The organism is Bradyrhizobium sp. SZCCHNS3016 (assembly GCF_032484535.1).
Lineage (GTDB): Bacteria > Pseudomonadota > Alphaproteobacteria > Rhizobiales > Xanthobacteraceae > Bradyrhizobium.
The window spans coordinates 1-56,765 of the sequence record NZ_JAUETE010000010.1; the positions used below are offsets into that span (position 1 = coordinate 1).

The following is a 56,765-nucleotide window of genomic DNA, read 5'->3' on the forward strand; positions in this document are numbered from 1 at the left end:
AGCCGCCGAAGGCGGGGGCGCGTCTCGCGCCAGCCTTGAGGCCGGCCGTTCGCCGGCCTACACAGCACAGTTGCTCTCGTTGAGGCGGGATGCGTGCATTAATCCACGATTTCTGATAAAAAGAAAGAGAAAAAATTCGAGGCTTGGGCCTCACTTGCCCTTGCGCGTTGAAACGGCTGGCGAAATGAGATTTTCCACGCACATGATTTTTCGTCCCCTACGACACTCCCGTGCGATCGGACCGGCACAAATCTTCGCGCGTTTTGCCCGACTCAGCCGCCCCCGGTCGCGACCGTTGGGGCGGACATCCTGGCTTGCCAGCATTCCCGTCAGCTTTAGCTTCGGTATTTTCGTCGTAGACGGACCGACCGACTTTGATCGAAATCAATACGTAGTATTCTGAGATAATTTCTACTTCTAGATGTAGGAATTACTGAATTCAAGTTCACACCAAGCTAACGGGTGCTGGTCGGTTTTATATTGAGTTGACCGCTTGACATCGAACCGGGACGCAAGTGGCAGCGCGCAATTTAGGAGAAAGAACCATGACCGATGAAGATCTGTTTCTCAGTAAAGACAAAACAACAGTAACGGACAAAAAAGGCAAAACCGTTTTGGTGCGAACCGAGATCGATGGAAAGGCAATATATGTCGAGCCATCCTTGGCAAAGGCATCGGGAAAATACTGTGTAAGTTTTGGAAAAAAGAAGATCTGTGTCAATTGGGATGAACATAAGGCGTGTATCGGATGGGACGACATTGAGTTCTGTTTGAAATGGGAAACTAAACCCTAGTTCTCTTCTCAACTCATTGCTTTCCAGTGATGATGCCCAAACGATACGGCCTCTCGCGCTGACTGGACGCCCGGGGGTGACATTACGTCGTCTGCTCATCGCTCAATCGCCCGACTCCCCACCCTTGTCCACCGTCAGGCCACCACCGCAAGAGGGATCGAGCCGCACTTCTGCGCCGTCCTGCGAAGGCTCACCATCCCGATTGGCCGACCGCGAGTAACCAGTGTTTTTCGAGGCTGGGGGATTTGCGGCGGCGTCGTAAGAGCGAGGTAGATTCTATCGGAGCCTACTATTTTGGATGTCAACTTCGGACCAAGGGCGGCTGTGGCCGGCAGGCGGGTGGCACAGCCGATCTGACCCCCAGCTCCGGAAATGTCGGGCGCGCTCCAGCACTTACGCTTCGGGCCATGAGCCGACATGCCGTGCTGTTCGATCACCACGGCGGCCGTAGACGAAATCTCCATCAGGTGCCCAGGCAGCTCTCAATTGATGATCGACTCATATTTGTTGGCTCTTGAACCGCTTACCCAGGGTGATCCGACAAGCCGGCTTTTCCGTAGCCTTCCAGCGTGCACTTGCAAAGTGTAAGGGCTTGGCGAAACGAGTTGGCAGAATAGCGAGACCGTGGAATTCTGACACGAACTCCGTCGAGGATCGTTAAGCCCATCTTTTGGGAGAACCTCTCATGGCCTGGGTGATCTTATTCATTGGCAGCCTTTGCGAGGTGGGTTGGCTGATCGCTCTCAAATATTCCGAAGGTCTCTCGCGCCTGCCGTCGATACTGGTCACCGTGGGTTTTATGGGCGCCAGCGTCGGTTGTCTTGGCCTCGCCATGAAGACGATCCCGATGGGCACGGCCTACGCCGCGTGGACCGGCGCGAGCATCGCCGTCGCCACTCTCTTCGGAATCTATCTGTTCGACGAGCCGACGACCGCGACCCGGCTCGCCTCGATTGGTCTCATTGTACTTGGCATCGTCGGACTGCGCCTCGAGTCCGGATAGGCGTGCCAATCCTCAAAAATAGCTCTCGAGCGCCCCGCGCCGCCTGATGTCGAGTGTCGCGCAATGGAATGCGCCGCCAAATGCGGCGTAATGCAGGAATTCGCAGGGGATCGGCTCGAAACCCCATTGCTCGATCGCACGCATCGTTCGCACATGATGCGGATCAACGATGATGCGCTTTTCGTCCACCATCAGTACATTCATGTTGAGCCATTTTCCGCATAGCGACGTGATATTGAGCATGCGATCGGTGATCGGATCAGGCTCGGGAGCGACGAGAATGTCCCATTTCTTCAGTATGTCCGGGAGGCGGCTGACGTCGATGTATTCGGGATTGATCAGAAGCCTGCCCGGCCCCAGCGGCAAAATGGTCGTGTCGATGTGCATCGGGCTACGACAGCGGCTCTCGATCTCGTGGATGCGATAGCCGTCGCCGAGATGGCGGCGCAGCCATTCGATGCCGGATGCATTGGTGACATTGCTGAGGGTTACAAACAGATCGCGCCCGCAGCGAACGAAATCGGCAGCGTCGAACACCGGTTCGAATTCAGTCAGAATATATGACATCGGCTCACCTTCTTCGGGCCGTCTGAAATCGGCGTTATACAGTTCGTCCGTGAGTTGCGGCCGTGGCGCGGCAGTCCAGCGGGCGCCGCGACGGAAATAGTCCTTCAGGACCGGACGAAAGGAATGGGTCTCGAAATAGCGGCTGGGCCACGCCATGGGCGTTTCAATAATTTCGTCTCCGATCACGAGCATGCTATCGCGCGGGCAGGAGTTGCAGAAGCCGCGCGAAGACCATTCGGGCGTGCTGAAGCGCTTCTTGAAATCAACCGGTTCCGGTCGGGTGACCACCACGCCAAGCGACTGCAACAGCGCAATAAAGCCATCGAGCTCGCGCTGAGCCGGTTCAATCAACATCCTTGGATAGCGGAAGCCCCCGAGCAGCGCTTGCGCCCGTGCAGCCATTCCCGGAATGTTACAGGCGACGACCGGATGGGCGGATGGGATCGTCGCGCCTTCGAGCCTTCCGACAATCACTTCCTCGAGTGGATCCCACTCATTGTGCGAGTTGACCGGAGAGATCCTTACCTTGCGGTCGGCATCCGGGCCGATTTCGTGCGTGATCATGGCATGACCAAAGCAGGAGGTTGCTGATGTGGCAGGAATACTCTGGTGCGACAGCATCGCCGGCGCATAGCCTCAGTGCTGCAATGCACCACAATCCGTCCTTAACAAACGGCGCGGCGCCGCTGGCCCGGTGTGGTGACAGGGGCTTCACGGCGAGCGCCCGGCAATCATGTCGCGCGGCGTGCGAGCGCCACAACGCAGAAATAAAGATGAGGTTGTATCGGTCCTCAGGGGTCCGCCCCGTCAGGAGCCGCCTTTCTTGAATTCCAGCGGCGCGGCCGGCTTGAACTGGCTGCTCACCTCGCCGACCAGATCGCTGTCCGCCCCGGACAGGTCGAGCTTGCGGATCGGAGCGCCGACGGAAAGGTCGATGAGCGGCAAGTTGACCCAGACGATGTTCGGGCTGAGGGTCGATTCGAAGAAATAGAGCCGGTCGGTTGAGTCGGCGACGGCCCGCCAGATCGTATGCGACGCCTCCGGCCGCTTCGGGTCTGGCCGCACGAAAGGCTGCGCCACGTTGCGCATGACCGACAACATGCGGGCCACGGTCTGGCGGGTGTCCGACGGCTTGGTCTGGTTCTGGATGTAATAGGCGGCGCGGACGAAGCGGTCGGCCGCTTCGCTCGTCCCCGGCAGCGCTTCGGTGCCGCCAAAGACGTGGTATTTTTTCAGATTGGCGAGCTGCTCGGGGAAGGGCGGCGAGTTCGTCATGACCAGATAGCGGCGGTCGTGATGAACGCGCACCTTGCCGCTATCGACGATTTCGATGATCGCCGAATCGCCCGTCGCGTCCGAAAGCGACAGATGCACGGTCGCCGTCGCGTATCCGGGCATGCCGGCGGTGATGAGTTGATAGCGACCGGTTTCGATGTCGGCCACGGCCTCGGCAACGGTGGCAAAGTTGTCGAGGTTGTATTGCGCCCATAGCGACAGCGCGAGGCCGGGGCGCTTGAGATCGCGCTTTCCGTAATCGCTCTCGGAGAGCCACAGCAGGTTGGCGACAAGACCTTTTTCATTCATGCCGTCGGCGATCGCCAGATTATAAACCGCCCCGCCGACGCTGCCGTATTTCGACGTCCAGCTCAGTTCGTTGTCGTCGCCGCTCTCGCCTTTGCGCGCAAGGCCGCGCGGGAAGGCCCAGAGATCGGTGCGCATGTCTTCGGGCCAGTCCATGTTGCGCCCGGTGACAACGGCCTGACCATTATCGGCCCAGAGGACGCGCGAACACGCGTCCGCCAGAGATGATCCAAACGCGACCATTGCCAAAGCCATCGCCACGCTCATCACGCCCGCACACCGCCGCATGGTCGCGCTCCTCGTTGTGTTGGATACAATCTAGAGGCGAGTGCGAGTCGGCGACCTTGATCTGGGTCAATCATCGTCGCTCTCGGTCGCGGCGCCGCGACGATTCGCATGAGATCGTTATCTTGCCGGGCTCGGCGGGGCGATCCGACAGCATCGTCCCCTCAGGTGCGCAATTGCACCGAAAATCTCGAGATTCCGGATTCAGCCCTGACGGGCTGCCCCGGAATGGCGGGCTATGACGCAGCGAGATCAGTCGCCGCTGCGCATGCAGGGGCGCGACCAGATGCGGGCGTAACCCTCGCCGCCCTCGTCACCGAACAGCTCGGCGCAGATCGGCGCGTTGAGCGACGCAACAGGAGCACGTCCGGCGCGGGAGCGTCCCGCGCGCTCGCTCAGGCCAACGCTTTGGCCTTTGCCGCCTTCGCCTCGGAGATCGCCTGCCACAGCTTTTCCGGCGTCAGCGGCGTCTGCAGGTTGGTGATCCCCAACTCGAACAGCGCATCCATCACGCCGTTGGTGACGCAGGGCGGGCCGCCGATGGCGCCGGATTCGCCGCAGCCCTTGGCGCCCAGCGGGTTGGTGCGGCACGGCGCGGAATCGTCGAGGGTGACCACGATCGGCGGCACGTCGTCGGCGCGCGGGATGCAGTAGTCCTGATAGGTCGCGGTCAGGAGCTGGCCGTCGGCATCATAGGCGACGTTCTCGTACAGCGCCTGGCCGATGCCCTGCGCGACGCCGCCATGGATCTGGCCCGCCACCAGCATCGGATTGACGGCGACGCCGACGTCGTCGACCGTGGTGTAACGCACCACGCGGCTGATGCCGGTCTCCGGATCAATCTCGACCTCGCAGACATGCGTGCCGTTCGGCCAGCTCGGACCATCGACCTCGCCCTCGCTGTCGACCGAGAGCTTGGCCTGCTTCTCCTTGCCGGCGATCTCGAACAGGCTGATGCGGCGGTCGGTGCCAACGACCGTCAGGAAGCCATCGCGATATTCGATGTCCTCGACCGCGGTCTCCAAGAGGTTCGACGCCTTCTCGCGCGCCTTGGTAATGAGATCGTTTGACGACACCGCCACCGCGGTGCCGCCGACGAACAGCGAGCGCGAGCCGACGCTGCCGAAGCCGGTGGCGAGATCCGTGTCGCCCTGCACGACGTCGATCTTGTCGAGCGGGATACCCAGCGTGTCGGAGATCATCTGCGTGTAGGTGGTCTGCAGGCCCTGCCCCATCGCCATGGTGCCGGAATGCAGGATCACGCGACCCTCGGACGTCGCGTGCAGCGACACCTTCTCGGTGTGGGCGCGGCCGCCGGTCCATTCGATGTAGCTGGTCAGGCCGCGGCCATAGAGCATGCCGCGCTTCTTGGCTTCGCGCTTGCGCGCATTGAAACCGTCCCAGTCGGCGAGCTTCGAGGCGCGCTCGAGCATGTGGGCGAAGGCGCCGGAATCATACACCTGGCCGACGGCGTTGGTGTAGGGCAGTTGCGCCGGCTTGATATAGTTCGCCTTGCGGATCGCACGCGGATCCATGCCGATCTGGCGCGCGGCCGTGTCGAACAGGCGCTCGACGATGAACACCGCCTCGGGACGTCCGGCGCCGCGATAGGCGCCGACCGGCGCGGTGTGCGTCATGACCGTTTTGACCTCGAAATGCACCAGCGGCAGGTCATAGACGCCGGTCTGGACGAACGGCCCCAGCACCAGCGGAATGATGTTGGCCGCGCCCGACGAATAGGCGCCGGTGGCGCCGATCGAACGCACGCGATAGGCCAGCACCCTGCCCTTGGCATCGAGCGCGAACGCGGCCGTCGAGGTGAGATCGCGGCCATGCGTGCCGCCGACGAACTCGTCGGTCCGCTCGGCGCGCCAGCGGATCTTCTTGGCCAGCTTGGTCGCGGCATAGGCGACGATGCCGTCCTCCGGATAGAGGTTGGTCTTCTGGCCGAAGCCGCCGCCGATGTCGCCGACCAGCACGCGCACACTTTCCTTCGGCCGCTTCAGCACGGCTTCCGCAAGGACGTCACGGGTCGAGGCCGGCGTCTGCGACTGCACATGGAGCAACAGCCGACCGGTCTTCTTCTCGATCTCGGCAATGGTCGAGCGCGGCTCCATCGCCGAGGGCACCAGGCGCTGGCTCGTGATGTCGAGCGACACTTTGTGCGCAGCGCTGGAGAAGGCCTCCTCCACCTTGGCGGCATCGCCATAGCTCATCGCGGCGACGATGTTGTCGGGCGCCTCCGCCCAGACGACGGGCGCACCCGGCGCGAGCGCCTTCACCGGATCGGTCACCGCCGGCAGCACCTCGTAGTCCACGACGATCGCTTCCGCCGCTTCCTGCGCGATCGTGCGCGAGGTCGCGACCACGGCGGCGACCGCCTCGCCGGTGAAGCGGACGATCTCGTGCGCCAGCAGGCGGCGCGGCGGCACCGTCATCGGCTTGCCGTCGGGACGCTTGAAGATCGCCAATGTCGGAATGGTGCCGACATCGTCGGCGACGAGGTCCGCGCCGGTGTAGATCGCCTGCACGCCGGCGATCTCCCGCGCGGCGGCGGTGTCGATCGACACGATCTTCGCATGGGCATGCGGCGAGCGCAGCACGTAGAGCCAGAGCGCGCCGTCCTCCGCCTTGTCGTCGATGAACTGTCCCTTCCCGGTCAGCAGCCGCTGATCCTCCAGACGCTTGACGGGCTGCCCCGCACCAAACCGCATATTGTTGGGAAGAATGTTCATTCGTCAGTCCTTGGTCAGTTCAAATGCAATTGCATGCGTTTTAGCGGATCGCAGTTCCGCTGGCCAAGCCGTGATTGTGCTGGTGCGGCATACCACACTGTCATGCCCGGGCTGGGCCCGGGCATCCACGACTTCGTTTCCGCTTGGCATGGATGGCCGGGTCGGCACGGCCATGACAGCAGTAAGGATCCTGGCATTACCCCAGGCTGCTGAGGACCTCTTCGACGACCTTGCGCTGCTCGAGCGTGAGCGGGGCCTGGGGCGGCACGGGATCGCCGACGTCGTAACCCTGGATCGACAGGCCGGCCTTGATGCAGGCCGCGAGGTTGAAACGGGCGAAGGCCTCGTTGACGCGCCACAGCTTCTTCTGCAACAGCATCGCATCGTCCCAGCGGGACGCCTTGCAGAGATTGTAGAGTTCGACGCTCTGGCGCGGGATGATGCAGGCCGGCCCGGCCATCCAGCCCTTGCCGCCGATCAGCATCACCGCCGCCGGAATGTGCGAGGACGCCGCGAACACCTTGATGGCGTCGCCGCAGCGAGTGATGATCGACAACAGCCGGCCGGTGTTGGTGGACGCGTCCTTGATGTAGTTGATGCGCGGATGCTCGGCGAGGCGCGCGATGACATCGAGCGACAGGTCCGAGCGCTGGAACTGGGGATTGGTGTAGATGACGATGGGAACGTCGACGGCATCGGCAATCGCCCGGAAATACGCCTCGATGCCGGCGTCGTTGACCGGGAAGTAGGCTTCGAGCACCGCCAGGATGCCGGTTGCGCCGCGCTTCTGGTAAGCCTTGGCCTGCGCCACCGCGTCAGCGATCGCGGTCGAGGCCACGCCTGCGATCACGGGAACGCGGCCCTGCGCCGCATCGATGGTCGTCTCCACGACGGCCATGCGCTGGGCACGATCGAGATAGGCGAACTCACCGGTGGAGCCGAGCGGCGTCAGGCCGTGCACACCGGCATGGATCAGGTCGTCGCACAGACGCCCCAGCACCTCTGTAAGGATCGCGCCATCCGCGCCGATCGGCGAGGCCAGGTAGGGAAAGACACCATGAAGTTCAGCCATGCGGCCGGTATAGCGGCCGGGCCGCTGGTTCCGCAAGCAGGCGCCTGATCGCGGACGGCTTCCGCTGCACGGAGCGTTTCCAAAAACGGCGTCCGCCCTGGCGGAACCTGGCTCGCGCGGGCGGGTGAGCGGCGGCGCCACACTGCTGCGGCAATCGCATGTTGTCGCAAATAACTGACCTGCCAATCAGCTCCCGTTAAATCCGGCTTCAAACTTTCTCTTCACCATAGAGGAAGGTCCGGCGGCGGAGGCGGCTAGAGAGCAGCGTTTCAATCTGAGATTGCGCGCACCATGACGAGGAAGGACGAGCGCGATGGCTCAAACACGGCAAAAATGGCTACGAACTTCGCCATTTTCAGTCATTTTTCCGCCGGATTGACCAACCATCATGCCAAGCGGAAACAGTTAGTACGAGTGCTCCAGCGTAAATTCGCCGTAGGAATTTCGATCGGAGACGAGGGAAGCCTGCAGCGAGAACGACGATGAAGACGCTTTACGATTTACTCGGAGCTCTTCCGGACGATGACGCTGACGATATCCGGGTGGCCTTCCGCAAAGCGGTCAAAGAGAGCCACCCCGACGTCAATCCCGGCGATCCGGACGCCGCGCTGCGGTTTCGACAGATCATCCGCGCCAACGACATTCTTGGCGACAAGGAGCAGCGCACGGCCTATGACCGGCTGCTCGGCGCCGCGCAGGACGAGCATCGGCAGGATTCCAAGCTCGCCGTCGTCGCCAAGGTGCACAAGGTCGCGTCCGGCGTGATGGCGCTGGCCGGCGCGTCCGCCTTGGCGCTGACGGGCTACCTCCTATTCACCCACATGTCCTCGGCATCCGTCGCGCCGCTCGAGCCGATCGTGGTTGCGACCAACAAGGTAAAGCCGAACCAGGTTCCCGCCAGGCCGATCGACAGCCTCACTGACGCGGCGACGGCCAGCGACGCGGCCGCGAATCCCGGCAGCGACCCGACTGCCGGCACGACGGTCGGCAACGGCAATGCGTCGAGCAGCAATGCCTCAGCTCCCGCCGAGCCGCTGCCGTTGCGGGTCAGCAAGGTGGACGTGGTCTATTCGGCCGAGCAGGAGCGTGCGCCCTGCGCGGCGGGCGCGACCGCGCCATGCACGGCAGATGCAATGCTCGCCGGCGGCACGGCGTCGAGCGAGGCCCAGGCCCGTCACGATCGCGGCATGGCCGCGTTCCAGAAGGGCGATTTCGCGGCGGCGCTGGCCGATCTCGACGCCGCGATCCAGCTCGATCCCCGTTACCACGAGGCCTATATCGACCGCGGCATCGTGTTCTATCGCATGCGCAAGTTCGACCGCGCCTTTGCCGACGTCGCGGCCGCAAAGCGCATCGAGAAGACCAACCGCGCCGTGCTCGACGCGATGGCGAAGCGTCAGCCGCTGCGGCCGCTGAAGCTCGAGCCGCCCAAATCCGACATCAAGGCGGAAACGCCGAAGGCCGAGGCGCCGAAAGTGGCGGCGGCGGCGCCGATGCCCTCGCGAATGTCGACGGCGACGCCGATCTATCCGACCACCGATCCCAGCCGCGCGCCTTGAGCGATTGACGGATTGACGAAGATTTAAGGTAACTTCGAACCTTCGTCGCGCGAATCGTTCAAGCCCATCAACTGTTAGGAAAGGTGTCGCATGGTGTCCCCATGGGACACGGGCTGCTTTCCAGATTCATCCATCCGAACCCGGCGATCCGGCGCGAGCTCGTCGATCTCCTGTACACCTCTCTGCCGCAGGTCATGTCGATCAATGCGGCCGCCATCACCGGCTCGGTCACGCTTGCGGTCCTGCACGACGATCCCGGCTACATCGCGATCTCGTTCGCGATCATCGTCAACGCCATCGGTCGCGTCGTCAGCCTGCTGCGCTACAAGCAATATGCGGGGCGCCTGTCCGATCGCGACGTGATCCTCTGGGAGAAGGTCTACGCCGCGGGCGCCGCCGCCTTCGGCCTTGCGCTTGGCGCTCTCACCTTCCGCGCGTTCCAGCTCAACGACGCTCCGGGCGCATGGATCGCCTTCGGCCTGTCGATGTCCTATTGCGTCGGCATGGTGTCCCGCGCGGCGATCCGCCCGTGGGTCGTGCTGACGACCACCGCCGTGCTGCTCGCCCCGACGCTGATCGCCGGATTGATGCGCCCCGAGCTGCCCTATCAGCTCGGCGCCGTTCTGCTGGTGCTGTTCTGGTTTTCGATCCGCGAGGCATCGCGTCATCTCAGCACCGCGTTCATCGAACGGCTCGAGGCCAAGCACGCACTGGCCCGCCAGGCCAACCATGATTTCCTGACCGGCCTGCCGAACCGCGCCGCCTTCCTGGCCGCGCTTGAACGCGCGGTCGGGACCATCGCGATCATTGCCATCGACCTCGACGGTTTCAAACCTGTCAACGACCGCCACGGGCACCACGCGGGCGACGACCTGTTGCGGCAAGTCGCGACCCGGCTGTCGAGCTGTGTCGGCCCGGGCGGCCTCGCCGCGCGCTTCGGCGGTGACGAGTTCATGCTGCTGAGGCCGGTCGCGCGCGGCGCGAACGGACGCGACGAGGCGCTGGGGCTCGCGCGCGAGGCGGTCCGCTCGCTATCGATGCCGTTCCTGCTGTCCGACATACCCGTGGTGATCGGCGCCAGCGCCGGCCTGCTGGTGAACGACCGGCCGCTCACGGACGAGGCCATGGACGAGGTGCTGCGCGAAGTCGACAGCGCGCTCTACACCGCCAAGCGCGCCGGGGGCGGCTGCTGCACCTGGGCCGAAGCCGCCGACGGCGCATTGCGGCAGGCGAGCTGACCCGCGCCCTTCGATCTCAAACGACGACCATCTCGCGCAGCAGTGCGTCGATCTCGGCGGCGTCGAGCTCACCTTCGCGTCCGATCAGCACGAGCTGGGCCGTGAGGCCGTCCGCGGGCGGCACCGGCGATGGCGCCAACGTGCCGCGCGTCGCCACCGACTGAAACAGGATCGGCTGTCCCGGATGGTCGGTGAACAGCAGGATGCCCTTGATGCGCAGCGTGCGCAGCGCGAGCTTTCCGATCACCTGCTGAAAGCGGGCCAGCGACAGCGGGGCCTGGGAGGTCCAGGTCAGGGTTGCGAAAGGTTGCGACATCGTCGGCACCTGCTTGGGCAGCTCTCGCGGCGCGCGAGCGTCGCGGCTGAACAGCAGGTCCGGCGCGACGATTCCATGCGCGATCTCGAAGATCGCCGATTGCGGCTTGATGCGGCCGACGACGGCGCGGACCTCGTCGATGGCGGCGCGGTCGAGCAGATCGGCCTTGGTCAGCAGCACGAAATCGGCGGCGCGCAGCTGCGAGCGCCACAGCGCGTCGTACTCGATCTCAGGATCGTCGCGCAGCCGCTGCGGATCGACCAGCGTGACCACGGTCTCGAGCGGCGCGACCTTGAAGATCACGGGATCCATCAGGTTGCGAATGATCTCGGCCGGATCGGAAATGCCCGAGGTCTCGATCGCAATCGCATCCGGGGCCGGATCGCGCTTGATGACTGAGGACAGCGTGCGCAGCAGGTCGCCCTGCAGCGAGCAGCAGATGCAGCCGTTCTTCAGGCTGATCACCTCCTCCGTCACCGTGCCGAGCAGTTGCGCGTCGATGTCGACCGTACCGAAGTCGTTGACGATGGCGGCGATGCGCCGCCCGTCCGGATTGGCGAGCAGATGATTGAGCAGGGTCGTCTTGCCGGCGCCGAGCGATCCGGCAACCAGCAGGACCGGGACGATCATGACAGGATCGGACGGCGCACCGCCTGTCCCGGCCTGACATCGCGAACTAGATCACCATTTGCGATGACGGCGCGGCCATGGACGAGCAGATGCCGCACGCCCTCGGACGGCCGGTTCATGTTGAGGAAGTCGGCGCGGTCGCGCAGGCTGGCGAGATCGAGCACCGCGATGTCGGCGTCGCAGCCGGCCTGCAGCCGTCCCTTCTTTCGCATCGCGGGCGTCGATGGTTCCAGAATCCGGGCCGGGATCAGCGTGCACTTGGCGAGGCCCTCCATCAGCGGCACCGCCTTGCGGTCCAGCACCCATTCGCGCAGGAATTTTGTAAACGTCGCCGACGAGCGCGGATGCGACACTGCGTCGTCCGGCAACGGCCAGGCGTCGCCGGTGTAGTCCGTGCCGTTGGACAGGATCCACGGCATCGCGTCCGACGCGATGGCGCCCCCTGGAAACAGCACGGAGACGTCGAGCAGGTCGCGGTGGCGCTGGTTGACGGCGACATCGAGGAAATGGATCAGCACCAATGCGCCGGGATCTTCCTGCTGCCGCGCGAGCAATTCGTCGCGGCTGCCGAGACGATGGCGCTCGGCGACCATCTCGATCGCGTCATAGCCGGTGCCCATGCGCTGGCAGAAGGCAGGGTCGGCGAAGAAGCCGGCACCGACGACGGTCGAGCCGGTGCCGTAGGGATAGGCTTCCGTCGTGACCTTCAGCCCCTGCGCTTGCGCGGTCTGCACCAGCTCGGCGCAGCGCTCGACATCCTGCAGGCTGGTGCTGTTGAAATGGCAGATGTGCATGTGGGCACCGGTCGAGCCGGCAAGCCCGATCAGCCGCGTATAGGCGTCGACCGAGCTGCGCGGATCGACATTCGACATGTAGGCAATGTGCGTATAGGTCGGCACGTTCTGCTTGGCAGCCAGGCTGCACAGCTCCGACAGCTCCTTCATGCCGGTGCCGGGCGCATACGCATTCGGGAAGGCGATGCCAAGGCCGCCCTGCTCCAGCCCCTGCCGGGTGCGCTCGACGATCTCCGCGGTCTCGGCCGCAGTCGCGACCTCCTCGACCCAGCGCTTGTCGCGCATCGCCTCGCCCATGCCGGCGATGCTGGATGCGGTCTGCTGCGTCGTCATCGTCGCAATGCGCGCGAACACCCAGCCGGAAGCGGCGCCATAGTTGAGAAGGCGGCCGATCGCCGCCTGCTCGTCATACCATCGTGCCACCGGCATGACGCCGATCTCGAGCTCGAGCGTCGTGGTGACGCCGTCGAACGCCTGCATGCGGTCCGCCGGCAGCGACTGGCCGTGCGCGTGCAGATCGATGAAGCCGGGCACGACGGCAAGGCCGGCCGCATCGATGACCTGATCCGCCGCTCCGGTGACGTCGCCCACGGCGGCGATCGCGCCATCCTTGATCGCGACGTCGGCGGTGACGTCGAGTTGCGTTTCGGGGTCGAGCACGCGGCCGCCGCGAATGATCAGATCGTAGTGAGGCATGAATCAGCTGGGCTCGCAAAGTGGAACTGCGCGCAGGCCTAACACAGATGCGCGGCGATGAGAACGCGGCGGGAGAGATCGATGCTCTCCGAGCCATGCGTGACGCACTTATCAGTTCGTCGAACTGGGGCGCCGCTCTTCCCCTTGCGCAAGGGATCGGTCAGGATTGCGAAAAACGACCTCTCGGCATCCGCCGTTCGACAGAGGAGACCCGAATGGCTTCGCCCACACGGCGCATCGCCGACTTCACCTGCGAGAAGCAGCCGGCGACGGGCTCGCGCGGGATGGTCGTCACCAACCATCCGCTCGCCTCCAGCGCCGGCGCCGAGATGCTGATACGCGACGGCAATGCGATCGATGCCGCGGTCGCTTCCCTGTTTGCGCTCACCGTGGTCGAGCCGATGATGGTCGGAATTCTCGGTGGCGGCCTGTCGCACATCCGCCTCGCCGACGGCCGCCACGTCGTGCTCGACGGCCTGAGCACCGCGCCGTCGCGCGCTGACCCCGGCATGTATGATCCGGTCTCCGACGAGATCGCGCTGGCGCGCGAGACCCGCGGCCGCCACAATGTCATCGGCGCGCTGGCGGTCGCCGTGCCCGGCGCGCTGAAGGGATGGTGCGAGGCGCTGTCGCGCTTCGGCCGGCTGCCGCTGGCCGAGGTGATGGCTCCGGCAATCCGGCTCGCCGAGCATGGTTTCATCGCCAGCCCCTATCTCAACGACTGCGTGCGGCTGGTCGCGGACGACCTCGCGCGCGATCCGCATCTCGCAGCGCTGTTCCTGCCCGGCGGCGCGCCGGTGAAGGCCGGCACGCGCGTGATCCAGAGCGACTACGCCGCCTCGCTGCGGCTGATCGCCGAGGAAGGACCTGCCGCGCTCTACGGCGGAGCGCTCGGTGCCGCGCTGGCCAGCTACATGGCGGAGAACGGCGGCTTGATCGATGCCGCGGATCTCGCCGCGTACCGCGTGATCGAGCGCGCGCCGATCCGCGGCCTCTATCGTGGCCATGAGATCATCGGCCCGCCGCCGCCGTCTTCCAGCGGCGTGCACATCGTGCAGATGCTGAACATCCTCGAAGGCTTCGACGTCGCCGGGCTCGGCTTCGGCTCGGCGGACGCTGCGCACCTGCTCGCCGAGGCGCTGAAGATCGCGTTTGCCGATCGCGCCGTCGCCACCGCCGATCCGGCCTTCGTCGACGTGCCGGTCGAGCGCCTGACCTCGAAGGCGTATGCCGCCGAGCGGCGGGCGCAGATCGACATGCGCCGGGCGCAGAGTTTCCGCCCGGGACTTGCGCCGACGGAGTCCGCCAACACCACCCATGTCACCGTCGCCGATGCTGAGGGCAACGTCGTCGCCGCGACCCAGACCATCAACGGCCTGTTCGGCGCCTGCGTGCAGATCCCGGGCACCGGCATGACCGCCAACAACTACATGTACAATTTCGATCCGCACCCGGGTCGCGCGCTGTCGATCGCGCCGGGCAAGCGTGTCTTCACCTCGATGGCGCCGATGATGGCGCTGCGCGACGGCCGCTTGCGCTATGCGCTCGGCCTGCCCGGCGGCTTGCGCATCTTCCCATCCGCCTTCCAGGCGCTGGTCAACCTGATCGACCACGGCATGTCGCTGCAGGAGGCGGTCGAGGCGCCGCGGCTGTGGACCCAGGGCGGCGTGCTCGAGCTGGAGCCGGCGTTTTCCGAAGCCGTCGCGGCGGAGCTTGCCGCACGCGGCCACGAGATCAGGCGCGAGCCGGTTGTGGCCGGCGGCATGAATGCGATTGCGTTCGGCGACGACGGCACGCTGACGGGAGCCGCGTGCTGGCGCGCCGACGGCACCCCGATCGCGATCTCCGGCGGGCGCGCCCGCGCCCGGCTTCGCTTCGCCATCGCGTGAGCTCTACAGGCGCTCTCGCATCATCCGCGCGATCGCCTCGCCGATCACGACGGTGGTGAAATGCGTGTTGGCGCGGCAATCGGACGGCATGATCGAGGCGTCGGCGACCCGCAGCCCGGCAATGCCCTTCACGGTACCATCCGGATTGACCACGCCATCGTCATCGTTGACGCCGCTCATGCGGCAGCTCCCCGCCGCATGCTGGATGTCGCCGGTGACCTGCCGCAGCAGCGCATCGAGCTCGACATCAGGCAGCGCAGCTGCCTGCGGCAGCGTGAACTCCGTATCGCCGAGGCGAATCCAGTCGGCGATGTCGCGCAGCGCCGGCTGCACCGTGATCGGCGCCAGCCGCTTCACCGCGTCGCGCATCCGCGCGATGTCGCGCGGATCGGCCAGCATGTTCTCCTCGACGATCGGATCCACGCTCGGATCGGTCGAGGCGAGCTTGAGCGTACCGCGCGAGAAGGCGTTGAACAGTCCGGCGCCGATCGCGCCGGGCACGCCGATGCCACGATGGTTGAACGCGATCAGGATCATGTCGCGCTTGCCGCCGTCGGCGAGGCCCGATGAGTAGGTGACGCAGCAATTGGTGTGGCGCGTGTCGCGGTCGGTCGGACGCAGCGCCTCGCGCAACTGAATCGTGGTGCGGAACAGCGGGTGATCGAAGAAGTGCCGGCCGACGGGAAGATCGCGCACGACGGTAAGCCCCATGGCCTGCAGATCCGCCGCGGGGCCGATCCCAGAGCGCAGCAGGATCGCGGGGCTATGGATGGCGCCGGCGCACAGCACGACCTCGCGCGCCGCGATCTCCTTGACGCCTTCGCCCTCGACATGGACGCGCACGCCGGTGACCCTGTCGTCGCTGATCAGCAGCCGCTCGACCAGCGCCCGCCCCCGGATCTCCAGGTTCGAACGGCCGCGGGCCGGCTCGAGATAGCCCTCATTGGTGGAGATACGGCGGCCGTTGCGACTGTTGATCGGATAGCAGGCGACGCCCTCGCCATCGGGCCCGTTGAGATCGTCGCACCAGCGATAGCCGCTCGCCAGCGCGGCATCGCGCAAGCCACGATCGATCGGGCCCCATTTGTCAGGCGGTGCGCGAGTGACTGGAAGCGGGCCGCCGCGACCGTGCCCCTCGCGATCACCGAATGCGAGATCGTCCTCGATCACCGCGAACAGCGGCATGATGTCCTTGGCCGACCATCCCGTGCAGCCATTGGCCGCCCATTCATCGAACGCATCGGCCACGCCGCGGATCGCGATCTGGCCGTTCATCATCGAGCTGCCGCCCAGCCCCTTTCCGCGCCAGTAGAAGCGCATGTCCTGCCCGGCGACGCGGCGGGACATCAACTGCGGCCACTGCCATTTCTCCTGGTAGGCGCGATCATGGATGATCGGAATCGGGTTGGGCGTCACGATCTCCCACGGCGCGTCGTCCGCGCGCCAGTCTGCGCCGGCTTCGAGCAGCAGGACCCGTGTCCGGGGGTCTTCCGACAGGCGCGCAGCGACGACCGCTCCCGCGGAGCCGCCTCCGACCACAATGACGTCATACATGGACTGAATTCTCGCTGTTCTCAGGCACCGCAACCATGACGGCCAGCTTGCGCTGCCGAGAGCGATCCGTGAAGCCCTCGAAAACTCAGGCCGTCAGCATGCCGACGCAGAGCTGCGGCGCATCCTCGGCAACGAGACAGGAGGCGACGGCGATCACCTCGCGCGCCGATTTCCAGGCGCCGCCGCCACCTGCCGGGCCATTGGTGTAGAGCGTCTCGACCTCGTTGCCGATGCGGACCGCCTCCGCCATCGTCTCGGTCCGCCCGGCGACACGAACGCGCACCTCGTAGGGCTCGGCGCCCTGTGCGCGATCGTCGCCATGCAGCGCATTCAACCCGATCAGGTCGCAGCGCAGCTCGCTCGTCGCCACGCCGATGAGCGCGAGGCGCTCCCGGACGACATCGAGCGCGAGGCGGCCACGCGCGACTGCGCCAGGGCCGGCATAGGAGATCTGCCCCTCGCCGACATAGCTATCGAGATAGCCCACCGAGGTCTTCAACAGTCCCGTCTTCGGCCGGCCGCGGCCGCCGACCACCCTGACCCGGTCCGGACCAAGCTCCTCGACGGTCACCTGCGAGAAATCCGCCACGACGTCGGGTTGGAAATATTGCTCGGGATCGTGGATCTCATAGAGCAGTTGCTCCTTCACGGTCGCCGGCGTGACGCAGCCGCCGGAGCCCGCGACCTTGGTCACGATCAGTTCGCCATCCTCGCGCACCTCGCCGATCGGAAAGCCGAGCCGGGCGAGATCGGGAACATCCTTCGCTCCGGGATCAGCAAAATAGCCGCCGGTGATCTGGCCGGCACATTCGAGCAGATGACCGACGACGGTGCCCTGCCCGAGCCGGTCCCAATCATCCAAGGCCCAGCCGAACTCACGAATCAGAGGTCCGAGGAACAGCGCCGGGTCGGCGGCGCGCCCGGTGATCACGACGTCGGCCCCGGCCGCGAGCGCCTCCGCGATCACACCCGCGCCGACATAGGCGTTGGCGGAGACGATCCGATTGCCGAGCGATAGGATGGTGTCGCCGGTGTCGAGCACGACATCCGTCGTCTTCAACTGGTCCAGGACGTCGTCACCGGTCACGGCCGCGATCTTCAGCCCCGTCAGTCCGAGCTGGCGCGCCATGGCGCGGGTGGCTTCGGCCGCGGCGATTGGATTTGCCGCGCCCATATTGGTGACGATACGCACGTTGTTGGCGCGGCAGATCGGCAGCACGGCCTGCATGCGCGCCGCCAGCAGCGGATCATAGCCGGCAGCCGGATCCTTCATGCGCACCTGCTGCGCCAGCGCGATCGTGCGCTCCGCCAGGCACTCGAACACGAGATAGTCCAGGTCGCCCTTCGCCGCGAGCTCCACGGCCGGCTCGATCCGGTCACCGGAATAGCCCGCTCCGGCGCCGATCCTGATGCTCCGCATCGGCCGCTCCTCCTGACATCATGCCGTTCGTCGGCTTCTGCCGACCACACTAGCGGCCGCGGTCCGAGCTTGCCAGCGTCCGCGTGGAACGGTCAGGCATGCTGCTAGTCCGCGAGCGCCAGCGTCGGCGCCTCGCTGCTCGCCGTGCATGTGACGGCAACGGCGATGTGCTCGTCAGCCCAGCACCATCGCTGGCCGCCGGCGCGCTTGGCCGCATAGAGCGCGCGATCGGCCTGCTCGAGCAGCGCCTCGGTGTCCGCCTGCCGATCCTCGGTGACCAGGATGCCGGCGCTGGCGCCGATCTGAACGCGCGTTCCAGCCAGCGTGAAGGGTTGCGACAGCGCCGTCACCGCGGCTTGCGCCAGCACGAGCGCGGCGTCACGTCCCACCGCAGGCAGCAGCAGCATGAATTCGTCACCGCCGAACCGCGCCGCCAAGCCGGCTTCGCCGAGGCAATCCTGCAGACGTGCGCCGACCTGGCACAGCAGCTCGTCACCGGCCTGATGGCCGAACCGGTCATTGACGAGCTTGAAGCCATCGAGATCGACCGCGATGATGGCGACGGGGCGATCGCAACAGCCGAGTGCGGCGATGAACGCGGCACGATTCGGCAGGCCGGTGAGGAAATCGCGCAGCGCCTGCCGCGCCAAGGCCTGCTGCGCCGTGATCCGCTCGGTGAAGGCGGCCGTGAGTCGATAGGACGTGCCGCGCAGCGTGATCCAGAACAGCACCACCATGCCGGCGCCCATCCGGTACACCGGCTCGGGCTGCATCAGGCAGGCCACCACGGTCGGAATCAGCAGCACCGCCGAGGAGGTCATGACGATCCATGGGCTGACACGCGACACGATGCCGACGCAGAAGGCCATCGACAGGCCGAAGCACATCCAGATGCCGGGCCCGTCGCCGATCTGAAACGCGCGGGCCGACAACGCACCGACGGCCAGACCGAAGGCGGCGGCGCCGAGGCCGTAGAGGCGTTCCCAGCGAATGATCGCATCGTGATCGAGCCGATCGAAGCGCGCGGCGAACATCCGCAGCTTGATCACACGAAGGGCGCCGATCACCAGCAGCACCACCGTGATCGCGGCGTAGCCCGGATCGCGCGCAACCCAGGCCATCACGCTGCCGATCACGACGGCGGCGGCCGAGATCGTCCCGACCAGCGGCATCGAGCTGTACAGCAGATGCGCGAGATCGCGACGAATGTCCGGGTCCAATCGATGCATCGCAATTCCAGTTCGCCAGGCGCGCGCACTCTCGTACCCACGCCTTAACGAAATCTCGCTGCACCCGCGAAGGGCTGCCATGCGCGGCGGATGCTTAAGAGATCCTCACCGCGACGATGACAATGCGAATGATGGCAAGCGGACGGCGCGCAAGACCGATGCTGGCGCCGGATCAGCTCGCCCAGTTGTCGCGGAATTCGCCGAACAGCGTAATGCCGCCGCACGCATAGATCGTCTGCCCGGTGATGTAGCTCGCCTCGGCCGATGCGAGAAAGGCGAACACGCCGGCGATCTCTTCCGGGCTCGCCACCCGCCCCATCGGAATATGAGACTCGACCGCGGCGCGCTTCACCGGGTCCCCGGTCCAGGCCGCGTTGATCGGCGTGTCGACCGCACCGGGCCCGACCGAATTGACGCGGATGCCGCGCCCGGCGAATTCGAGCGCCAAGGTCCGCGTGAGGCCCGCCATCGCGCTCTTGCTGATCGAGTAAGCGAGATAGCCCGGCTTCGGAATGATCTGGTGCACGCTCGAGGTGTTGATGATGTTGCCGCCGCCGCGCGCGACGAAATGCGCCAGCGCGTGACGCGCGCAGAGCACGGCGCCGTTGAGGTTGACCTCGAGAATCTTGCGATACGTGTCGACGTCGAGCGCCTCGCTGGGCGATTCCCGCTGGAAGCCGGCATTGTTGACCAGGCAGTCGAGCCTGGGCCAGCGCTTGAGCACCGTCTCGAACATCTCGGCGATCTCGGCTTCGACGCCGATGTCGGCCTTCACGGCGACATGATCGCGCGAGCCGTGACCGCGCGCGGCGGAGGCCGCCTGCACCAGCGCCAGGGTTTCGTCGCCGGACGGCGACGGACCGCCGAAATTGATCGCGACATGCGCGCCCTCCTCGGCGAACCGCACCGCGATCGCGCGGCCGATGCCTTGCGTTGCGCCCGTCACCAGCGCGTAGTGTCCGACGAGACGCGACGCCCGTTCGGCTGGTTGGTCAGATGGCTCCATGTCTCGACTCCTTGAAAATGATCTCGCCTCGGCGCGCTGCGATGACTCGCGTTCGGATGACAAGGCTATCAGGAGTCTGGTATCGCTCCACTCCGTATCCGTCATGCGCACGCAGGCGTGAGGCGTCATGTATCTCGGCATCGATCTTGGAACATCCGCGGTCAAGACGATCATCGTCGATGCTGCGCAGCGCGTCGTTACGAGCCGCAGCCACGCCTTGACGATGGACGTGCCGCGACCGGGCTGGGCCGAGCAGGACCCCGCCACATGGATCGCCGCGGTGTTCGCCACGCTCGATGCGCTCAAGGTCGATCATCCCGGCTCGGTGGCGGCGGTGGAAGCCATCGGCCTGTCGGGCCAGATGCATGGCCCGGTGCTGCTCGATACCGCCATGAATCCGTTGCGGCCGTGCATTCTCTGGAACGATGGCCGGTCGGAGCGCGAATGCGTCGCGCTGGAGCAGCGCTGGCCCGCTTTGCGCAAGATCACCGGCAACAAGGCGATGCCCGGCTTCGCCGCGCCGAAGCTCATGTGGATCGAGGCGCACGAGCCGGAGATTTTCGCGGCCACGCGGCTGGTTCTGCAGCCGAAGGCCTATGTCCGGCTGGTGCTGTCGGGCGAGGCGATCGAGGACATGTCCGATGCGTCCGGCTCGCTCTGGCTCGATGTCACTAGGCGCGACTGGTCGGACGAGGGCCTTGCCGCCACGCGCCTCACGCGCGCGCAGATGCCGCGCCTCGTCGAAGGCTGCGCACCGGCAGGTCGGTTGCGCAGCGACCTCGCGGAACGCTGGGGCATGACGAAGCGCCCAACCATCGCGGGCGGCGCCGGCGACAACCCGGCCGGCGCCGTCGGCATCGGTGCTGTCCGGCCGGGCGCCACGTTCATCACGCTCGGCACGTCCGGCGCCGTGATCACGCCGGTCGACACCGTCACGGCCAATCCCGAGCGGGTCGTTCACACCTTCTGTCATGCGATCCCAGCGATGTGGCTGCAGGCCGGCGCGATGCTATCGGCGGCCTCATGCCTCGCCTGGGTCGCGCGGCTGCTCGGCGCGAGCGAGACCGAGCTGCTTGCGCCGCTGGGCAAGCGGCCCACCATGCCATCGCCGGTCAGCTTCCTGCCCTATCTTGCGGGCGAGCGGACGCCGCATGACGATCCCCATGTCCGCGGCCTGCTCGACGGCCTGAGCCATGCCACCGACCGCAACGCCATCGTTCAGGCGGTGCTCGAGGGCGTTGCCTTCGCCCTGGCCGACTGCCGCGACGCGTTGACGGAAACCGGCCTTGTGATTGCCGAGGCGGGTGCGATCGGCGGCGGATCGCGCTCCGACCTTTGGCTCGCGATCCTGGCGAATGTCCTCGACATCCCCATTCATCGGCTGGCCGAGGGCGAGACGGGCGCCGCCTTCGGTGCGGCACGGCTGGCACGTCTTGCCGTCACCGGCGAGGACATCGGTGCCGTCTGCACGCCGCCGGCGCGCGTGTGGACCTTCGCTCCGGACATCCCGCTGTCGGCAGCCTATGCCGAGCGGCGGCCGCGCTGGCGACAGCTCTATCGTCGGCCGAGCTGAACGCATCTCCGAAAGGCCACCGTCGCGACGACGTGTTGCAGCGGCGTCTCTTTCATATTGTATTCGGCAACAGCCTCTAGTTTAATGGCTTCCCGCGCCAGCGATCAACGAGCCGCGGACGACAAGACGACGTGCATTGGGAGGCACGATGAGCGGTCCGATCCTCGAGATGCGCGGGGTGTCGAAGTCATTCTTCACCATCAAGGCCCTGCACAAGGTCGACCTCACCGTCTACGCCGGCGAAGTCCATGCGCTGATGGGCGAAAACGGTGCCGGCAAATCCACGCTGATGAAGATTCTCTCCGGCGCCTATCGCCCGGATCCCGGCGGTGAGATCCGCATCGAGGGCCGGCCGGTGCGCATCGAAGGGCCGATGGGCGGCCGCAACGCCGGCATTTCGATCATCTACCAGGAGTTGTCGCTGGCGCCGAACCTGACGGTCGCCGAAAACATCTATCTCGGGCGCGAGCTGTCGCAGAGCGGCCTGCTCGCGCGCAGCACCATGCGCGAGGGCGCCGGGCCCATCCTGGACCGGCTCGGCGCCGATTTCACAGCCTCCTCCCTGGTGGCCGAGTTGTCGATGGGCCAGCGCCAGCTGGTCGAGATCGCCCGCGCGCTGCATGCACGATCCAAGATCCTGATCATGGACGAGCCGACCACCTCGCTGTCAGCCGGCGAAAGCGAGAAGCTGTTCGCGCTGATCCGCCAGCTCCGCGCCGAAGGGCTCGCCATCATCTACATCTCGCATCGCATGGACGAGGTCTATGCGCTCGGCGACCGCGTCACCGTGCTGCGCGATGGCCGGCTGGTCGGGTCGCTGGACAAGCCGGAGATCCGCGCCGACAGCATCGTCCGCATGATGGTCGGCCGCGACGTGTCATCATTCTACAAGAAAGACCACGACCCGCACGCCAAGCGTGATCGCGCGGTGCTCAGCGCCGTCGATCTCGGCGACGGCCATCGCGTCAAGAACTGCTCGCTGACCGTTCACGCCGGCGAGGTCGTCGGCCTCGCCGGGCTGATCGGCGCCGGGCGCACCGAGCTCGCGCATCTCATCATCGGGGCTGCGCCGAAGACGACGGGACACCTCGAGCTCGACGGCGAGGAGGTCAGCATCGACACGCCGCGCGATGCGCTCGATGCGGGCATCGCCTATCTGACCGAGGACAGGAAGGCGCTCGGGCTGTTCCTCGACATGTCCTGCGCCGACAACATCAACCTTGCCGTGATCGGGCGGGACGCGAAGCTCGGCGGCCTTCTCGACCGCGACAAGGCGCGCGCACGCGCCGACGAGGCGTTCAGCGCGCTGGGCATTCGCGCCCCCAATCCGGGCGTCACCGTCGGCGGCCTGTCGGGCGGCAACCAGCAGAAGGTGCTGCTGTCACGCCTGCTCGCGACCGCGCCGAAGGTCCTGATCCTCGACGAGCCGACCCGCGGCGTCGATGTCGGCGCCAAGTCCGAGATCTACTCGATCATCGACAATCTCGCCAAGTCCGGCACCGCAATCCTGGTGATCTCGTCCGACCTGCCGGAGATTCTCGGCATCTGCGACCGCGTGCTGGTGATGCGCGAGGGACATCTGGTCGGCGACCTGCAGCAGAGCACGACATCACCCATCACCCAGGAAGACATCATGGCGCTGGCCACCGGGACGGAGCACGTCGATGCCTGACAACAGCCAAGCTCAAGCCAAGCCCGCGCCAGCGCAGATGAAGGCCGCGCCGGCACCGAGCCTCGCGGCATCGAACAACAAGCAGCAGCGGCTGCGGGTGATGATCCGCGCCGCCGGCATGCTGCCGGTACTGCTCATCCTCTGCGTCGGCTTCCATATGCTGTCCGAAGGACGCTTCTTCACCGGACAGAATCTCGGAATCGTGCTGCAGCAGGCCGCGGTGAATACCGTGCTCGCCGCCGGCATGACCTTCGTCATCCTGACCGGCGGCATCGATTTGTCGGTCGGCTCGATCCTCGCCGCGGCTGCAATGGCCGGCCTGACACTGTCGAAGATGCCCGATCTCGGCGCGCTGTGGCTGCCGGCCGCGGTGCTGACGGGCCTCGCCTTCGGCGTCATCAATGGCGCGTTGATCGCGCTGTTGCGGCTGCCGCCCTTCATCGTGACACTCGGCTCGCTCACGGCGGTGCGCGGTCTCGCCCGCCTGATGGGTGGCGACACCACCGTGTTCAACCCATCGATTCCCTACGCCTTCATCGGCAACGCCTCGCTGACGATCATCCCCGGCGTCGTATCGATCCCCTGGCTGTCGGTGATCGCGCTGCTGGTGATCCTTGGCTCCTGGCTGATCCTGCGCCGGACCGTGCTCGGCGTGCACATCTATGCCGTCGGCGGCAATGAAAGCGCGGCGCGGCTCGCCGGCATCAAGGTCTGGGCCGTCCTGATCTTCGTCTACGGCATGTCCGGCCTGCTCGCGGGCCTCGGCGGCGGCATGCAGGCGGCGCGGCTCTATGCGGCGAACGGCCTGCAACTCGGCCAGTCCTATGAGCTCGACGCCATCACCGCGGTCATTCTCGGCGGCACGTCCTTCGTCGGCGGCATCGGTTCGATCTGGGGCACCTTGGTCGGCGCCCTCATCATCGCCGTGTTGTCGAACGGGCTCATCCTGGTCGGCGTGTCCGACATCTGGCAATACGTCATCAAGGGCCTCGTGATCATCGGCGCCGTCGCGCTCGACCGCTACCGGCTGCAGGGCTCGGCCCGCACCTGAGACAATATGGCGGGCATCACCAGAGCCCGCCGCAACGGATTCTTCCACGGCCACTGGTCCGCCGTGCGTAGACGAACAGGAAGGACCAGGGAGGAAACACATGGTCAAGTCGATGTTATCAGCCGGTGCCGCGCTGGCGCTCGTGATGAGCTCCGCGCCGTCATCGGCCAAGGAGCTGAAATCGATCGGCGTGTCGCTGGGCTCGCTCGGCAACCCGTTCTTCGTCGCGTTGTCGAAGGGCGCCGAGTTCGAGGCCAAGAAGACCAATCCCAACGTCAAGATCACCGCGGTCGGCTTCGAATATGATCTCGGCAAGCAGGTCACCCAGATCGACAATTTCATCGCCGCCGGCGTCGACATGATCCTGCTCAACCCCGGAGATCCCAAGGCGATCGGCCCCGCGATCAAGAAGGCGCAGGCGGCCGGCATCCTCGTCGTCGCGGTCGACACGGCGGCCGAGGGCGCCGACGCCACCGTGACGACCAACAACGTGCAGGCCGGCGAGATCTCGTGCCAGTACATCGTCGACAAGCTCGGCGGCAAGGGCGACGTCATCATCGAGAACGGGCCGCAGGTGTCGGCGGTGATCGACCGCGTCAACGGCTGCAAGAGCGTGTTCGCCAAGGCTCCCGGCATCAAGGTTCTCTCCAGCGACCAGGACGGCAAGGGCTCACGCGAGGGCGGCCTCACGGTGACGCAGGGCTATCTCACCCGCTTCCCGAAGATCGACGCCATCTTCGCCATCAATGATCCCCAGGCAATCGGCACTGATCTCGCCGCGCGTCAGCAGCAGCGCACCGGCATCATCATCACCGCGGTCGACGGCGCCCCGGACATCGAAGCCGCGCTGAAGGATCCGGCCTCGCAGCAGATCCAGGCCTCGGCCTCGCAGGACCCGTTCTTCATGGCGCGCCGGGCCGTGCAGATCGGCGTCAACATCCTCAACGGCCAGAAGCCGGCCTCGACCGTCGAACTGCTGCCGTCCAAGCTGATCACGCGCGACAATGTCGGCGAGTACAAGGGCTGGACCTCCGAGCGCAAGGAGTAGAAATCGGCCGCTTCGCTTCTACCAAGCACCCCCGGCAACGCCGCCCTCACGGGCGGCGTTCTTCTTGGAACGAACCGCTGGACGCGCGCTATCAGGTTCTGAACGGCGCAGGCGTCGTCAAACTCGGCGACGACATCAAGGCCGGAACGACGAACCTGCCCTTGAAAGTCCGTCTCAAGGTCGCCAATACGGTGAATGCTCGACGAGCCCGGCGCAGAGCGCCTGTTCGGCAAGGGCGACCTGGTGTGCGACCTCGGCCGCGGCCTGGTGCGCGCCCAGGGCCTGTTTATTCCCCAAGCGGAATTCCTCGCCGCGCTCGGCCGCAAATAGGCCCGCGCCGCCACCGGCGTGTCGCGTTTGCGACAACGACCCGCTGTTTGTTGCTGCTTTTCGCTGGTCCGGAATTTGCGTGAGCCTGCCTGACGGCACCAATCAGCAGGCGATCCGATGGCTTTCACCGCAGTCTGTCCGACAAGCGCCATGACCGAAGGCGGCATGGGCCTGTACCAGGTCGGCAAGAAGAGCGTGCTGCTGCTCTGGCCTCACGGCGGCGAGCTGAAGGCCTATCGCGGCCGCTGCCCGCATGCCGACGTGCCGCTGACCGAGGCGACGTTCGACGGCAAGACCATCACCTGCCCACACCATCAATGGGGCTTCGACGGCGTGAACGGCAAGTGCGTCACGCATCTCGTCCGCAACGCGCTGCACGGCTACCCGCTGCAGGTCGAAGGCGGCGAGATTCAGGTCGACGTCGGTCCGGTCAAGCAGGCCCGGTCGCCGGCTTGATCGGCCCATCGAAGATGGGAACAAACGCCGGGCACTCCCCTGTCCGCGCCGCGGAGGGAGGCCGTATCGACGAGTTCAGCAGCATGACGGGCGCCGCCGAATGGGTGATCTGGAATGGGTCGATAGGGATCGTCGACACGGTCCGGCTCGGCTCCATCACCGACGGCGCAACGGGACGGCTCGCACGGCTCGCGCCACCCTATGACGTCGTCGGGCCGTTCAGCCTCGACGAATTGGAGACCCACGGCCGCATCGTCTTCGGCTCCTGCCTCGTCATGTCGCAACGACGCTGGCGCGAGGATCAGGATGCGTTGCGGATCGAGGCGCGGGCCGCGCGTCGCGCCTTGTGGGATCAGCTCGCGCGCGACCAGAACGACGACGCCTTTCGCGCAATCCTCGAGCTACCCCTGCAGGGTATACTGACGGCTACACACATCAAAGCTGCGTTCCGCCGGCTGGCCAAGTCCGCGCATCCCGACGCCGGCGGCAGCAATGAACTTTATCGACGCATTTCCGAGGCACGCGATGCGCTGCTGGCGCGGTTGGACTGACGATCGTGAGCGATGGCATGACCGACAGCCACGAAATGACCAAGCGGAGCGAGCCAGGAGCGGGATCCGAGCCGGCGCCCGAGCCAGCCGGACGCTCTCGTGCGACCGGCTGACATGCAGTCAAAAAAAGCAAGCCGGCCGGGGCGCCCATGCCCGACCGGCCCGGCTCCCAGCCTTTAGAAGAAGCCGAGCTTCTTCGGGCTGTAGCTGACCAGCATGTTCTTGGTCTGCTGGTAGTGGTCGAGCATCACCTTGTGGGTCTCGCGACCGACGCCGGACTGCTTGTAGCCGCCGAACGCCGCATGCGCCGGATAGGCGTGATAGCAATTGGTCCAGACACGCCCCGCCTGGATATTGCGGCCGAAGCGGTAGCAGGTGTTGGCGTCGCGGCTCCACACGCCGGCGCCGAGGCCGTAGAGCGTGTCGTTGGCGATCGCCAGCGCCTCGTCCTCGGTCCTGAAGGTCGTGACCGAGACCACGGGGCCGAAGATCTCCTCCTGGAACACGCGCATCTTGTTGTGCCCCTTGAACACCGTCGGCTTGACGTAGTAGCCGCCGGCGAGATCGCCGCCGAGCACGTTGCGCTCGCCGCCGATCAGGAGCTGCGCGCCTTCATTCCTGCCGATGTCGATGTAGGACAGGATCTTGGCCAGCTGCTCGGCGGAGGCCTGCGCGCCGATCATCGTCGCCGGATCGAGCGGGCTGCCCTGCACGATCGCGCCGACACGCTGCAGCGCGCGCTCCATGAAGCGCTCATAGATCGATTCGTGGATCAGCGCGCGGCTCGGGCAGGTGCAGACCTCGCCCTGGTTGAGCGCGAACATCACGAACCCTTCGATCGCCTTGTCGAGGAAGTCGTCGTCCTCGGCGCAGACGTCCTTGAAGAAGATGTTGGGCGACTTGCCGCCGAGCTCGAGCGTGACCGGGATCAGGTTCTGCGAGGCGTATTGCATGATCAGCCGCCCCGTCGAGGTCTCACCGGTGAAGGCGATCTTGGCGATGCGGTTGGAGGAGGCCAGCGGCTTGCCCGCTTCGAGGCCGAACCCGTTGACGACGTTGAGCACGCCCGGCGGCAGCAGGTCGCCGACGATCTCCATCAGCACGAGGATCGAGGCCGGGGTCTGCTCGGCCGGCTTGAGCACGACGCAGTTGCCCGCGGCGAGCGCGGGCGCGAGCTTCCACGCCGCCATCAGGATCGGGAAATTCCACGGAATGATCTGACCGACGACGCCGAGCGGCTCGTGGAAGTGATAAGCGATGGTGTCGTGGTCGATCTCCGCGATCGAGCCTTCCTGGGCGCGGATCACGCCGGCGAAGTAGCGGAAATGATCGATGGCGAGCGGGATGTCGGCCGCGGTGGTCTCGCGGATCGGCTTGCCATTGTCCCAGGTCTCGGCGAGCGCAAGCTTGTCTAGATTGGCCTCCATGCGGTCGGCGATCCGGTTAAGGACCATTGCGCGCTCGGTCACGCTGGTGCGCGCCCAGCCGTCCTTGGCGGCATGCGCGGCGTCAAGCGCGGCCTCGATATCGGAGGCATCGGAGCGCGCGATCTCGCACACCGGCTGGCCGGTGATCGGCGAGATGTTGTCGAAATATTTGCCGGCGTTGGGGGCCTTCCAGGCACCGCCGATGAAGTTGTCGTAACGCGCAGCGAAAGGCGGCTTGAACGCCGCATTGACGTCAACCTTGGTCATCTCTCTCTCCCATTCACGCCGATGCACACGGCGTTGGAGAGAGGCTCGATCAAACAGGCGCGACAGACCAGAGGCCGCAACGAGCGCGTCCGAGGAAGTGTCGCAGTTCTGCGACATGTTGGCTGCGATTCGACAGCCGCGGCGCGTTCACCGCTCGAGCCCGAGCCGCTTCATCTTCCGGTGCAGGGTGGCGCGCGACATGTCGAGCTCCTTCGCCGCCTTCGAGACGTTGCCGCCGGCGCGCGCCAGCGCGCGCTTCAGAACGGCACGCTCGGCGGCGTCAATGTCGTCGCCCCCGGTGGTTGCATCCTTGATCAGGTCGCCGGCCGGCACCGGACGCGCCAGCGCGGACGGAGAGAGGTTGAGCGCACGGCGCGCCGCCCGTGTGGCACCGACGACGAGGTCGTTGCGATCGACCGCCAGCAGCGAGTTGATCTCGCGCTCGCTGTCCGGCGTGAGCACGATGCGGGCGTGCGGAAAGGCCTGGCGGAAATTCTCCGCCTCGATCAGGCGCGCGGCATCCGCGACGGTGGTCGCGATCAGCCGACTGAAGCCTTCGGTCAGATCGGCGCGACAGGAGGAGACGTCGAGCGCGGCCTTGAGCTGGCCGTGCTCGTCGAAGATCGGCGCCGTGGTGCAGAACAGCCGCGTGTTGCGTGACAGGTAGTGCTGATCGCGGTCGATGGTCAGCGGCCGCTTCTCGACCAGGCAGGTGCCGATGGCATTGGTGCCCTCGTGCCGCTCGCTCCACACCGCGCCGGTCCACAGGCCCCAGGATTCGAAGGTGGCGTCGTCCCCGCGGGCGCCGCGGCGCTCGAGCACCGTGCCCTCGGCATCGGCCAGCAGCACCGAGCAGCCGACGCCCCCGACCGCCAGGAACAGCCGGTCGAGGCTCGCCTGTGCGATCGCGAGCAGCCGCCCGAGCCGGGCGCGCGCGTCCGCGATCTCGGCGGCCGTCAGGCGGGCTGGCAGTTTCGGCGTGGCGGGATCGAGCGCATGGAGATGGCCGGAGCGGCGCCATGATGCCACCAGCGCCGAGACCGCCGGCGCGCCTCTGTCGGCTCGGCTATCGGCTCTGCCGTTAGCGTCAGCCTTGGCATCCCCCTTGGCCAAGGCCTCCAGGACGCGATCCGAATGGGCATTCCCGGGCGAACGCCCCATGTCCCTCCTCCCGGCATTGCCCGCGTTGGCGCGGCTTGTTGCTAGACTAGCGCAACTACAGCACCGCGGTTTGACCGGCGTCAAGGAATGCGGACCAAGCTGTCATCGGTCACCCACCTGTCGCGTGACAGTAGCCGCCTGAGGGAGGACGTCGGCAAGTTCCTCAGCTCGGTGCGCGCGAGCTGAGCACCAGCCCACAAAACCGAAAAGGCCGCCTGGACGAACCAGGCGGCCTTGCCGTGTTGCGTGACCGGCGGCGTGGCGTCCGCCGCGGGCCTCAGCGGCCGCCGCGCGACAGCATCTCGAAGCGGTAGTTGACACCGATCATCGCCGTGTGGAGCTGGGTCTTCTGGCTGACGACGTTCGGTCCTCCTGTGATCGCGGCGGCGCCCGGCAGCGTGCCGGTCGCGGTGCCGAAATCGGCGTAGTCATATTCGGCGAAGGCCGACCAGTTGCGGGCGAACATCCACTCGACGCCGGCGCCGACCGTCCAGCCGCTGCGGTTGAACGCCACGCTGGCGGACTGTCCGGTGGCGGTGTTGACGACCGAAACGTTGGTCCGCGTCCACGCCGCGCCACCGCGCACATAGGCCAGGATCTCAGGCGTCACCAGATAGCCTGCGCGCACCGTGGCGGTGTAGAGGTTGCTGGTCCGCGTGTTCATCGTCAGCGCCGGCCCCAGCGGGCTCGACGCGTTGATGATGCCGAGATCGGCCATCGCCTGGATGCCGACGACGAAGCGGTCCATCTGGTAATCGCAACCGAGCTGCAGGCCGCCGACGACGTCGCTGCCATTGCTGGAGACGGCGGTCGGAATCTGCACGGCCGCGACAGGCAGCGGCGCCACGTTGCCGCCGCCGGTCACCGGCGGCGGGTTCTGCGCCGGCGGATTGCCATTGTTGCCCTGCGGCGGCGGGTTCGGCTGGCCGCCGCCATTGTTCGGGGGTGGATTTTTCGGCGGCCAGCCGGGCTTGTCCGGATGATGCGGCCATCCGCCATGATGGTAGTTGCCGCCGTGCTGCTGCCAGTGATCCTTGTCGGGCTGCTTGTCGCCATAGCCGCCCTTGCCGTCATCGTTGTCGTGCGGCTTGCCGCCCCAGCCGTAGCCGCCATGCTTGTCGTCGTTCCGGTCATCCGGCTTCAGCCAGGCGTAACTGTCACGTTCGCTCTTCAGCGGCTGCTTCGACCAGCCGAAGCCAAGCGGCTTGTCGTAGACGTCGTCCTTCTTCGCGCCCCAGCCGGTGGCCGGCTTGTCATGATCGTTCTGCTGGTCATGTCGCAGCCAAGTATATTTGTCGGAGTAACCGTTCGAATGGAGCTGCGACCAGCCGCTCGACTTGCCATGGTCGTCGTCGTGAGGCTTGTCGAACCAGCCGCTGCCATATTTGACGTCGTTGTAGTTGTCGTCCTTGGTCTTGGATGGCGCCGACGGCCAGGAAGACTTGTTGTCGCCGCCTTTCGATCCAACCTGTGGCCAATGATGACCGCCGTCGTGGTCGGGCTTGTAGGACGGCTTGTCGTGCGGCCAGCCGTGATCCTTGTCGCCATGATACTGCTTGCCGGGCTGCCACCAGCCCTTGTCGTTGCGCTCACAGATCGGGGGCTTGCCCGGCGGCTTATGCGGCGGCGGCTTCCATCCGCCGTTGTTCCCGCCGGGGTTGTTCGGCGGCGGCGGGTTTGGCGCTGGATTTGCAACCACAGGCGGCTTGACCACAGGTGGGTTGTTTGCATTGCCGACCGGCTGCTGCACAGGCTGAACGGGCGCGGCGGCGGCATTGGCGACCTGGGTCCACGTCTGCTGCTGGCGTGACCAGGCCATCCCGGCGTTCGCGCCGGCATGGCAGCCACTCCACCTGTAGGCGAAGACGTCAGGCGGCGGGAGCGGGGGAGGCAGGGCGAGATCAGTCGCCCAGACCGATGTCGTACTTCCTGCGAAAGTAGATAGGCAAAGGCATACGCCAAATACGCGACGCATCGAACTCACAACTCCTGAACACGTGCCGCAACAAACGGCGGCCGCATCAGGAGGGTGAGATTGTGTCGCGAACTGAATTGAAAAATGTCATTCGGAAGGAATGCAGATCGCGACGCCGACGCGATCGAAGTTCAGCTTTGACTGTTGCACGCAAGATGCAGGATTCCGGCGAAAAGAAGCAGCGCGCGACACGATTGCGACAAACAGCGCAATGCGCGATGCCGCCGCGGCTCATGAGTTCATTAGTAGACGAATGTGCGCACCGAACTCACTGGATGCGCAGCGCGTCGGCGCCGCGCTCGACGGCATGCTTCCTGATCGCGCGCACCTCGCGATCGTCGGCCTTCGCATCGACAACACGCCCTGATTGCATCACGTCGAACATGGCGGCACATCGGCTGCACGGTCGCCACCGCCTTCGACGCGCCGACGCTCGGCTGTCCACGCGTGTCGACAACCCCTGCTCTTGGTTTCGCCGTTATCGCGCGGCTTGTGCGACGTCATCGATCGGGAGAGAAAGCGGCGAATGCCGTCGCAATCGCACCGAATGAGGCCGGGCTTCGTCAATGTTGGGGCAACTCATCGGGATCGCGCGCCGCGAAGCATCCACAATTGCGGCCGGTTGCGTCGTGCTCGCTCGCCGGGCTCGAAGGCCCGACCGTATCCATCGATCCGATCCTGCACGCCGCACAGATGCACCCATTCCCGCTCGTCCTGGATCGCGATCAGGATGGAACGAAGCTAGGTCACGGCCGATCGCGACCGGAAATACGGATTTGAGCTCGCCGCCAAATCGTCCGGTCATCGGCACAAGCGCCGCCCGCGGTGCGCAGCATCATGGCTTGGCTCGCCTCGGCCACGACGACGGACTGAGGCCCGTCGGGCGGATCAGCGCAGCCTGATCCGCCGCACCGCGCGTCGCGCGTCGCGCGTCGCGTCATCATCACGGATTGCGCCGGGAGAACGAGATGGCGTAGGCGCCGTTGCGGATGTCGATCATCGGATCATCCGACGCCTCGACGCCGTCGGTGAGCTGGCCGGGCAGGAACAGCAGCTTCTTCTGCGCCCCGTCGCTGTCTTCGACCGCCTTGTCGATCGTCAGCACGCCGAGCTCGACCAGCTTGCGATCGTCAGGCCACGGCTTGGCCGGATCCTTGGTGTCGTCGCCGGCCGCAGCGAGCTGCGCCTTGAAGCGGAACGTCACCGGCCCCTGCTTCAGCCGCGCCGGCAGCTCGGCCATCAGGAAGTCCGGCGCGCGTTTCGCCGCGTCCTCCTTGTCGATATGCACGACCTTCTCCGGCAGCATCTGCCAGCGCACCGCCTGCTTTTCGCCGGCCTTGTTGACGAGCACGAAGGCGTTGACGCCGAAATAGGCCTCGTCGGCAAGACTGTCCGGCGTCGCGATGGTACCGAGCGCCGCCGGCACCGAGGGATGGCTGGCGATGAACTGCTCGAGCCTGGTCGGCTTGGCAGCGTTCGGTCCGGAGTCCGCGATCGCCAGGAACAAATCGCGCAGCTCCGCAGCGGTCGAGACGGGGAAGAATTTCAGCGAGTTGATCACGAGGTCCATGTCGCTGCCGTCGGCGAGATGAAACTTCACCGCCATGCCATGCGGATTGGCGTCGCCGGAGCCGTCCGGCAGGTTCGGCACGCCGGTGGAGTCCGAGAACCGCACCGTCACCGGAATCTCGCCACCGCTGAACAGCGACGCCTTGCTCAAGGTCGCCGCCTCGGCCGACGGCTTGAACTTGCCCTCGACCACGACGCCCTTGGCGTGATTGGCGCGAAAGCCGGCGTGCACGCCGAACACCTTGTTCATTGCATTGACGAGCTGCTCCTCGACCGGCGGTTCCTGCGCGAGGGCAGCGGCGGGCAACGCGAGGGCAATCCCGGCCAGCGCGGCAACGAGCGTGCGTGTCGTCATGAGCGGTGTCCTCCTGTATGAGCGATGCAGCATAGCAGCATGAATTGACGCGCGAGCGACTTTCGTGCGCGACCGATTGGGCGCCCATCACAGTCGCATGATTCACCTCGCCGTCTGACAGGAGACATCGCGCCCCGTCACCCGCTCCTTGCGGCGAGATGGCGAATGTCTCTATTGTAGCCGCGCGTGCCCGGTCTGCCTCCGCTCCTCGCTGCCGTGCGGAGCGGGGGATCGTGCCCCCTCCGACCCTGGCGCTGGACGGCGCGCCCCCACGACGGAGTTTCGACTGTGTCCGCACCGGAAAGCTTCCCCATCGACAAGATCCACGTCCCCGACAGGAAGCGCAAGGCGCTGAAGCAGGACGCGGTCGACGCGCTGGCCGAAAGCATTTTGGAGGTCGGCCAGCGCGAGCCGATCCTCGTCCGCCGCGACAAGGACCATTTTGTCCTGATCGAAGGTCTGCACCGCCTCGAAGCCTGCAAGGCCCTCGGCGAAAGCGCCATCATGGGTCTGCTGATCTCCGCCGAGGAAGCCCGCCAGCGCGAGCTGCCACCGCCGCCCGTCGATCCGGAGCGCGAGAAGATGGAGCGGCTGCGCAAGCTGCGGCTGGAGAAGGAGGAAGCGGAGAAGCTCGCCACAGCGGCGAGAGGCGTCTCGGGCACCCATGCCGCGACGCATCCGCGCGGGCCGACGGAGACGACGAACCGGAGCAACAGGACTGCCACCGCGAAACCATCGCGCCCCGGACAGGGATCGACGCCCCGGACCCTGTCGGATTGGATCAAGCAACAAGAGCGCAGCGGCGGGCGATACTGACGGCTTCGACGCGCGATTGCCCCCCGGCCAAGGTTTGATTGAGCGGCAGTCCGTAGGGCGGATCAGCGCAGCGTGATCCGCCGCCACGCGCCGCAGTTCAGCAAGGCCCCCCGCTGTCGACGCATCCGCTGCGCAAATGGCGTGACCGACTGGACGGCGACGAGGTCGCGATCGCTGGCGGGCACATCTTCATCCCTCCACTCGTCCGGTCGCCAGCACCAGTTTAGGCGAGGTCCGCCTTCATCAGGTCGCGCAGCACTTTCGGTATCGGCTGCGCCCTGCCGCCGCTGATGAACGCGACTCTGACGTCGGCCTTGACGAGCACCTCCTCGCCGCGCCTGACCTCCTGCGCCAGCGTGATCGACGCGCCCTTCACCGCCACGGGCCAGGTGACGACGTCGAGCACGTCGTCCATGCGCGCCGGCCGCAGGAAATCGAGCGTCATCGAACGCACGACGAAAGCGAAGCCCGGCATCTCGTTTTCTGCCTCTGCGAACAGCGCATGCTGCTCGGCGCCCATCAGCCGCAGATGATTGGTGCGGCCGCGCTCCATGAAGCGGAGGTAGTTGGCGTGATAGACGATTCCGGAGAAATCCGTGTCCTCGTAGTAGACCCGCACCTGCATGTGGTGGCGGCCGTCGCGGATCTCGCCGTCGAGATGTTGGTGGGTCAAGGGAAGTCCTCGATCGTCGGAAATGGCGATCGTTTCGCCCAGTTCAACGGCCAGCACAAGAGCAGGCTAGCAAGAGCAGGCTACGACGTCACCTCGACGGGTTCCCTGCCGACGGTGACCAGCACGATCTCCGGCGGCATGCCGATCCGGACTGGCATGATGCTGCAGCCGAGGCCGCCGGAAACGATCACGTCGCATTGGGTGCGGATGTGGCCGTAGGCCAGATTGACGCCATTGCGCGCGGGAACGGCCGGCGACCAGCCGAGCACGCGAACCTGCCCGCCATGCGTATGCCCGGAGAGCTGCAGCGCCACCCGCGACGGCACCCGGAGCGCAACGTCGGGCTCATGCGCCAGCAGGATCACCGGCGCGCTGTCCGTCACCTTGCGCAGCGTCCCCGCGAGATCATCGATGCCGATCCGCGGCACGGACCGGAAGCGCCTGGCCGGCATGTAGGCCAGCTGATCGCCGAGGCCGGCGAGCCAGAAGGCATGGCCGTTCTTGGCGAGACGCACGACGTCGTTCTCGTAGACAGGAATGCCGGCGGCCTCGAGCGCCTTCTGGGCATACGGCGCGCCGCGGCCATCGCGCTGCACGGTTCGATCATCCCAGTAATCATGATTGCCCAGGATGGCGTGCACGCCCAGCGGCGCCTTGAGGCCGCCGAGCACCGGCGCCCACTCCGAAGCGTCGATGCGTCCGATGTGATGCCGATGACCAGCGACGTAGTCGCCGAGCAGGACGATCAGATCCGGCTGCAGCGCGTTGGTCCGTTGGACGATCCCGTCGATATGCGCCAGCGACATCCAGGGATCGCAAGCGTGGATGTCGGCGATCGCCGCGATCTTCAGCTTCAGGCCGGCCGGCCAGTCGTGCGGATGGATGTGATAGTCGGTGACGCCGAGGCGCAGCGGCTCGACGCCGACGCCATAGGTCGCGGTCGAAAAACCGGTCGCGGCAAGACCGCCGGAGAATGACAGAAAACGACGGCGTGACAGCATGGACGAACTCCTCGCACGCAATCCTTTTCTTCGATCATTGCAACCGATTTCGGGTGCGTCCGTGCAGATTGTCAGCAGATTCGTTAAGCATCGTCCTCACTGCCGAACAGGCCGAACTGGCTGGGATCGCGGTTCGGCTCGGCCATGCCGAGATGCCGGAACGCATGCGAGGTCAGCAGCCGGCCGCGCGGCGTGCGCTGCAGATAGCCGCACTGGATCAGATAGGGCTCGATGATGTCCTCGATCGCGTCGCGCGGCTCCGACAGCGCCGCCGCCATGGTCTCGACGCCGACCGGCCCGCCGCCGTAGTTCAGGGCGATGGTCGAGAGATAGCGCCGGTCCATTGCATCGAGCCCGGCGGCATCGACCTCCAGCGCGCTCAAGGCATGATCAGCGATGGCGCGATCGATCGCGCTGGCATTCGCCGCCGAGGCGAAGTCACGCACCCGGCGCAAGAGCCGGCCGGCGATGCGCGGAGTGCCGCGGGCGCGGCGCGCGATCTCGTTGGCGCCGTCGGCGGTCATGCCAACGCCGAGCACGCGGGCACCGCGCGTCACGATGCCCTCCAGCTCCTCGACCGTGTAGAAGTTCAACCGAATCGGGATGCCGAAACGATCACGCAGCGGATTGGTCAGCAGGCCTGCGCGCGTCGTCGCGCCGACCAGCGTGAACTTCGACAAGTCGATCTTGACCGAGCGCGCCGCCGGCCCCTCGCCGATGATGAGGTCGAGCTGAAAATCCTCCATCGCGGGATAGAGCACCTCCTCGACCGCCGGGCTGAGACGGTGGATCTCGTCGATGAACAGCACGTCGCGCTCTTCGAGGTTGGTCAGCAGCGCCGCGAGGTCACCAGCCTTGGCAATCACAGGTCCCGACGTGGCGCGGAAGCCGACGCCGAGCTCGCGCGCGACGATCTGGGCCAAGGTGGTTTTGCCAAGACCAGGAGGACCGACGAACAGCACATGGTCGAGCGCCTCGCCGCGCTTGCGCGCCGCCTCGATGAAGATCGACAGATTGGCGCGCGCCTGCTGCTGGCCGACGAACTCGGAGAGCTGCTGCGGACGCAGCGCGGTGTCACCGACATCGTCGGAGCGCCGCTCCGGACTGACCATGCGCGCGGGCGGCTTCATTCGTTGCCGCGCCTGTATTTGTTCGGCAGCAGCTCGCCGATCGTCACCGCCGCAGGCCCCTTACCGTTCGACGGCACGATGACACGCGCTTTCGCATCGTAGTCATGGATCAGCTCGCGGCAGGTGCCGCAGGGCGAGACCACGGCGACCTCGCCCGGCTCACCCGGCTTGGGATGACGCACCGCGACGATGGTCTCGATGCCGTGATCGCCGTGCTCGGTGATGGCGCGGCCGATCGCGATCGCCTCGGCGCAGACGGCGTTGCGGCCGAGATAGGCGTCGATGTTGACGCCGGTAATGATGCGGCCGTCGCGGGTGCGCATGGCCGCGCCGACCTCTTGCCAGTCGTTGCGGTAGCGGCTCTTGACCGCTGATGCGGCCGCCTCGATCAGCTCCTTGTCCTTCTTGCTCACCATGGGGGAAATGATTGTCCTTCTGCTCGCCCGGCCGGGCGACGATAGCCTATTTCGCCAGCTCCTTGAGACCGAGGCGAATGAGTTGCGCGGTCTCGGCCTTGTCGCCGGCCGCGCGCGAGGCCGCCGCGATCGCGGCGGCCGCCTGCGGCTGACCGTAGCCGAGATTGATGAGCGCGGAGATGGCATCCGCGATGGGCTGCGGCGCGCGCTGCTCCTCGATCGCACCGGACAGCCTGACCACGCCGGGATCGACATCGGCGAAGGCCGGTGCCTTGTCCTTCAGCTCGGTCACGATGCGCTCGGCGACCTTGGGGCCGACGCCCGGCGTGCGCGCCACCGCCGCCTTGTCGCGCAGCGCGATGGCGTTGGCGAGATCGGCCGGCGGCAACGTGCCGAGCACGGCGAGGGCGACCTTGGCGCCGACGCCCTGCACCGTCTGCAAAAGGCGAAACCATTCCCGTTCGACGTCCGAGCCAAAACCGAACAGCTTGATCTGGTCCTCGCGCACATAGGTCTCGATCGACAATGTGGCGGCTTCACCCGGTGACGGCAAGGCCTGCAACGTCCGCGCCGAGCAGTGCACCTGGTAGCCGACGCCGCCGACGTCGAGGATGACGAAATCCTCAGCGTAGGAATCGATCAGCCCCTTGAGCTTGCCGATCATAGCCCGGCCACCTTCATGCGCAGCGCCTGGCCCTGGCGGTGATGGGCGTGGGTGATGGCGATGGCGAGCGCGTCCGCTGCGTCCGCCGACGGCGGCTCGGCCTTGGGCAGCAGGATCTTCAGCATCACGGCGATCTGGCCCTTGTCGGCGTGCCCCGCGCCCACCACGGTCTTCTTGACCTGGTTGGGGGCGTATTCGGCCACCGAAATCCCGAACATCGCCGGCGCCAGCATGGCGATGCCGCGGGCCTGGCCGAGCTTTAAGGTGGCAACACCATCCTTGTTGACGAAGGTCTGCTCGACCGCGGCTTCCATCGGGGCAAAGCGGCCGAGCACGGCCGAAAGCCCCTCATGGATCGCCAGCAGCCGGCTCGCCATCGGCAGGTCGTCGGGCGGCTCCACCGAGCCGCAACCGACATAGATCAGCCGGTTGCCTTCGCTCTCGATCACCCCCCAGCCGGTGCGGCGGAGGCCGGGATCGATCCCAATGATACGGACGGCTGCGCGAATCGGCTGGGCTTTCATGGGATAGAGATAGCCTTGCGCCACACCGATGGAAACATAAACGGAACGGACGAACGACGTGGTTAAGCGTCCGTCAACCGCCCATCTTCGCCATCAGCGCGTCCGAGATCTCGAAATTGGCATAGACGTTCTGGACGTCGTCGTGCTCGTTCAGCAGATCCATCAGCTTCAACAGCTTCTCGGCGGTCTCGTCGTCGACCGCCACGGTGTTCTGCGGCTTCCAGGTCAGCGCCGCCTTGCGCGGCTCGCCGAACTTGGCCTCGAGATTCTTGGCGACCTCGCGCAGGCTCTCCGGCGAGGCATAGATCTCGTGCCCCCCCTCGCCCGAGATCACGTCGTCGGCGCCGGCCTCGATGGCGGCGTCCAGCACCGCGTCATCCGAGGCGACGCTGCGGTCGTATTCGATGATGCCGACGCGGTCGAACATGAACGACACCGAGCCGGTCTCGCCGAGATTGCCGCCGGATTTGGTGAAGTAGGAGCGGATGTCGGAGGCGGCGCGGTTGCGGTTGTCGGTGAGCGCCTCGACGATGACGGCGACGCCGCCCGGGCCATAGCCCTCGTAGCGGATCTCGTCGTAATTGTCGCCCTCGCCGCCGAGCGCCTTCTTGATGGCGCGCTCGATGTTGTCCTTGGGCATGTTCTCGGCCCGGGCGGCGACCACGGCGGCCCGCAGCCGCGGGTTCATCGCCGGGTCCGGCGTGCCGAGCTTGGCGGCGACGGTGATTTCGCGCGCCAGCTTGCCGAACAGCTTGGACTTCATCGCATCCTGCCGGCCCTTGCGATGCATGATGTTCTTGAATTGGGAATGGCCGGCCATGCGAGGTCTCTTGAAATCGTAGGGGATCAGGTGGGGGAAGCGCGGCCTTATAGGCCGGGAATCGTCAAAATCAAAGATTTGAGGTGGATTCAGGGTGACCGCCCCCTTCGAAGAGCCGGTTGGCTGCCCTGCACCATAAGCCAAATGTTAACCACGGCTTCACAGTCAAGTGCAACGATGCCGCCCCTCTGCACCTTTTCACCGCACCGGGGCCGCCCCATGGCGTTTGGTTTCCTTGCAAGACGACCCTCTGCGCCCGATCCGGTGGCTGAACCGAAACCGGTGGCCGCGCCGGAGCCGCCGGCGTCGTCGGATACCGATTCGGCCAAGGCCATCCTCGACCTGCTGGAGCTGGAACTCGGCGGCATGATTCGCCAGCTCGAGCGCGCCGCCGATGCGGTCGCCAGCGGCGCCGAGGCGACGGCGGGGACGCTGATGGACATTCGCCAGCGCGCCGATGCGCTGAACGGCCGCAGCAGCGCCGCGCAAGGAACGGCGGCGACGTTCGCCCACGCCGCAGAGAAGGTGACCCAGTCCGCCCAGGGTATCCGTGCCCAGGTCCAGGACGGCGGCCAGCTCGCCGACCAGGCCAGCGCCGCCGCCACGGAAGCCCGGGCCAACGTCGACCGCCTGCGCGAATCCTCGGCGGCGATCGGCAACGTCGTCAACCTGATCTCCCAGATCGCGCGCCAGACCACCCTGCTCGCGCTCAACTCGACCATCGAGGCCGCTCGCGCCGGCGAAGCCGGCCGCGGCTTCGCGGTGGTGGCGACCGAGGTCAAGGCGCTTGCCGTCCAGACCCAGAACGCGACCGAGGAGATCACCCGCAAGATCGAGGCACTGCAGAAGGACGCCGCCGGCTCGGCCGACGCCGTCCACCGCATCGCCCAGGCGATCGAGGCGATCCGCCCGGTCTTCACCAACGTCAACGGCGCCGTCGCCGAGCAGAACCAGACCACCGGCGAGATGTCGAACAATGCGGCGCAGGCCTCGCAGTTCATATCCTCGGTGGTCGACAGCGCTGCTGACATCAGCAGCGCCACCCAGCAGGCCGAGAGCTATGGCGAGCGCGTCACGAACGCCGGGCGCGCCGTAACCATGTACGCCCAGAAGCTGAAGGCGCGCTGTGCCGTGCTGCTGCGCCAGGGCGATCGGCCCGTGCGCAGCGGCAGCGAGCGCCTGCCTTGCCATCTCAAGCTCGAGATCAAATCCGGCGCCCGCACGATCACGGCCGCGGTCTACGAGATTGCCAACGACGGCGTGCTGATCACCGGCCCCGACGCGAGCCGTCTCGCCGTGAACGAGGGGTTCGACGCCGTGCTGGAGGACGTCGGCCCGTGCCGCCTGCGCGTCACCGAGCAGGTGAAGGCCGGCGCCCAGGCGCGGTTCGATGCGCCCAATGCCGAGCTGCGCGAGAAGATCGAGGACAAGCTCTGGGCGCTGCACGAGGAGAACAATGAGTTCGTCACCCGCGCCATGGAAGCCGGCACCGAGCTGAACCGGATGTTCGAAAGCGCTGTCGCGCGCGGCGAGATCACGCTCGAGGACATGTTCGATACCAACTATGTCGAGATCCCCGGCACCAATCCGCAGCAGCACCGCAGCCGGATTCTCGGCTGGGCCGAGCGCGTGCTGCCTTCGTTCCAGGAGGCCTTCCTCGCCAAGGACCAGCGCATGGCGTTCTGCGTCGCGATCGATCGCAACGGCTATCTGCCGGTGCACAACCGGATCTATTCGCATCCGCAGCGGCCGGGCGACGCAGCCTTCAACACCGCCAACAGCCGCAACCGCCGCATCTTCAACGATCCGGCCGGGCTCGCCGCCGGCCGCAACCAGCGGCCCTATCTGATCCAGAGCTACGCGCGCGACATGGGCAACGGCAATACCGTCATGATGCGCGAAATCGACGTGCCGATCCGGGTCCGCGGCCGGCACTGGGGCGGCTTCCGCACCGCCTACAAATTGTGAGTCGAGCGGTGATTTTCTGATCCTTTCAAGCCCTGGAGCCTGGACATGTCGGTCGCGCAACGCGCCATTCTGGAAAGTCACGACGCGCGCACCGGCGCCGAGCGGCTGATCGACGAGATCGCCGACCGCATCGGCGGCCTCGGCGTCGAGCTTGCCGACGTCGCCGGCAACGTCCAGGAGGTCGCCAACCGCGTCAGCTACCAGTCGCAGCGGTTCGGGCATCTGCAGGCCACCGCCAAGACCATGGTCGCGGCCAATCACGACATCGCCACCGCCTCGCAGGCGGTGCAATCGGCCACCACCGCCGCAGTGGGCGACATCGCCCAGTCGCGCAACGTGGTCGACGCCGCGGTGCGGCACATCGCCGAATTGGTCGACTCCGTGGAGCGGATCGAGCAGCGGCTCGGCTCGGTCGGCGATGCGCTGTCGCAGGTCGCCAAGGTCTCGGTCGCGATCGAGGCGATCGCCAAGCAGACCAACCTGCTGGCGCTGAACGCCACCATCGAGGCGGCCCGTGCCGGCAGCGCCGGCCGGGGCTTCGCTGTCGTCGCCAGCGAGGTGAAGTCGCTCGCCGAGGCGACTCGCCAGGCCACGCAGCAGATCGGCGATACCCTGCGCGGGCTCGATTCGCAGGTGAAGAGCCTGCTCGGCGAGAGCGGCCAGGCCTCCTCGCGCGCCAAGACGGCGGGTGAAGGCGCCCAGCAGATCGGCGGCATCATCGTCCGCGTCCAAGACGGCTTCACCAGCGTCGGCCAGGAGATCGACGGAGTGGCGAAGGCCGCCACCTCCAACCTCGCCCATTGCGACACGGTCATCACCGAGCTCAATGAGCTCGCCAAGGGCGTCGACCAGTCCTCGGTCGAGCTCAAGCAGGCCGACAACCGCATCGCCAAGCTGCTCGACCATTCCGAGGCGCTGATCGGGCTGATCGCCGAGAGCGGCGTACAGACCACGGACGCGCCGCTGATCAAGTCCGTCGTCGACACCGCCCGGCAGATCTCGGCGACCTTCGAGGCGGCGATCGACCGCGGCGAGATCACGCTCGCCGACCTGATGGACGAGAGCTATCGCGAGATCCCCGGCACCAATCCCAAGCAGTACATGACGCGCTACGTCGAGTTCACCGACCGCGTCCTGCCGGCGATCCAGGACCCGATCCAGGGCAGCGACCCGCGCATCGCGTTCTGCGTCGCCTGGGCGCGCGGCGGCTATCTGCCGACGCACAATCCGAACTACCGCAAGCCGCAGGGGCCCGATCCGGTCTGGAACAACGCCAACTGCCGCAACCGCCGGCTGTTCGACGACCGTGCGGTGAGGAAGGTGGCCGCCGCCAGCAACAAGCCGTTTCTGCTCCAGACCTACCGCCGCGACATGGGCGGCGGACAGTTCGTGCTGATGAAGGACCTGTCCGCGCCGATCTTCATCAAGGGCCGGCATTGGGGCGCGTTCCGGATGGGTTTTCGCCTCAAGGCCTGACGCAGGCTCTCATCCTCCCCAGAACGCCGGCCTCGTCGGCGACAGCCGGCCGCCAATGCGCACCGGCGCGACCTTGATCGCAAGCCCGGTGCCGTTGTCGGTCTCGACCGCCACGCCGCTCAACGTCGCCTCGCCGGAGGCCGGCTCGAAGCGCGCCGACGGGATGCCCGACTGGAAGCGGCGCAGCGGCTCGTCCTTCTGCATGCCGATGATGGAGTCATAATCGCCGGTCATGCCGGCATCGGTCATGTAGGCGGTGCCGCCGGGCAGTATCCGGTGATCGGCCGTCGGCACATGCGTATGGGTGCCGACGACGAGGCTGGCGCGGCCGTCGCAGAAATAGCCCAGGCCCTGCTTCTCGCTCGAGGCCTCGCAATGCACGTCGACCACGATCGCATCCGCCGCCTCGCGCAGCGGGCAGGCGCCGAGCTCGCGGCCGACAGCCGCGAACGGATCGTCGAACGGCGTCATGAACACGCGCCCGAGCACGTTGACCACCAGCGCGCGAGCGCCGTTCTTGGCGTCGATCAGCGCGGCACCACGGCCGGGCGTGCCTGCCGGATAGTTCGCAGGGCGCACCAGGCGCGGCGCGCGCTCGATGAACACCAGTGCCTCGCGCTGATCCCAGGAGTGGTTGCCGAGCGTGACCGCGTCGGCGCCGGCATCGACGAGCTCCTGATAGATCGCCTCGGTGATGCCGAATCCGCCGGCCGCGTTCTCGCCATTGACGATGACGAGATCGAGCGCCCAATCGCGGATCAAGCCTGGAAGGTGGTCCGAGACGGCGCTGCGGCCGGCCCGGCCGACGACGTCGCCGACGAAGAGAATTCGCAACTCAATTGCTCCGGAAATCCAAGGTCTCGCGCTCGGTTAGCACATAATCCAGCGCCGCGTCGTGGGCCAAGGCCGGGATGGCCTCGGTTTCCTGAATGGCGAAGCCGAGGCCGACGCCGATGACGTGATGCATCTTCCGCAGGTGCGAAAAGGTGTAGTCGTAGTAGCCCCCGCCGTAACCGATGCGGTGGCCGGTGCGGTCGAAGGCGGCGAGCGGCACCAGCATCACATCGGGCACCAGCTCGGCGGCTGCCGGCGACGGCTCGGGGATGCCGAGCGACCCGAGCGTCAGCCGGTCGCCCGGCGCGAAGGCGCGGAACGAGAGCGAATGGCCGCGCGCCAGCACGACCGGCAGCGCCAGCCGCGCCCCCTGCCCCGCCAGCTCACGCAGCAACGGCATCGGATCGAGCTCGTTGCGGACCGGCGCATAGCCGGAGACGACCGTGCCGGGCTCGAATGCGAAGGGGAGCCCGCGCGCGGCGATCGCCTGCGCGGCCGCGCTCCGCGTGTCGTCGCTCAACGCGTCGCGCGCGGCAAGGGCTGCGGCTCGGAGCTGCTGCTTGGTGTGCTGAGCGGCCTTCATCGGCATGCGACGTGACCTCCGTGACGGGCGGGCGGACGCGGGCACGCAAACGTTACAGAAACGCAGCAGGTCGGCAACCGAAGGGGAGAGGGGAGACGGAAAACAAGCGCGAAGCCGCAATCGCCGTTGAAACGCTCGATCCCGGAGTTCCCTACGAAAGTAGGTGGGCACCATATGTCCAGGTCCACGGACCTGGCCAGGGACAGTTCCCTAAAGGATCGATAAGGCCCCGGGGATATGTTGGTTCCGGACGCGCGTCGCAGCCTCGCAGTTGCAATGTAACCATCACGGGATGATTTTGCCAGCGGTGGAAGCGGATCGAGGCGCGACACGGTTGCCAACAGTCGGTGTCGTCGCCCGGCCCGACCGGGCGCGCAGTACGCCGTGACGGCGATAGCGAAATCGAGGGACCGCGGCGCACACTGCGCCGGCGATGACAGCGATGGGGCGGCGGCAACACAACAGAACATGGCATGGGCTCGCGTCCTCGCGACGCGTTGCGTCCGAGCTGTTGATCTCGATCGCCCCCCTCAAGACAGAGGGCACAGGGAAGGCCGGGCGTCGGCTGACGCCCGTGGCCCGCCTGCTCAAAAAAATGCAGGCGGCAGGTACCACAGGTGCAGCCGGAAACACCCGGCCTTCCCTGCGCGACGGTTTGAACGGCTGCTTCGCGATCTCCCTGGTGCGCCGGGCTTGTTGGCCACCATGCGCGACAACGCGCTTGCGCGCATTGCGCGGGACACCAGCATCGGGGTGTCAGGACCACGCGACTTGACCGTACGTGCATCGCCGTTCGTCCGCGCGATCAACTCACGCTGCGGCAATCCACGCCCATCGCATCCCACTGCCAACGTCTCGTGACGGTCGCGACACGCCCCTCATGCGGCAGCAGGACGAGCGGAAGCATCCACCTGATTTGCCCGGCACGGCAAGGCATGTGGCGTGCGACATCGTAACGCGACGGGCAGTTTGCGCATGAGGGACATGCGCGGATTGCCCGTCGTGCCGCGGAGGCCGTGCAAGAAGGTATGCAGCGCGACGACCCCGGGCGCGCCCAGACATTCCGCTGTCGTCCCTGGCAAGCCGCAACGGTCTGCAAGCGCCGCGGCGGCGCCGACCCGGGACCCATACCGCGAGATCCATCGATGAGGCAGAATGGCAGTGACCGAGCGTCGTCGAGACCAGCGGTGGCTATCGATCCCGGCTCAAGGCCGGGACGACAGCGGAATTGCTGGCGACAGCGGTGATCAAAACCGCGGCGATCAGCGACATCGTCGATCCCTACGGCCATGACGGTCATCGCGGCCGCCGTGAGGCAACGCAAGCCGCATCAGCGCATAGTGTCGCCATGATTCGGGCTCATCGACTTGGAGCTGAGGTTGTGGCAGATCATGCCCACATCGCAATGCTCTGCATCGTACATTGGAGTCCTGGCATGCGCTTCGATCTCAAATCTGTCACGGCCGCCTGCGCGCTACTGATCGCGTCGGCTGCTGCGAGCCTCGCCGCCGACGTCAAGATTCATCGCGTCTCGATCCAGGTCGATCAGAACGATCCGGCGATCATGAATCTGGCGCTGAACAACGCCACCAACATCATGGAGACGTTCAAGGAGAAGGGCGAGGAGGTCGAGATCGAACTCGTCACCTATGGACCCGGGCTGAACATGCTGCGCGAGGATACCTCGCCGGTGAAGGACCGGCTCAAGCAGATCGCCGAGCTCAGCTTTCCCGCCAAGATCAAGTTCTCCGCCTGCAACATCACCAAACGCGGCATGGAGAAACGCGAAGGACATCCGATTGCGATCGTCGCCGAAGCGAGCCTGGTGCCCTCGGGCGCCGTCAGGCTGATGGAATTGCAGGAGAGCGGCTGGAGCTACCTGAAACCTTAGGTAGTTCTTGCCCCAAAACTGCCAGGTTTAGGGCTCATTGAGATACGATCTTGGATTGATCTGTGTCATCAGTCTGCTCGGGGGAATGGCGAGCAGACGCGATCGGGGACTAGTCACATGCACAGAGTACTCGCCCGGCCGGCGCTGCTGGTGCTGGCAACGCTTTCGGCTGCCTTGCTCACCCCCGTCGGCGCGGTGCTGGCGCAAGAGCAGTCCGCCGCTCCGCTCTCGATCAAGCCTGCGCGCGCGTCCGAACGGCGGGCCGTCGAGCGTCGGGTCTCCGAGACCCGCGCGCCCGAACCACGGAGCGCCTCGGACGAAGCCGCCATCAAGACGCGCATGAACCAATGGACCGTCGGCCTGGCCGCGGGCCTGCCGGACGGCGGCTTCGTGCGCTTCGCCAGCGAGATGGCGCGGACGATGGACGATGGCGACAACATGCGCCTGATCCCGATGGTGACGCGCGGCACCACCTCCAACATCGCCGATCTCCTGTATCTGCGCGGCGTCGACGTCGCGATCACCTACGCCGATGCGTTCGACTTCTACGCCAAGCAGGCCGGCCTCTCCAACATCAACGACCGCATCCGCTACGTGCTGCGCTTCTTCATCTCCGACGTGCACATCTATGCGCGCGAGGAGTTCAAGTCGCTGCAGGATCTGAAGGGCCATAAGATCGCGGTTGGAACGGCCGGCGTTGCCGCGGCGCATACGGGGCCGCTGATCTTCCGGCGCCTCGGCATCGACATCGAGCCTGTCGCCATCGGTGGTCCTGTTGCGCTGGAGAAGCTGCACAAGGGCGAGATCGCCGCGATGGTCTATGTCGCCTCCAAGCCCGGCGAGCTGTTCAGCGGCAAGAAGGCGGATCCTGGATTCCACTTCGTGCCGGTGCCATACACGCAGCAATTCTCGGATTTCTACTATCCGACCAGCATCAAGGCCGACACCTATCCGGGGCTGGTCGCACCTGACACCGCCGTGGAAACGATCGCCGTGCCGTCGGTGCTGGCGGTCTACAACTGGAAGCCGGGCAGCGACCGCGCCGACCGCGTCAACCGCTTCGTCGACACGCTGTTCACCAACCTCGCGCGGCTGCAGCAGCCGCCGTTCCATCCGGGCTGGAAGGATCTCAATCTCGAGGCCCAGGTGCCGGGCTGGCAGCGCTATCCCTATGTCGACGCCGTGCTGGAGCGGATGAAGAACGAGGCCAATGTCGGCCTGCCGCCCGCCGCGACCGGCAGTCTGTCGCAGCAGGAGCGCTTCGAGGCCTTTCTCGAATCGCAGGCCAAGGCGCCGACGTCGAAGGCGGAGAAGGAGGAGCTGTATCGCTCGTTCCTGGACTGGAGCCGCAAGCGGCAGGGGAAGTGAGGCGATCGGGCTTCACAGCGATCGCCTCTACGCCGGATGACGTCATTGCGTGGTGGCACGCAGACTGAGCGGGATCAGCTCAACAACAACGCCATGCCCGGGTCCCCCTTGGCCATGGCGCGCTGATAGGCCGGGCGGGCGCCGATGCGCGCGAGGTAGGCGCGGATGTTCGGGAACGGCGCGAGGTCGTAGGGCAGGAAGTAGCGCATGGTGGTGAGTGAAAACACCGTCATGATGTCGGCGGCGGTAAGCGCGCCGCCTGCCAGATAGTCCGCCTCGCCGCAGCGCGTCTCGACGGCTGCAAAGGCGCGGTCGAGCCGCGCCCTGATAGCGCCGAGCACGGGATTGTCGTCCGGCAGATCGAGCCGGTTGAGGATCATGAGCCGGCCCATCGCGGCCTGCAGGGTGCCGTTGGCGAAATGAAGCCAGTAGAGGAACGGCGCGAAGCTCGGATCGTCCGGCCCGGGCCGCAACCGACCGTGGCCGTATTTGGCGATGATGTACTCGACGACCGCGCCGGACTCGGCGAGCACCAGCTCGCCGTCGGTGATCACGGGCGCCGCGCCGATCGGATGCAGCGCCTTGTACTCGGGCGGCGCCAGCATCGTCCGGGCGTCGCGCGTGTAGCATTTCAGTTCGTACGAAATTTCCAGCTCCTCGCAGAGCCAGACGATACGTTCGGACTGCGACTTGCCGAGGTGATGAACCGTGAGCATGCGCTATTTCACCATCGCGCCATAGACGATGTCCTGCACCTGCTCGCGATAATATTTGCGCAAGTCCCCGGGCGCGGCCGTGCCGACCACCACGACGAGCCGCTCCTTCGGATCGCAGAAGAACTGCGTGCCATAGGCGCCGTTCCAGCTGAACTCGCCGGGATTGCCGGGCACCGCCGACAGGCCCTCGCTGACGCGCACGGCGACGCCGAGCCCGAAGCTGAATCCGGCGCGATGCGGCTCGACAGTGGCGACGGTGTTCTTGATCTCGGGCCCGAGATGGTTGGAGGTCATGTGGTGCACCGTCTTCGGACTCAGGATCCGCACGCCATCGAGCTCGCCGCCATTGAGCAGCATCTGGCCGAAGCGGACGTAGTCGCCGATGGTGGCAAACGAGCAGGCGCCGCCGCAGTCCGACTTCGTCGGCGTGTCCAGGAGCTTGATCGCCTGCGGCTTGCCGGTCAGCGGATTGTTCGGAAACGGATGCGCCAGCCGCGGGCGTTGTGCGTCGGTCGGCGCGAAGGTCGCGTCCTGCATGCCGAGCGGCTTCCAGACATTGGTTGAAAGATATTCACCGAGCCGCTGCTCGCTGACCTTCTCGATCACGGCGCCGAGCACGTCGATGGAGAAGCCGTATTCGAACTGCGTGCCCGGCTGATGCGCCAGCGGCAGCTTGGTGATGCGCTCGATGAAGGCCTGGGTGTCGCCTTCGATCGCCGGCGCCGTGCCGTCGGGATAGAGCCGCGCCACCGGGCTCGAACTGTCGGGGCGTCCGCCATACATCAGGCCGGAGGTGTGGCGATAGAGATCGTGGATCAGGATGGGGCGGGCCTGCGGCACCAGCAGCAGCGCGCCGTTCTCCTGGGTGACGCCGACCTTCATGTCGGCGAAGGCCGGATAGTAGTCGGCGAGCTTGGCCTGCAGCGGCAGCCTCCCCTGCTCCATCAGCATCAGCCCGCCGACCGCAGTCATCGGCTTGGTCATCGAGGCCAAGGCGAATATCGCGTCGAGCGGCATCGGCGTGCCCTTGACCGGATCGAGCTGGCCGTAGGCCTTGTAATGCACGAGCTTGCCGTCACGCGCGATCGCCACGACCGCGCCGGGCACGCGCTTGGCGGCGATCTCGCGGGCGAAGAAATCATCCATGCGTGCAAGACCCGCCGGCGAGAAGCCGACCTCGTCGGGCTTGGCCTCCGGCAGGGGCGCGGCAGCGACCTGCGTGATGATCATGGTGAAGGCTGTGGCTACGGCCGCCTTGAGCAGCGTCTTCATGGGCACTCCCTGATGCGCGGACGATCCCGTTTGTCGCCACGGGATTCAATGGCTCCGCCTGGACAATGAGTAGAGGACACAGGGAGGAACGACAAGCGGTCGCAACACGATCGCATCGCGATGACGTGATCGGCTTCGCTGCCGCACAACGGCGTATCCGCGCGACCAATCGGAGGGGGACGGGTGAGACCGCTGACACGCGAGATCACGCATGCTGAGGACAATCGGACTCATCCTTCACACGCTCTGGGCTGTCTGCGCGATGGCGACAGGCACATTCGCAGGTGTTGCCGTCGGCCTTCACTTAGGCGGCTGGATCGGCGCCGTCGTGCTGGGCGTCATCGGCCTGACCGTCGGCGCCCTGGCGGCGGCATTCCCGTTGGAAACCATCGCACTGATCTTAGGAGGACTTTGATCCCTGGTCGGAACCGTTGCCGTTGCGAGAGGTTGCCTGCTCTCGTTTCGAACGAACGCAGCGCCATGACCGGACCCGAGCTCGCCAATCACTATCGCGCCTACATCGCCTGCCTGAATGCGCAGGCCTGGCCGCAGCTCGGCGATTTCGTGCACGAGCACGTCGTTCACAACGGCCGGCAGCTCGGACTCTCCGGCTATCGCGACATGCTGATCGGAAACTTCGCCGACATTCCCGATCTCCGTTTCGACATCGGCCTGCTGCTGTCAGACCCGCCCCTTGTTGCGAGCCGGCTGGAATTCGACTGCCGGCCTCGCGGCGCATTTCTCGGCTTTGCCATCAACGGCCGGCGCGTGTCGTTCACCGAGAACGTGTTCTACGAATTCCGCGACGGCAGGATCGCGGAGGTGTGGTCGGTCATCGACAAGACAGCAATCGAGGCGCAGCTGTGAATGCGAACGCGTGGCCGGCACTAGCGCCCCAATGTTGTCCGAACCCCGTCGCGCCATGTTCGCTTGGTCGTGGCAGGAGCTGTCGTCCCTGCGAAAGCAGGGCCCCATAACCACAGCTGATTATTGTTGCACCCGTCCGCAGCCATCCTGCCCGATCGGGAGATCGCGCGGTATGGGTCCCGGCTCAAGGCCGGGACGACACCTTGGATGAGGCCGCAGGTTAGACAATCGCTGATGGAGAAACCCACAACGCGATTATTCGTTGCCGCGAGGGCTTGAATCACCTCACCCGATCGCCACGCCACCACCGATGGTGCGGTTCAGCACCTGCGTGGTGCGCTCGATGCGCTCGGCGGCAGCGTTCAGCGCTTTCGCCACCGCGACCTGCGTCGCACGAGCGCGGTCGGCGGACTGGTTGCGCACGTTGCGCAGGCCTTCGAGCTCCTGCTCCAGCACCTGCACGCGCTGATTGGCATCGATCAGCTCATCGCACACGGTGAGCGCCGCCATCACGGTGAGCCGGGCGTCGCCGATCTCGCCGAACTTGCCGCGTAGATTGGTGATGCGCGATTCGAGACTCTCGGCGAGCTTGAGCAGCCTGAGCTCCTGGCCTTCCTCGCAGGCCATGCGATATTGGCGGCCGTTGATGGTGACGTTGATGTGGCTCATTCCTCGTCCTCATCGTCTTCAGCGGCGTCCTGCCCGTCGCCGCCAGCGAGCACGGTGCGGATGGTGCCGATCGCGGTGTCCAGACGTTCGGCGATCTCGCGATTGGTGCGCTCGAGCCGTCGCGTTTTCATCAACGAGCCGTCGAGCTCGTCGGCGAGACGCGAGCGGTCGGCGCCGAGCGCCTGGATGCGCGTTGCGAGCTCGTCCTCGTCACGATCCGCCTCGCGCCGCCGCTCGACCGCGCTCTCCAGCGCGTCGAGGGCCGTCATCAGTCGCCGCGTCGCCGCCTCGAGATCGGCGGCGCCGGGTTCCACCTGGCCGGTAAGATTGGCAGGGTGATCGTTCATGGCACGGATGCGAGGCCCTCGGAGCAAGCGGGATGCGACAAAAGCGCTGTCCGGCAAGCGGTTACGGGCAAAATCTTACGTGCTGGGCGAGCCAAGCGCAACGCTCGGCCGAAACTATGCACTACTAAGCAACTTTTGGGAGGTTCCCGGCGTTGCAGAACCTTTGATTCCCGGAACCGAGGTGCTAATCAGCCCGCAAAATCCCGGCCCGCCAGCAATACCGGCGGCGCTCCTGTCATCAGCATTTCACGTTTGGACGGATTCCAGCATGACGCAGGTCGATCATTCCCGCATGGCCAACGCCATCCGCGGGCTCGCAATGGACGCCGTCGAGAAGGCCAAATCGGGCCATCCGGGCCTGCCGATGGGCGCGGCGGACGTCGCCACCGTGCTGTTCACCCGCGTGCTGAAATACGATGCCGCAGCGCCCGCCTGGCCGGACCGCGACCGCTTCGTGCTCTCCGCCGGCCACGGCTCGATGCTGCTCTATGCGCTGTTGTACTTGACCGGCAACGAGGAGATGACGCTCGACCAGATCAAGCGCTTCCGCCAGGTCGATTCGCTCACCCCCGGCCACCCGGAGAATTTCCGCACCAAGGGCATCGAGACCACCACCGGCCCGCTCGGCCAGGGCATCTCCACCGCGGTCGGCATGGCGCTGGCCGAGAAGATGCTGCAGGCCGAATACGGCAAGAAGATCGTCGACCACCACACCTATGTGCTGGCCTCCGACGGCGACCTGATGGAGGGCATCTCCCAGGAAGCGATCGCGATGGCCGGGCACTGGAAGCTCAACAAGCTGATCGTGCTGTGGGACGACAACGGCATCTCGATCGACGGCCCGCTGTCGATTGCCGACTCGGTCGACCAGGTGAAGCGCTTCAAGGCGTGCGGCTGGGCCGCCGAGCTGATCGACGGCCATGATCCCGAGGCGATTGCGGCCGCGATCGCGCGGGCGCAGAAGTCGTCGAAGCCGTCGCTGATCGCCTGCAAGACCACCATCGGCTACGGCGCGCCGACCAAGGCCGGGACCTCCAAGGTGCATGGCGAGGCGCTGGGCGCGGAGGAATTGAAGGGCGCCAAGGAGAAGCTCGGCATTTCGCAGGAGCCGTTCTCCGTGCCCGACGACGTGCTCGCCGCCTGGCGCGAGGCCGGCCGCCGCGGCGCGGCTGCGCGCGGCGAATGGGAGACCCGGCTTGGCGAGATGGGCCCGCGCAAGCGCGCCGAGTTCGAGCGCCGGCTGCGCCACGAGCGGCCCGCCGCGCTGGCGAAGGCGCTGAAGGACCACAAGAAGGCGCTGCTGGAGACCCCGCTCAACGTCGCCACCCGCAAATCGTCGGAGGCCGCGATCGAGGTGATCGCAGCCGCAATGCCGTTCGAGTTCGTGGCCGGCTCCGCCGACCTCACCGGCTCCAACAACAACAAGGCGAAGTCGGCTGTCTCGTTCTCGGCCAAGACGCCGAAGGGGCGCTTCATCCATTACGGCATCCGTGAGCACGGCATGGCCGCCTGCATGAACGGCATCTTCCTGCATGGCGGCTTCGCGCCCAACGGCGCCACCTTCCTGGTGTTCTCGGACTATGCGCGTGGCGCTATCAGGCTGTCGGCGCTGATGGGCGCCGGCGTCGTCTACGTGCTGACGCATGATTCGATCGGCCTCGGCGAGGACGGCCCGACGCACCAGCCGGTCGAGCATCTGGCCGCGCTGCGCGCGATCCCGAACATGCGGGTGTTCCGGCCGTGCGATGCGGTCGAGACCGCCGAATGCTGGGAGCTGGCGCTGAACCGCACCAACGGTCCGACCGTGCTGGCGCTGACGCGGCAGAACCTGCCGCAGCTGCGCACCTCAGCGCCGTCGGATAATCCGTGCAGCCGGGGCGGCTACGAGCTCGTCGCCGCCCAAGGCGAGGCCAAGGTGTCGCTGTTCGCGACCGGCTCCGAGGTCGAGATCGCGGTGGCCGCGCAGAAGCAGCTCGCTGAGCGTGGCATCCCAGCCCGCGTCGTCTCGGTACCCTCGCTGGAGCTGCTGCTCGAGCAGCCGGCCGAGACCAGGGCCAAGATCATCGGCAACGCGCCGGTCAAGATCGCCATCGAGGCCGCGGTGCGCTGGGGCTGGGATGCGGTGATCGGCCAGGACGGCATCTTCATCGGCATGCATTCGTTCGGCGAAAGCGGCCCGGCCAAGGAGCTCTACAAGCATTTCGGCATCACCGCCGAGGCGGCTGTCGCGGCGGCCGTACAGCGGCTGGCGTAAAGGCCCGCTCGACCCTGCGCGGCGGTTCACCAAATCAGGAGCGCCGCACGAACGTGATTCGCGACGGTTGAGCGATCGCAAAAAAAGGACTACGAAAGGACCATATCGTCCGCTCCCGCCCGGCAGAACCGGGCGGCAACAGTTCCAAAACCCTCGTGGGGCCCGTGAGAAGGCTGCCGACGGGGATGAGAAACGTCATTGAAGGAGACGAAAATGGCAGTCCGGGTCGGGATCAACGGGTTTGGCCGCATCGGCCGCAACGTTCTGCGTGCCATCGCGGAATCGGGCCGCAAGGACATCGTGGTGGTCGGCATCAACGATCTCGGCCCGGTCGAGACCAATGCCCATTTGCTGCGCTTCGACAGCGTGCACGGCCGCTTCCCCCACACCGTGACCGTCGACGGTGACAGCATCGACATCGGCAACGGCAAGATCAAGGTGACGGCCGAGCGTGATCCGTCGAAGCTGCCCTGGAAGGATCTCGGCGTCGACATCGCCTTGGAATGCACCGGCATCTTCACCTCAAAGGACAAGGCCTCGGCGCACCTGACCGCCGGCGCCAAGCGCGTGCTGGTCTCCGCGCCGGCCGACGGCGCTGACGCCACCATCGTCTACGGCGTCAACCACACCGCGCTGACCAAGGAGCACCTCGTCGTCTCCAACGGCTCCTGCACCACCAACTGCCTGGCCCCGATCGCCAAGGTCTTGAACGACACGGTCGGCATCGAGACCGGCTTCATGACCACGATCCACGCCTACACCGGCGACCAGCCGACGCTGGACACCATGCACAAGGATCTCTATCGCGGCCGCGCGGCGGCGATGTCGATGATCCCGACCTCGACCGGTGCGGCCAAGGCGATCGGCCTGGTACTGCCCGAGCTGAAGGGCAAGCTCGACGGCGTCGCGATCCGGGTGCCGACGCCGAACGTCTCGGTGGTCGACCTCAAGATCGTCGCCAAGCGCAACACCGATCCGAAGGAAATCAACGAGGCGATGAAGCGCGCCAGCGAGCAGGAGCTGAAGGGCATTCTCGGCTACACCACCGCGCCGAACGTCTCGATCGACTTCAACCACGATCCGCACTCCTCGACGTTCCACCAGGACCAGACCAAGGTCATGAACGGCAACCTCGTGCGCGTGATGTCCTGGTACGACAACGAGTGGGGCTTCTCCAACCGCATGGCCGACACCGCCGTGGCGATGGGCAAGCTGCTGTAACCACCTGCCAGTCATTCCGGGGCGATGCGCAGCATCGAACCCGGAACCTCGAGATTCCGGGTTCGGTCCGGCGGACCGCCCCGGAATGACGACTGAGGAAGCGTCATGACCCTTCCCAACTGGCTCGGTATCCCCGGTGCGATGTTGCTGATCGGCCTGATCGCTTATGGCTTCCGCCAAGGCATGCGGGTGACGACGAAGCAGGAAGGCAATCCGCCGGAAAACACCGACGGATATAATCACCACTGATTAGTCCCTCGTTTTACGGTGGCTTCAATGAAACAATTCCGCACCCTCGACGACGTCGACGTCAAAGGCAAGCGCGTGCTGCTGCGCGTCGACCTCAACGTGCCCATGGAGAATGGCCACGTCACCGATGCCACGCGCCTGGAGCGCGTCGCGCCGACCATCAATGAGATCGCGACCAAGGGCGGCAAGGTCATCCTGCTCGCGCATTTCGGCCGGCCGAAGGGCCGCGATGCCAAGGACTCGCTGAAGCCGGTCGCCACTGCGCTCTCGCAAGTGATCAAGCGTCCCGTCGCCTTTGCCGACGACTGCATCGGCGAGCCGGCGGCGACCGCGATCGCCGCGATGAAGGACGGCGACGTGCTGTGCCTGGAGAACACGCGCTTCCACAAGGAGGAAGAGAAGAACGATCCGGCCTTCGTCGGCGAGCTCGCCAAGCTCGGCGACCTCTGGGTCAACGACGCCTTCTCCGCAGCGCACCGTGCCCATGCCTCGACCGAGGGCCTCGGCCACAAGCTGCCGGCCTATGCCGGCCGCACCATGCAGGCCGAACTCGACGCGCTCGACAAGGCGCTGGGCCGGCCGGCCAAGCCGGTCATCGCGATCGTCGGCGGCGCCAAGGTCTCGACCAAGATCGACCTGTTGGAAAACCTCGTCACCAAGGTCGATGCGCTGGTGATCGGCGGCGGCATGGCCAACACCTTCCTGCATGCCCAGGGCGTGCAGATCGGCAAGTCGCTGGCCGAGAAGGATCTCGCCGCCACCGCACTGCGGATCATGGAGAAGGCGGAAGCCTCGAACTGCGCCATCATCCTGCCGGTGGATGCCACCGTCTCCTATCATTTCGCGGCGAACTCGCCGTCCTTCGCCTATGGGCTCGACGCCATTCCGCCGGACAGCATGATCCTCGACGTCGGCCCGCAATCGACCGCGCGCATCCATGCCGCGATCGACGATGCGGCGACGCTGGTCTGGAACGGCCCGCTCGGCGCCTTCGAGCTGAACCCGTTCGACCGCGGCACCATGGTCGCCGCCAAGCACGCCGCCGAGCGCACCAAGGCCAAGAAGCTGGTCTCGGTGGCCGGCGGCGGCGATACCGTCGCGGCGCTCAACCAGGCCGGAGTTGCCTCGGACTTCACCTATGTCTCGACCGCCGGCGGCGCCTTCCTGGAGTGGATGGAAGGCAAGCCGCTGCCGGGCGTCGAG

The 56,765-nt window shown here is 66.1% G+C and carries 51 protein-coding genes and 1 other RNA gene (1 of these 52 running past the window's edge); 24 read left to right on the forward strand and 28 right to left on the reverse strand.

The annotated features are described in order from the left end of the window. Positions 1-545: 545 nt before the first annotated feature. On the forward strand, positions 546-794 hold the full coding sequence (locus QW881_RS19305; RefSeq protein ID WP_315759596.1) for a hypothetical protein: 249 nt from the start codon (positions 546-548) through the stop codon (positions 792-794). 685 nt (positions 795-1,479) lie between these two features. Continuing rightward, positions 1,480-1,797: a multidrug efflux SMR transporter gene (locus tag QW881_RS19310; RefSeq protein WP_315783524.1), complete on the forward strand. Its 318-nt coding sequence runs from the start codon at positions 1,480-1,482 to the stop codon at positions 1,795-1,797. A gap of 12 nt (positions 1,798-1,809) precedes the next feature. On the opposite strand, the gene QW881_RS19315 is transcribed toward QW881_RS19310, so the two are convergent. From QW881_RS19315 to QW881_RS19330, 4 genes are all read right to left on the reverse strand, one after another. Next, the gene (locus QW881_RS19315; protein WP_315796996.1) at positions 1,810-2,928 is read right to left on the reverse strand and encodes an amidinotransferase; all 1,119 of its coding nucleotides are present in this window, start codon (positions 2,926-2,928) and stop codon (positions 1,810-1,812) included. Positions 2,929-3,171: 243 nt separating this feature from the next. Beyond that, positions 3,172-4,212, reverse strand: coding sequence for a linear amide C-N hydrolase (locus QW881_RS19320; RefSeq protein WP_316158874.1), 1,041 nt, complete (start codon positions 4,210-4,212; stop codon positions 3,172-3,174). Between the two features lie 413 nt (positions 4,213-4,625). Continuing rightward, positions 4,626-6,965, reverse strand: a complete 2,340-nt coding sequence (locus QW881_RS19325; RefSeq protein ID WP_316158875.1) for a xanthine dehydrogenase family protein molybdopterin-binding subunit — start codon at positions 6,963-6,965, stop codon at positions 4,626-4,628. Positions 6,966-7,161: 196 nt separating this feature from the next. After that, positions 7,162-8,037: a dihydrodipicolinate synthase family protein gene (locus QW881_RS19330; RefSeq protein ID WP_316158876.1), complete on the reverse strand. Its 876-nt coding sequence runs from the start codon at positions 8,035-8,037 to the stop codon at positions 7,162-7,164. Positions 8,038-8,519: 482 nt separating this feature from the next. On the opposite strand from QW881_RS19330, the gene QW881_RS19335 reads away from it, so the two are divergent. Continuing rightward, complete coding sequence (locus QW881_RS19335; RefSeq protein WP_316158877.1) at positions 8,520-9,596, forward strand: J domain-containing protein; 1,077 nt, start codon at positions 8,520-8,522, stop codon at positions 9,594-9,596. 101 nt (positions 9,597-9,697) lie between these two features. Further along, positions 9,698-10,834, forward strand: coding sequence for a GGDEF domain-containing protein (locus QW881_RS19340; protein WP_316158878.1), 1,137 nt, complete (start codon positions 9,698-9,700; stop codon positions 10,832-10,834). Between the two features lie 16 nt (positions 10,835-10,850). Here QW881_RS19340 and QW881_RS19345 read toward each other — a convergent pair whose 3' ends face one another. Both QW881_RS19345 and QW881_RS19350 read right to left on the reverse strand, forming a co-directional pair. After that, on the reverse strand, positions 10,851-11,780 hold the full coding sequence (locus QW881_RS19345) for a GTP-binding protein (protein WP_316158880.1): 930 nt from the start codon (positions 11,778-11,780) through the stop codon (positions 10,851-10,853). Further along, on the reverse strand, positions 11,777-13,270 hold the full coding sequence (locus QW881_RS19350; RefSeq protein WP_315775389.1) for an amidohydrolase family protein: 1,494 nt from the start codon (positions 13,268-13,270) through the stop codon (positions 11,777-11,779). The genes QW881_RS19345 and QW881_RS19350 overlap by 4 nt, the downstream gene beginning before the upstream one ends. 215 nt (positions 13,271-13,485) lie before the next feature. Here QW881_RS19350 and ggt point away from each other — a divergent pair, with 215 nt between their 5' ends. Further along, positions 13,486-15,159 (forward strand): gamma-glutamyltransferase, encoded by a 1,674-nt coding sequence (gene ggt, locus QW881_RS19355; RefSeq protein ID WP_316158883.1) that lies wholly within the window; start codon positions 13,486-13,488, stop codon positions 15,157-15,159. A gap of 3 nt (positions 15,160-15,162) precedes the next feature. Here ggt and QW881_RS19360 read toward each other — a convergent pair whose 3' ends face one another. From QW881_RS19360 to QW881_RS19375, 4 genes are all read right to left on the reverse strand, one after another. Then, the gene (locus QW881_RS19360; RefSeq protein WP_316158885.1) at positions 15,163-16,713 is read right to left on the reverse strand and encodes a GMC family oxidoreductase; all 1,551 of its coding nucleotides are present in this window, start codon (positions 16,711-16,713) and stop codon (positions 15,163-15,165) included. An 85-nt stretch (positions 16,714-16,798) separates the two neighbouring features. Then, positions 16,799-18,133, reverse strand: coding sequence for an acyclic terpene utilization AtuA family protein (locus tag QW881_RS19365; RefSeq protein WP_316158886.1), 1,335 nt, complete (start codon positions 18,131-18,133; stop codon positions 16,799-16,801). Positions 18,134-18,237: 104 nt separating this feature from the next. Further along, complete coding sequence (locus QW881_RS19370) at positions 18,238-19,362, reverse strand: GGDEF domain-containing protein (RefSeq protein WP_315759608.1); 1,125 nt, start codon at positions 19,360-19,362, stop codon at positions 18,238-18,240. 172 nt (positions 19,363-19,534) lie between these two features. Then, the gene (locus tag QW881_RS19375; protein WP_315759609.1) at positions 19,535-20,368 is read right to left on the reverse strand and encodes an SDR family oxidoreductase; all 834 of its coding nucleotides are present in this window, start codon (positions 20,366-20,368) and stop codon (positions 19,535-19,537) included. A 127-nt stretch (positions 20,369-20,495) separates the two neighbouring features. Here QW881_RS19375 and xylB point away from each other — a divergent pair, with 127 nt between their 5' ends. The 7 genes from xylB (at position 20,496) to QW881_RS19410 (ending at position 27,049) form a co-directional block, all read left to right on the forward strand. Further along, a complete protein-coding gene (gene xylB / locus QW881_RS19380; RefSeq protein WP_316158887.1) occupies positions 20,496-21,941 on the forward strand; it encodes a xylulokinase in 1,446 nt (481 codons plus the stop codon). A 148-nt stretch (positions 21,942-22,089) separates the two neighbouring features. Further along, positions 22,090-23,613, forward strand: coding sequence for a sugar ABC transporter ATP-binding protein (locus QW881_RS19385; protein WP_315759611.1), 1,524 nt, complete (start codon positions 22,090-22,092; stop codon positions 23,611-23,613). Continuing rightward, positions 23,606-24,664, forward strand: coding sequence for an ABC transporter permease subunit (locus QW881_RS19390; protein WP_315759612.1), 1,059 nt, complete (start codon positions 23,606-23,608; stop codon positions 24,662-24,664). Before QW881_RS19385 ends, QW881_RS19390 begins: the two co-directional genes overlap by 8 nt. A gap of 100 nt (positions 24,665-24,764) precedes the next feature. Beyond that, entirely contained in the window at positions 24,765-25,712 is a 948-nt protein-coding gene (locus QW881_RS19395; protein WP_315734349.1) for an ABC transporter substrate-binding protein, read from the forward strand. A gap of 195 nt (positions 25,713-25,907) precedes the next feature. Further along, a complete protein-coding gene (locus QW881_RS19400; protein WP_316158888.1) occupies positions 25,908-26,042 on the forward strand; it encodes a hypothetical protein in 135 nt (44 codons plus the stop codon). 117 nt (positions 26,043-26,159) lie between these two features. After that, a complete protein-coding gene (locus tag QW881_RS19405) occupies positions 26,160-26,498 on the forward strand; it encodes a Rieske 2Fe-2S domain-containing protein (protein WP_315734353.1) in 339 nt (112 codons plus the stop codon). An 83-nt stretch (positions 26,499-26,581) separates the two neighbouring features. Further along, positions 26,582-27,049, forward strand: a complete 468-nt coding sequence (locus QW881_RS19410; RefSeq protein WP_316158889.1) for a J domain-containing protein — start codon at positions 26,582-26,584, stop codon at positions 27,047-27,049. A gap of 176 nt (positions 27,050-27,225) precedes the next feature. Here QW881_RS19410 and adh read toward each other — a convergent pair whose 3' ends face one another. From adh to QW881_RS19425, 3 genes are all read right to left on the reverse strand, one after another. Beyond that, entirely contained in the window at positions 27,226-28,743 is a 1,518-nt protein-coding gene (adh, locus tag QW881_RS19415) for an aldehyde dehydrogenase (protein WP_315753235.1), read from the reverse strand. A gap of 147 nt (positions 28,744-28,890) precedes the next feature. After that, on the reverse strand, positions 28,891-29,904 hold the full coding sequence (locus tag QW881_RS19420; RefSeq protein WP_315753237.1) for a helix-turn-helix domain-containing protein: 1,014 nt from the start codon (positions 29,902-29,904) through the stop codon (positions 28,891-28,893). Positions 29,905-30,181: 277 nt separating this feature from the next. Continuing rightward, entirely contained in the window at positions 30,182-31,723 is a 1,542-nt protein-coding gene (locus tag QW881_RS19425; protein ID WP_315753239.1) for an outer membrane protein, read from the reverse strand. A 256-nt stretch (positions 31,724-31,979) separates the two neighbouring features. On the opposite strand from QW881_RS19425, the gene QW881_RS19430 reads away from it, so the two are divergent. Continuing rightward, positions 31,980-32,246 carry a hypothetical protein gene (locus tag QW881_RS19430; protein ID WP_315753241.1) on the forward strand — a complete coding sequence of 89 codons (267 nt, stop codon included), beginning with the start codon at positions 31,980-31,982 and terminating at the stop codon, positions 32,244-32,246. Between the two features lie 576 nt (positions 32,247-32,822). Here QW881_RS19430 and QW881_RS19435 read toward each other — a convergent pair. Further along, positions 32,823-33,803: a catalase family peroxidase gene (locus QW881_RS19435; RefSeq protein ID WP_315753243.1), complete on the reverse strand. Its 981-nt coding sequence runs from the start codon at positions 33,801-33,803 to the stop codon at positions 32,823-32,825. A gap of 288 nt (positions 33,804-34,091) precedes the next feature. Here QW881_RS19435 and QW881_RS19440 point away from each other — a divergent pair, with 288 nt between their 5' ends. Continuing rightward, positions 34,092-34,619, forward strand: a complete 528-nt coding sequence (locus tag QW881_RS19440) for a ParB N-terminal domain-containing protein (RefSeq protein ID WP_315753245.1) — start codon at positions 34,092-34,094, stop codon at positions 34,617-34,619. Between the two features lie 223 nt (positions 34,620-34,842). Here QW881_RS19440 and ybgC read toward each other — a convergent pair whose 3' ends face one another. The 7 genes from ybgC to QW881_RS19475 all read right to left on the reverse strand — a co-directional run bounded on the left by ybgC (position 34,843) and on the right by QW881_RS19475 (position 39,847). Continuing rightward, positions 34,843-35,292, reverse strand: coding sequence for a tol-pal system-associated acyl-CoA thioesterase (gene ybgC, locus QW881_RS19445; protein ID WP_315753247.1), 450 nt, complete (start codon positions 35,290-35,292; stop codon positions 34,843-34,845). A gap of 80 nt (positions 35,293-35,372) precedes the next feature. Continuing rightward, positions 35,373-36,293, reverse strand: a complete 921-nt coding sequence (locus tag QW881_RS19450; protein WP_315753249.1) for a metallophosphoesterase — start codon at positions 36,291-36,293, stop codon at positions 35,373-35,375. Positions 36,294-36,376: 83 nt separating this feature from the next. Further along, positions 36,377-37,423 (reverse strand): Holliday junction branch migration DNA helicase RuvB, encoded by a 1,047-nt coding sequence (gene ruvB, locus QW881_RS19455; protein WP_315753251.1) that lies wholly within the window; start codon positions 37,421-37,423, stop codon positions 36,377-36,379. Beyond that, positions 37,420-37,839: a cytidine deaminase gene (locus QW881_RS19460; protein ID WP_015664393.1), complete on the reverse strand. Its 420-nt coding sequence runs from the start codon at positions 37,837-37,839 to the stop codon at positions 37,420-37,422. The genes ruvB and QW881_RS19460 overlap by 4 nt, the downstream gene beginning before the upstream one ends. Positions 37,840-37,885: 46 nt before the next feature. Further along, on the reverse strand, positions 37,886-38,503 hold the full coding sequence (ruvA, locus tag QW881_RS19465) for a Holliday junction branch migration protein RuvA (RefSeq protein ID WP_315753254.1): 618 nt from the start codon (positions 38,501-38,503) through the stop codon (positions 37,886-37,888). After that, positions 38,500-39,027: a crossover junction endodeoxyribonuclease RuvC gene (ruvC, locus tag QW881_RS19470; protein ID WP_315753256.1), complete on the reverse strand. Its 528-nt coding sequence runs from the start codon at positions 39,025-39,027 to the stop codon at positions 38,500-38,502. Before ruvC ends, ruvA begins: the two co-directional genes overlap by 4 nt. A 73-nt stretch (positions 39,028-39,100) precedes the next feature. Beyond that, on the reverse strand, positions 39,101-39,847 hold the full coding sequence (locus QW881_RS19475; protein WP_315734381.1) for a YebC/PmpR family DNA-binding transcriptional regulator: 747 nt from the start codon (positions 39,845-39,847) through the stop codon (positions 39,101-39,103). Between the two features lie 219 nt (positions 39,848-40,066). Here QW881_RS19475 and QW881_RS19480 point away from each other — a divergent pair, with 219 nt between their 5' ends. Together QW881_RS19480 and QW881_RS19485 are read left to right on the forward strand one after the other, a co-directional pair. Continuing rightward, complete coding sequence (locus QW881_RS19480) at positions 40,067-41,815, forward strand: methyl-accepting chemotaxis protein (protein ID WP_315753258.1); 1,749 nt, start codon at positions 40,067-40,069, stop codon at positions 41,813-41,815. A 45-nt stretch (positions 41,816-41,860) separates the two neighbouring features. Next, positions 41,861-43,291, forward strand: a complete 1,431-nt coding sequence (locus QW881_RS19485; protein ID WP_315753260.1) for a methyl-accepting chemotaxis protein — start codon at positions 41,861-41,863, stop codon at positions 43,289-43,291. A gap of 9 nt (positions 43,292-43,300) precedes the next feature. Here QW881_RS19485 and QW881_RS19490 read toward each other — a convergent pair whose 3' ends face one another. From QW881_RS19490 to ssrS, 3 genes are all read right to left on the reverse strand, one after another. Next, positions 43,301-44,125 carry a TIGR00282 family metallophosphoesterase gene (locus QW881_RS19490; protein WP_315734388.1) on the reverse strand — a complete coding sequence of 275 codons (825 nt, stop codon included), beginning with the start codon at positions 44,123-44,125 and terminating at the stop codon, positions 43,301-43,303. 1 nt (position 44,126) lies between these two features. Then, positions 44,127-44,708, reverse strand: a complete 582-nt coding sequence (locus QW881_RS19495) for a 5-formyltetrahydrofolate cyclo-ligase (protein WP_315753949.1) — start codon at positions 44,706-44,708, stop codon at positions 44,127-44,129. A 107-nt stretch (positions 44,709-44,815) separates the two neighbouring features. Continuing rightward, a non-coding RNA gene (gene ssrS, locus QW881_RS19500) (6S RNA) lies at positions 44,816-44,977 on the reverse strand. Between the two features lie 1,166 nt (positions 44,978-46,143). Here ssrS and QW881_RS19505 point away from each other — a divergent pair. Next, positions 46,144-46,599, forward strand: a complete 456-nt coding sequence (locus tag QW881_RS19505) for a DsrE family protein (RefSeq protein WP_315753262.1) — start codon at positions 46,144-46,146, stop codon at positions 46,597-46,599. A gap of 117 nt (positions 46,600-46,716) precedes the next feature. Further along, positions 46,717-47,967, forward strand: a complete 1,251-nt coding sequence (locus QW881_RS19510) for a TAXI family TRAP transporter solute-binding subunit (RefSeq protein WP_315753264.1) — start codon at positions 46,717-46,719, stop codon at positions 47,965-47,967. 74 nt (positions 47,968-48,041) lie between these two features. On the opposite strand, the gene QW881_RS19515 is transcribed toward QW881_RS19510, so the two are convergent. Beyond that, positions 48,042-48,683 (reverse strand): glutathione S-transferase family protein, encoded by a 642-nt coding sequence (locus QW881_RS19515; RefSeq protein WP_315753266.1) that lies wholly within the window; start codon positions 48,681-48,683, stop codon positions 48,042-48,044. Positions 48,684-48,686: 3 nt separating this feature from the next. Continuing rightward, the gene (locus tag QW881_RS19520; RefSeq protein ID WP_315753269.1) at positions 48,687-49,955 is read right to left on the reverse strand and encodes a serine hydrolase domain-containing protein; all 1,269 of its coding nucleotides are present in this window, start codon (positions 49,953-49,955) and stop codon (positions 48,687-48,689) included. A 211-nt stretch (positions 49,956-50,166) separates the two neighbouring features. Between QW881_RS19520 and QW881_RS19525 the strand changes: the two genes are divergently transcribed. Continuing rightward, positions 50,167-50,370: a hypothetical protein gene (locus QW881_RS19525; protein WP_315753271.1), complete on the forward strand. Its 204-nt coding sequence runs from the start codon at positions 50,167-50,169 to the stop codon at positions 50,368-50,370. A 65-nt stretch (positions 50,371-50,435) separates the two neighbouring features. Further along, positions 50,436-50,822, forward strand: coding sequence for an ester cyclase (locus QW881_RS19530; RefSeq protein WP_315753273.1), 387 nt, complete (start codon positions 50,436-50,438; stop codon positions 50,820-50,822). A 285-nt stretch (positions 50,823-51,107) separates the two neighbouring features. Here QW881_RS19530 and QW881_RS19535 read toward each other — a convergent pair whose 3' ends face one another. Then, complete coding sequence (locus QW881_RS19535; protein WP_315753275.1) at positions 51,108-51,491, reverse strand: cell division protein ZapA; 384 nt, start codon at positions 51,489-51,491, stop codon at positions 51,108-51,110. Continuing rightward, positions 51,488-51,838, reverse strand: coding sequence for a DUF4164 domain-containing protein (locus tag QW881_RS19540; RefSeq protein WP_315734406.1), 351 nt, complete (start codon positions 51,836-51,838; stop codon positions 51,488-51,490). The genes QW881_RS19535 and QW881_RS19540 overlap by 4 nt, the downstream gene beginning before the upstream one ends. Positions 51,839-52,106: 268 nt before the next feature. On the opposite strand from QW881_RS19540, the gene tkt reads away from it, so the two are divergent. The 4 genes from tkt to QW881_RS19560 form a co-directional block, all read left to right on the forward strand. Continuing rightward, positions 52,107-54,092, forward strand: a complete 1,986-nt coding sequence (gene tkt, locus QW881_RS19545) for a transketolase (protein ID WP_315753277.1) — start codon at positions 52,107-52,109, stop codon at positions 54,090-54,092. A 213-nt stretch (positions 54,093-54,305) separates the two neighbouring features. Beyond that, positions 54,306-55,313, forward strand: coding sequence for a type I glyceraldehyde-3-phosphate dehydrogenase (gene gap, locus QW881_RS19550; protein ID WP_315753280.1), 1,008 nt, complete (start codon positions 54,306-54,308; stop codon positions 55,311-55,313). Between the two features lie 105 nt (positions 55,314-55,418). Next, positions 55,419-55,562 (forward strand): hypothetical protein, encoded by a 144-nt coding sequence (locus QW881_RS19555; protein ID WP_315753282.1) that lies wholly within the window; start codon positions 55,419-55,421, stop codon positions 55,560-55,562. Positions 55,563-55,589: 27 nt separating this feature from the next. Continuing rightward, positions 55,590-56,765 carry the 5' portion of a phosphoglycerate kinase gene (locus tag QW881_RS19560; protein WP_315753284.1) on the forward strand. The gene runs 15 nt beyond the window's last position, so only the first 1,176 of its 1,191 coding nucleotides appear in the window; it begins with the start codon at positions 55,590-55,592; its stop codon lies beyond the right edge, outside the window.

Bases quoted from the DNA above. Each gene is read 5' to 3' on its own strand.
- QW881_RS19305 (WP_315759596.1), top strand. From the start codon at position 546: ATGACCGATGAAGATCTGTTTCTCAGTAAAGACAAAACAACAGTAACG.
- QW881_RS19310 (WP_315783524.1), top strand. From the start codon at position 1,480: ATGGCCTGGGTGATCTTATTCATTGGCAGCCTTTGCGAGGTGGGTTGG.
- QW881_RS19315 (WP_315796996.1), bottom strand. From the start codon at position 2,928: ATGATCACGCACGAAATCGGCCCGGATGCCGACCGCAAGGTAAGGATC.
- QW881_RS19320 (WP_316158874.1), bottom strand. From the start codon at position 4,212: ATGAGCGTGGCGATGGCTTTGGCAATGGTCGCGTTTGGATCATCTCTG.
- QW881_RS19325 (WP_316158875.1), bottom strand. From the start codon at position 6,965: ATGAACATTCTTCCCAACAATATGCGGTTTGGTGCGGGGCAGCCCGTC.
- QW881_RS19330 (WP_316158876.1), bottom strand. From the start codon at position 8,037: ATGGCTGAACTTCATGGTGTCTTTCCCTACCTGGCCTCGCCGATCGGC.
- QW881_RS19335 (WP_316158877.1), top strand. From the start codon at position 8,520: ATGAAGACGCTTTACGATTTACTCGGAGCTCTTCCGGACGATGACGCT.
- QW881_RS19340 (WP_316158878.1), top strand. From the start codon at position 9,698: ATGGGACACGGGCTGCTTTCCAGATTCATCCATCCGAACCCGGCGATC.
- QW881_RS19345 (WP_316158880.1), bottom strand. From the start codon at position 11,780: ATGATCGTCCCGGTCCTGCTGGTTGCCGGATCGCTCGGCGCCGGCAAG.
- QW881_RS19350 (WP_315775389.1), bottom strand. From the start codon at position 13,270: ATGCCTCACTACGATCTGATCATTCGCGGCGGCCGCGTGCTCGACCCC.
- ggt (WP_316158883.1), top strand. From the start codon at position 13,486: ATGGCTTCGCCCACACGGCGCATCGCCGACTTCACCTGCGAGAAGCAG.
- QW881_RS19360 (WP_316158885.1), bottom strand. From the start codon at position 16,713: ATGTATGACGTCATTGTGGTCGGAGGCGGCTCCGCGGGAGCGGTCGTC.
- QW881_RS19365 (WP_316158886.1), bottom strand. From the start codon at position 18,133: ATGCGGAGCATCAGGATCGGCGCCGGAGCGGGCTATTCCGGTGACCGG.
- QW881_RS19370 (WP_315759608.1), bottom strand. From the start codon at position 19,362: ATGCATCGATTGGACCCGGACATTCGTCGCGATCTCGCGCATCTGCTG.
- QW881_RS19375 (WP_315759609.1), bottom strand. From the start codon at position 20,368: ATGGAGCCATCTGACCAACCAGCCGAACGGGCGTCGCGTCTCGTCGGA.
- xylB (WP_316158887.1), top strand. From the start codon at position 20,496: ATGTATCTCGGCATCGATCTTGGAACATCCGCGGTCAAGACGATCATC.
- QW881_RS19385 (WP_315759611.1), top strand. From the start codon at position 22,090: ATGAGCGGTCCGATCCTCGAGATGCGCGGGGTGTCGAAGTCATTCTTC.
- QW881_RS19390 (WP_315759612.1), top strand. From the start codon at position 23,606: ATGCCTGACAACAGCCAAGCTCAAGCCAAGCCCGCGCCAGCGCAGATG.
- QW881_RS19395 (WP_315734349.1), top strand. From the start codon at position 24,765: ATGGTCAAGTCGATGTTATCAGCCGGTGCCGCGCTGGCGCTCGTGATG.
- QW881_RS19400 (WP_316158888.1), top strand. From the start codon at position 25,908: ATGCTCGACGAGCCCGGCGCAGAGCGCCTGTTCGGCAAGGGCGACCTG.
- QW881_RS19405 (WP_315734353.1), top strand. From the start codon at position 26,160: ATGGCTTTCACCGCAGTCTGTCCGACAAGCGCCATGACCGAAGGCGGC.
- QW881_RS19410 (WP_316158889.1), top strand. From the start codon at position 26,582: ATGACGGGCGCCGCCGAATGGGTGATCTGGAATGGGTCGATAGGGATC.
- adh (WP_315753235.1), bottom strand. From the start codon at position 28,743: ATGACCAAGGTTGACGTCAATGCGGCGTTCAAGCCGCCTTTCGCTGCG.
- QW881_RS19420 (WP_315753237.1), bottom strand. From the start codon at position 29,904: ATGGGGCGTTCGCCCGGGAATGCCCATTCGGATCGCGTCCTGGAGGCC.
- QW881_RS19425 (WP_315753239.1), bottom strand. From the start codon at position 31,723: ATGGCCTGGTCACGCCAGCAGCAGACGTGGACCCAGGTCGCCAATGCC.
- QW881_RS19430 (WP_315753241.1), top strand. From the start codon at position 31,980: ATGCAGATCGCGACGCCGACGCGATCGAAGTTCAGCTTTGACTGTTGC.
- QW881_RS19435 (WP_315753243.1), bottom strand. From the start codon at position 33,803: ATGACGACACGCACGCTCGTTGCCGCGCTGGCCGGGATTGCCCTCGCG.
- QW881_RS19450 (WP_315753249.1), bottom strand. From the start codon at position 36,293: ATGCTGTCACGCCGTCGTTTTCTGTCATTCTCCGGCGGTCTTGCCGCG.
- ruvB (WP_315753251.1), bottom strand. From the start codon at position 37,423: ATGAAGCCGCCCGCGCGCATGGTCAGTCCGGAGCGGCGCTCCGACGAT.
- QW881_RS19460 (WP_015664393.1), bottom strand. From the start codon at position 37,839: ATGGTGAGCAAGAAGGACAAGGAGCTGATCGAGGCGGCCGCATCAGCG.
- ruvA (WP_315753254.1), bottom strand. From the start codon at position 38,503: ATGATCGGCAAGCTCAAGGGGCTGATCGATTCCTACGCTGAGGATTTC.
- ruvC (WP_315753256.1), bottom strand. From the start codon at position 39,027: ATGAAAGCCCAGCCGATTCGCGCAGCCGTCCGTATCATTGGGATCGAT.
- QW881_RS19475 (WP_315734381.1), bottom strand. From the start codon at position 39,847: ATGGCCGGCCATTCCCAATTCAAGAACATCATGCATCGCAAGGGCCGG.
- QW881_RS19480 (WP_315753258.1), top strand. From the start codon at position 40,067: ATGGCGTTTGGTTTCCTTGCAAGACGACCCTCTGCGCCCGATCCGGTG.
- QW881_RS19485 (WP_315753260.1), top strand. From the start codon at position 41,861: ATGTCGGTCGCGCAACGCGCCATTCTGGAAAGTCACGACGCGCGCACC.
- QW881_RS19495 (WP_315753949.1), bottom strand. From the start codon at position 44,708: ATGAAGGCCGCTCAGCACACCAAGCAGCAGCTCCGAGCCGCAGCCCTT.
- QW881_RS19505 (WP_315753262.1), top strand. From the start codon at position 46,144: ATGCGCTTCGATCTCAAATCTGTCACGGCCGCCTGCGCGCTACTGATC.
- QW881_RS19510 (WP_315753264.1), top strand. From the start codon at position 46,717: ATGCACAGAGTACTCGCCCGGCCGGCGCTGCTGGTGCTGGCAACGCTT.
- QW881_RS19515 (WP_315753266.1), bottom strand. From the start codon at position 48,683: ATGCTCACGGTTCATCACCTCGGCAAGTCGCAGTCCGAACGTATCGTC.
- QW881_RS19520 (WP_315753269.1), bottom strand. From the start codon at position 49,955: ATGAAGACGCTGCTCAAGGCGGCCGTAGCCACAGCCTTCACCATGATC.
- QW881_RS19525 (WP_315753271.1), top strand. From the start codon at position 50,167: ATGCTGAGGACAATCGGACTCATCCTTCACACGCTCTGGGCTGTCTGC.
- QW881_RS19530 (WP_315753273.1), top strand. From the start codon at position 50,436: ATGACCGGACCCGAGCTCGCCAATCACTATCGCGCCTACATCGCCTGC.
- QW881_RS19535 (WP_315753275.1), bottom strand. From the start codon at position 51,491: ATGAGCCACATCAACGTCACCATCAACGGCCGCCAATATCGCATGGCC.
- QW881_RS19540 (WP_315734406.1), bottom strand. From the start codon at position 51,838: ATGAACGATCACCCTGCCAATCTTACCGGCCAGGTGGAACCCGGCGCC.
- tkt (WP_315753277.1), top strand. From the start codon at position 52,107: ATGACGCAGGTCGATCATTCCCGCATGGCCAACGCCATCCGCGGGCTC.
- gap (WP_315753280.1), top strand. From the start codon at position 54,306: ATGGCAGTCCGGGTCGGGATCAACGGGTTTGGCCGCATCGGCCGCAAC.
- QW881_RS19555 (WP_315753282.1), top strand. From the start codon at position 55,419: ATGACCCTTCCCAACTGGCTCGGTATCCCCGGTGCGATGTTGCTGATC.